We start from the raw sequence: 56,063 nt of genomic DNA, 5'->3' as shown, positions 1-56,063 counted from the left end.
AGCTGGACTGGCATGCGCTGGAACCCGGATCGGACGCTCGTTCTGCAGCACTTGGTGCGTGGTGTTTGTCGCGCGGCGCAATCGTTTGCCGACAAACCGTCGCAGCGTTCCAAGCTCGCGTCGGCTTCGACGGTGGCGGGCGCCGAACGCCTGGCCCGCAGCGATCCTCGCCACGCCTCCTGGGCCGAGGACTGGGACCGCGATCTGTGGGCATTGAACACGCCGCTCGGCATCGTGGATCTGCGTGATGGGGAATTGCGTCGCCATGCTCGTGGCGAGCACATGACCAAGCTGGCCACGGCCAGCCCTCAGGGAGACTGCCCGACTTGGCGTCGCTTCCTGGGCGATGTGACCGGCGGTGACGTCGAACTCGCGGCCTACCTGCAGCGTGTCGTTGGCTACTGCCTGACCGGCGTCACCCGCGAGCATGCGCTGTTCTTCCTCTACGGCACCGGCGCCAATGGCAAGTCTGTGTTCGTGAATACTTTGGCCACGATCTTTGGCGATTACGCCACGAACGCACCGATGGACACGTTCATGGAGAGTCGAGGGGAGCGCCACCCGACTGAATTTGCCGGTCTGCGCGGCGCGCGCTTCGTTGCCGCCAGCGAGACCGAGCAGGGGCGGCGCTGGAACGAGGCCAAGCTGAAGGCCATCACGGGCGGCGACAAGATCAGCGCGCGCTTCATGCGGCAAGATTTCTTTGAGTACATCCCGCAGTTCAAGTTGGTGATCGCCGGCAACCACAAGCCCGCGATCCGCAACGTGGACGAGGCCATGAGGCGGCGGCTGCATCTCGTTCCGTTCACCATCACCATTCCGCCCGAACGGCGCGACGGGCGCCTGACGGAGAAGCTGTTGGCCGAGCGCGACGGGATCATGGCCTGGGCCGTGGAGGGGTGCCTGCAATGGCAGCAGGCCGGCTTGTGTCCGCCGCAGTGCGTGGTCGATGCCACCGAGGAGTATTTCGAAGGCGAGGACGCACTCGGTCATTGGATCGAAGAACGCTGCTTCGTACACGCCCAGTCGAAGGCGCTCGTCGCCGACCTGTTTGCCGATTGGCGGGATTGGGCCGAAGGCAGCGGTGAGTTCGTCGGCTCGGTCAAGCGCTTCTCGGATCTTCTCACCACCCGCCAGTTCACCAAGTACAAGGGCGGCAAGGGCGCGCGGTATTTCATCGGCTTGAGTCTGAAGCCGAAATCCTTCACACAGTTCGGACCCGCACGCCATGATTGAAATCAATGACTTGGGCGAGAGGGTGGCGAATGGGGCAGAGCTGCCGGTTCCCCCTTATGTGTGCGTGCGCGCGCACACACGCGTATTAACCGGCAGCCCTGCCATATCCGCCACCCAGACCGGCGAGATCGCCTCGCCGACGCTGCTCGCGCTCGACCTGGGGACGACGTTGGGCTGGGCGCTGCGGCTGTCCGGCCAGGCCATGAGCGGTACCGAGCACTTCAAGGTGGGCCGCTTCGAAGGCGGCGGCATGCGCTACCTGCGGTTTGTTCGCTGGCTCGATGACCTGTGGCGCTTCGCTGGCGCACCCTCGACGCTGTACTTCGAAGAGGTGCGCCGTCACCGCGGCGTCGATGCCGCGCATGTCTACGGCGGCTTCTTGGCGCAGCTCACCGCGTGGTGCGAGCGCCATGCGGTTCCGTACCAGGGTGTGCCGGTCGGCACGATCAAGAAATTCGCGACCGGCAAAGGCAACGCCGACAAGGCGGCGATGATCGAAGCGGCGAAGCGGCTGGGCCATGAGCCGGCCGATGACAACGAAGCCGACGCCCTGGCGCTCCTACATTGGGCCATCGCGCAGGAGCAGGCCCGTGTCTAACTGGACGATCCAGACTGTCGCCGACCGATTCCAGGAAGCCGCGATCACGGCACGCCGGCTTCCGCCAGCGCGGGTGCAGGGTTACGCGTCGTACTGGCCTGATATCCAACGGCAGTCGTGGGAGGGTTACGCCGATGAGCGAATCGTCCTGCGCTTCGCCGCGTCCCCGGCCGCGATCGACCGCTTCGGTGAGACCGTGCGTTGGATGCAGTGGCTGGACGAAGACCAGCGCCGTCTGATTTGGCTGCGTGCCCAACAGGTGCCATGGCGCGAGATCTGCGCACGCACGGGCCTGATCCGCAAGACGGCGTGGCGTCATTGGCAGCATGCGTTGGCGCTGGTTGTTGCGCATCTCAACGGACCGTTGCCGCGCTTTGCCGAGCCGATTCTGGAGCGATCGAGAACGAAATCGATATGAGTTTGTGCCATTGGGGGTGAGTGGGGGCGATTGGGGGGCAATGCGAAGATCGGCGATGTCCCACAAACCCCGGTTTTGCCCTAGCCTAGCCGGCATGCTGATCGTGGTGTGTCGATCCCAACCGGCCATGCGGACGGCAGAACGATCATGACCTTCGCCACCATCAGCGGCCGGATGGCTGTGATGTTGTTCTATCCAATGGCTGGCCTGGCGAAATGTGGTGATAACAGCCCTTGTCTTTTGAGTGAGAATGAAATGCAGCGCTGTCGCCGTTCATTGTATTCAGCCATAATTCGACGCAGACTCAGGGTCCGCCATACTGGCGGATTCAAGGAGCGAAACTTATGTTCAGACTGACTTCGGTAGCTGCTGGTATCTTCTTGGCTGGTGTTGCTGCTTTTCCCGCAGCGGCTGCGCAGACCGTCGTAGTAGGTAATATCAAATACACCTGTCCGAACAGCTGCGTGGTTACGCAGGGCCAAAATGGCCCCGCAGTGCGTGACAGTGGAGGCGCCCAAATCAGCCTCGAGTTCTTGACCAGCACTGATCCGGACAGAGATCCGTAATATCGGAACTTTATAAGGCGATGGGCCAAGCAGGTTGCGCACGATCGTCTGATACAGGCTGCGCGGCGTCTCTTGAAGCGGCAGCCCTCTTCGCCACTGTCAGTGGACAATGGCTGGCTAGAAGTTTATGCCGAGCGGTAGCGGCGGTCTGCGTAGAGGCCGCCGCTTTTATGGTCACAGTCGCTGCTATGCGGTGTGCCGTAACCGAACGCGTCCAAGTGATTCTCGGAATCATCGGCAGTCCTCCGCTCGGCCGAGCCAAGCTGACGATTGCTCCGTCTTTTACTTGGTCCCGGGTTCCACTCGAACAGATTGACTACGTGACGCCAATGCAACGATCTCATCAGCAGTCAGGCCTGCGACCTTATCTTTAATGCGGCTAATCGACGGTGCGTCAAGCTCGGAATTTTTAACCACTTCATGGGCGCTTTTCACGCCTTCCATGTTCAGCACCAAAACCGCCAACGCCAGCTTCCTCTGCTCGTCTTCGGATCGACCGTTCATCATGGAGTGATAGGAAGATTCAGCAGATTGGCTGCTCGTCGCATCGATACGGATAGCTGGCGATTGTGCAAGTGATGACGTGCAAATGCCGAGCGTTGCGAGAATGAGTGCAGCAACGACGTTCTTGAGCATCATAGAACTCTCCTTGTTAGATCCTAATTTTTAGACTTGGCAATCTAATCGGACAAACGATCCATCTGCGCCGCACACCAGAGCCCCTTGGCGATGAGCACGGGTAGTTTCTCTACGATACAGCAGAAGACCAATGCCGTGCTGACAGGCGGCTTTGTCCGGTCACGTGGCGCGCCTGCCTGTCACTCCTGCGCCCATTGCCAATAGTCAGAGCTAGGCGAACAAGAACGAACAAATCCGCGTGTCCCAACATTGCGGGCTTTGCCCTAGTCTAGTCGGCATGCTGATCGTGGTGCGTCGGTAGACGTGTCATCCGGCATGGGTCAGCCCGAAGACTTCCAAGGCACCATCGGAATCTTCGGGCTGACATTCCTTCCCGATTCAAACTCAATGACTCGGATCAAACCCTGTCCCAACACGTCGCGCACAGTGCGCGACACGGCGGCACCTCTCGAGGCCGCTACCTGTGCCCATCCCCAAGGCGCGCGCGCAACACGCGTGCACACGTCGCGCCCTTCGGCCTGAAATCGCGGGTCCTTCCCCCGCATCAGGACGGGCGGGGGGCATAGCCGCAAAACCCCGCTAGCGTCAATCGAAAAAACAGGTTCGCACTCAAAATAGTTCGCACTAGAACATCGAGTGAATCTTCGGGAAGTTAGATTTCAGGCTCTCTTTGGATTCGTCAGATAGTGCTTTGTACTTCTCGCCGACTTCATTGCCTTTGTTGCGAAGCTCTTCCAAATTCGGCTTCTCGCCGGCCTTTGGCCGAAGCGCTTTGGCTTGCTCAATGACGCTAGTGACAAAAGATTTTGCCTCTGGGTTGAGTGCGTCGATCTTGTTTTTGACAAGCGTGCGAAGCTCTGTGGCCTTACCCACTATGTTGGGCGCAGCCAAGACCACGCTGCCTTTCGTGCGCTGGATGTTTCGCTCTGGTCCGCCCACCATGAACGCATGGACATGCCCGGAAGCGATCTGACTATTGCCCGTCAGCTTGGAGCCATCATCGCTGAGTGCAATGCTCTGACTGGCAAAACCACCCAGCGTGCCGAGCCCCTGGATTCCAGCAACGGGTGTCCATACAAATGCTTCGCTTAATCCATTAGATGATTGACCGGTTCCAACGACGCTTCCGTTATCGGCGATATCGACGGCCTTAATCCAAGGCCCTCCAAGGGTACCGATGTCCAGCCCTTCCTCTTGATCGGGGATTCCCACGGGGACCCAGACGAAGGACCTAGCCAGCCCATCGTCGGTGATGTAGTTCCCCAGAACGATGCCCGCTTCATTTATGTCGACGGCAATCAGTTGCTGCCGTGATATGCCGGTGACCTCAAGATAGTCGAGATAAGTAATCGAGGTTTCATCCGATTCCCAGCGAACAGCTACTACGTCGCCATCATCGGTCTCGCATGTACCTGCAACACGATGGCTTGAATTGACCGCCGCGACCACGCAGTTGGATCCTCCGGGTACTCTGGGTAACTCAGTGGCTACGTATCCGAATAAGCCGGGTTCCCACCGAACCGCGACGGTTCCGCCGTCGCGTAGCCCGCATATGCCTACGACCACGGGCTGATCGGTGTTGTCCATGTCTGAGATAACGCATTCGGTCGTGCTCGGGATTAGAGGGGGCAGCAAACCAAGCTCAGGCAAACGGGTGGGAGTGCGCGAACCTGCCATCCAAATCACTGCGGTAGATGAGCCATCAGCGGCGACGCTTGATCCTGCGATGACACCGGCTTGATTGATCTGCCAGGCAATCGCTTTGGCGTGATTAGGTATTGCTTTGAGTTGTGTCGGTGTGCTCCCCGGAATGGACGTCGTCCACACGACGGGAAACCATTCACCTGTGGCTCCCAGTTCGCAATTGCCAACAATAACGCTGGCGCTATTGATGTCCGTCGCATCGCAAGGGTCATTGACAGCTAGCGCCGGTAACGGAGCGGGCCCTGTTGTGGGAGCCCAGTAGACGGCGACCAAATCCCCATCCGGGTTACGGCAGGTGCCAATGGCAGCACCTGCATCGTTGGTGCTGCTAGCCAAGCAAACATTGCCGCCCAATGTGCCCATATCGATCGATTGAGCTAAAGCCAGTGTGGGGCCTCCCAGGGCAAGTACGGCAAGGCACGTGGGCGCGATACGCGACATAGAACGGCTGCGGCTCATAGCTAGCTCCGGTAGCGATGGATGGTGAACTATTCGGCCAGGCCAACGAAGTACTCCTGAACGCCTACTTGAGTCCGCGAACTGGTTCGCTGAATGCCGCATTGAGCGCGTCGCTCACTGAAACTAACAATAGTTCGAAGTGATTTCACGAGCGCAGTCATATCCGATCAGCAACTACTCTTTCAGCCTCCCCCAGTACGGCAGGCGAAGGTAGTCGATCCTTCATTCCGAGAATCAATTGAACATTTTCATTGAGCAACGCCCCATCGCGGCGCTCATTCCGTATGCGCGAAACGCGCGTACCCACTCCAATGCGCAGGTCGCGCAGATCGCCGCGAGCATCGTGGAATTCGGATGGACCAATCCGATCTTGGTCGATGGCGACAGCGGCATCATCGCAGGCCACGGTCGGCTGCTCGCCGCGCGCCAGCTGAAGCTTTCGCAAGTGCCGGTGATCGAACTGGCTCACCTGAGCCCGGCGCAGAAGCGCGCCTACGTCATCGCCGACAACCGCTTGGCCGAGAACGCGGGCTGGGATGAGGAGTTGCTGAAGCTGGAACTGGCTGAACTGCGCGACGTGGAGTTCGATCTGGACCTGCTCGGGTTCACCGATGCCGAGTTGGACGAGCTGCTGATCGATGACCAAGCCGGCCTCACCGACGACGATGAAGTGCCCGAGCCGACCGAGCATCCGGTGTCGCGCCGCGGCGATGTCTGGATCTGCGGCGGACACAAGGTGCTGTGCGGCGACGCCACCAGTGCCGACGACTACGCCGCATTGCTCGGCGACGAGCTGGTGGACATGACCTTCACCGATCCGCCGTACAACGTCGATTACGCCAACAACCCGAAGGACAAGCTGCGCGGCAAGCATCGCCCGATCCTCAACGACAACTTGGGCTCGGACTTCGGCGCGTTCCTGGAAGCGTGCTGCACGCAGATGGTGGCGCTGACCAAGGGTGCGATCTATATCGCCATGTCCTCGTCGGAACTGGATCGGCTGCAGACCGCGTTCCGCGCGGCCGGTGGTCGCTGGTCCACCTTCATCATTTGGGCCAAGAACAAGTTCACGATGGGTCATGCCGATTATCAGCGGCAGTACGAACCCATCCTCTACGGCTGGCGCGAGGGCAATGACCGGTTCTGGTGCGGCGCGCGCGACCAGGGCGATGTGTGGTTCATCGACCGCACCAGCAAGAACGACCTGCACCCGACCATGAAGCCGGTGGCGCTGGTGGAGCGGGCGATCCGCAACAGCAGCAAGTCCCGCGATCTGATCCTCGATCCGTTCGGCGGTTCGGGCACGACGATGATCGCGGCCGAGAAGACCGGCCGTCGCGCGCGTCTGATCGAGCTGGACCCGAAGTACGCCGACGTGATTGTTCGGCGCTGGCAGGATCACACCGGCCAGGCCGCGGTCCGCCAGAGCGACGGCGCGTTCTTCGATGATGCCGCGCGCCAAACCGATGTGGCTGAGAACGAATGATCCGGCCGGCGTACTACAACGAGATTGATCCTTACCTGTGCGACTGGCTGCGCAACCTGATCGCGGCCGGTCTAATTCCACCCGGCGACGTCGATGACCGAGACATCCGATCTGTTTGCGCAGATGACCTGCGCGGCTACGGCCAATGCCACTTCTTCGCCGGGGTTGGCGGATTCGCCTATGCCTGCCGGCTCGCCGGCTGGCCCAACGATGAGGAAATCTGGACGGGCGGCTTCCCCTGCCAGCCGTTCAGCGTCGCGGGCCGACAGCGCGCGCAAGCGGATGACCGTCACCTCTGGCCGGAACTGCGTCGCCTTATTGCATCGGCGCGACCCGCTGTATTCCTGGGTGAGAACGTGTCTGGTCTCATCCCGCTGGGGCTCGATGGAGTTCTCGCTGACCTGGAAACCGAAGGCTACGCCAGCCGGGCGATTGTTGTTCCAGCTTGTGCCGTCAACGCCCCGCACCGACGTGACCGCGTCTGGATCGTCGGAAAGCATCTGGCCGACACCGCTGATGCCCAGCGGCGGTCGCAGTCTACCGGCGGGAACGTCGGAGACCGGCCAGACGCCGACCGGGCAGAAACGCACCGTCGATCTGCCGAACTTGGCGAAGCGGGTTTGGCCGACCGCGACGGCGAACGATCCGGAGAAGCGCGGCGACTTTGCGGCCGAGCGACGCAATGGTCTGCCGGGAGTGGCGAAGGCGGTGTGGAGCACACCGCGCGCGAGCGACGGCGAGAAGGGCGGTCCCAATCAGCAGTTTGGGAGCGGGGCAACGCGCCCGCTCCCGGCGCAGGCGGTCTGGGCGACGCCGACGACGCGGGATCACAAGGACGCATCGAGCATTGGCAGCGCACCGGTCAATGGGATGCTTGGACGACAAGTCGAACCCTCGCCGGTCGCCGGGTACCTGAATCCGGAATTCGTCTTCTGGCTGATGGGGTATCCGCCCGAATTCCTAAGCTGCGCGCCGCCGGCAATGCGATCGTCCCGCAGGTCGCCGCCGAAATCCTCCGCGCCCTGCGCGCCTGACGCCGCGCTTACGCGCGACGCCAGCGCCGGTCAGCCTCAGTCGGCGTCGGCGAGGCCGACGTAGCGGGCGTAGTCGTAGCACTCGGGCCGGATATAAAGGGTCAGGCGGACGGGGGCGCGTACCACGATGCATTGGTTGCCTCGCCCTTTGAAGCCAATGATCCAATCCTGTGGCCGGCTCATATCGCAAGCGTAGGCATCGTACTCGGTGGCTTTCATGGTCTTGATCGCGGTAACGCACACGCGCTCTTCTTCGATGTGGTAACCGCTGTGCTCGCGCAACATGGCGCGAAGACTGGCGGGCTTGCGCGAGAATCGAACAGCGGCGGAGGTGGCTCGGCAAATGCTGATGGTCAGGACGCGCTCCGTGGTGGGGTGGCGTCATGAACGCTTCCTTCGCACGGGAAGCCAAGTCATTCTTCGCGGCTTCGCGCGAACAAATCGAACTCGTTAAGGCGTCGGACAAGAACGCGCATTCTCAGAACGAGAACGGCGCGCATGATCTGCGCGCCGCATTGGAGTCAAGTGATTACGCCGGCTCTAGCCAGCCCGTTTGTGGGTTGTATCGAAGTCCGATGCCGGTGCGTACGGGCGTGGCGCTACCCCAGTAGATGTCGGTCGCGTAAGCAGGGCGATACTGAACTGCTCGGTCCGCCTGTTCGGTCGTCAGGCCGCAGGTTACGAAGTAGTTCCGCAGCTCCTCGTCTCCCGAGGATTCGTTGTTGCTGAGCTGGTCCTCGACCAAGGCCAGCAACAGATTGGGCAGCGAGGCAAGCAGCGGGTCGGGGCCTTTCGCGTCGTTCGGGTTCATGGCGTGGTCTCCGTGTTAGTGGCCTATGAACGCTTCCTTCGCGGCCGAAGCCAAGAGAGATTCGACGCAAATCCAGATGATGCACGGTCGTGTTAACGCGCTGGACAAGAACGATTGTTCTCAATGCAGCGCGGCCGGGCGACTTGCACGACCGCGCGCGTTCCTCATTCTTCCTCGTCGGCGCTGCTCTCGGCCGCTGACGCCGTCTGTTCCACCTTGATGCGGTACACGCGGTCGGCCTTGCCATCCTTGTCGCTGGTCAGTTCGTAGCCTTTCTTCTTCAGGGTGCCAGCAAAGAATCCGCGAACCGAGTGCTGCTGCCATTCGGTCGCCGCCATCACCTGCGCGATGGTCGCCCCCTGCGGGCGCAGCAGCAGGCCGACCACTTGGTCCAGCTTGCTTTGCGCGCGCTTCGCCGTTGGGTTGGGCGTATCGGCCTCGGTGCAGTCGGCACCTTCATTCTCCGGGCCATGATCAGGGTCGACCGCTGCGTCGGCGTCGTTGTTCGCGGCGGCATCGGCATCGGCGGCAGAGTCGTCGTTGCCGGCCATGTCGCCGCTGGTCCCTGCGCTGTCGCCCGCTTCTTGCGTGTTGGCGACGTCCGGGGGCTGGTGGCCCACCGCCTCGTAACCGGCTTCGGTGAGCGCGTGGCCCGCGCCGTCCGCGACGATCAGGCCGTTGAGCAGGAGGCCGCGCATCACCGCCGCGCGCGCACCACCGCCGAGGTTCTTGGGAAAGTTCTCGATGCGACCAGCGGTCTCGGTGGCGAGAAGGATCAGGGCGCGCTGGCTGTCGGTAAGCTTGTTCATTGTAGTTTTCCTGTTCGTAGGGTTGTGTGTGTTGGGTTGAGCGCGCCTCGGTGTCGCGAGGCGCGCGGATGGCTTAGCCGGCGAGAACTTCGGCGATGGCCTGATTCACATCGACCTCGCCCTTCGCGATGGCAACCATTACTTCGTCGTTGATAACTTGAAACACCAGGCCGGCGCGGCGTTCCAGTTCCCGCTGCGCGATCCCGCGCCAATCGGTGACCGCGATCAGTTGGACCAGCGCGGTGCGGTTGTGTCTGTTCATGCCGCGCAGGTGGTCCTTTAACGCTTCTTTTTGGTCTTGCATGTTTGGCCTCCGTGGCCGTCGTTGGTGTGGCGACATGAACGCTTCCTTCGCCTTCGAATCCAAGCGATATCCGTGATAAAGAACGTTTGTTCTAAGTTCTCGACAGCTGCCGGACAGCTAAGGCGCAAAAAAACCTCCTTGCGGAGGCGTCTGGTATTAGATGTTGCTGGCGATCGGGGGCAGCGTTAATGCATCTACCCGGGCGCTAGTTCTTGTCACCCGTGACGGCCAAGCCTTCTGCATAAGAAGCTCCAGCGCTGCCTGAAGGCAGGAGCTCAGTAAGCGGTATAATTGTGTACGTGGAACCTCACCCACGACATATGTCGCGCACTGATCAATTTCGAATCAAGGAAGCAGAGTATGGACATCGATACTATGAGTATTGACGAAATCGTTAATCTTGCCGCGGTTCGCCGAGCTTCTCTATGAAAGCGGCCACCGCCTTACTGATCATCGATGTACAGATCGCAATGATTGAAGGAGACACTCAGGCCGTACTTGGCCCGCAAATTCTTGCCAATTTGAACATGGCCATCTCCAAGGCACGAGCTTCCGGTATGCCGGTGATCTTCATTCAGCATGACGGACCAGTTCAAAGTGACATGGAGGCTGACTGCGAAACCTGGAATATCCATCCGAGCCTTAATCGGCTGGACACTGATGTTGTGATTCGAAAAACCGTAGGGGATTGTTTCTATGCCCCTGCGCTTCGCTATTTGTTGCAAAAGCTCGGGGTTCACAGATTGTGGATTGGCGGTTGCTCCACGGATTTTTGCGTGGATACCGCGGTTCGCGCCGCGCTGTCTCACGACTATGAAGTGACCGTGATTGCGGACGGACATACTTGCCGGGACAGGCCTTTCGTAAAGGGCGAAACGGTCATTGATCACTTCAACTGGGTATGGCGCGAAATGATAGAAGCGCCGAAACCGCTCCACGTCACGCCAGTTGCAGATCTAGTGCCGTAGTCAGTCGGCCAACGCCCTACGGGCGCCGGGACCGTTCCTTTTCAAAGGATATTGCCAACTCTCGCCGCCGATTCGTATCCGACGGCTGTTCCGGAGCACGAACTGCGACGGAGGCCTCTTGGTTTTCCCTGGAAAGAACGCGTTCATGCCGTCGCCGCAACAACGCGGGGACAGCGGGAACAGCAGCATGGGTGCGATTGACCGAGACGAACTGATCAGGGATTTGCGCTCGTGCGCGAGCCGCCTGGATTTCTTGACAAACCACGCGCGAGCGCGGTTGCTGGCGGACAACGAGTTCGAAACGCTTTCGACGCGATTGTCGGTAGCGCTCGGCATGGTGCTGGCGCACCACAGCGAGGGCTATCGATCGCAACCGATACAGCCCGAAGTGCTAAGGGATTTGCTCGATGGATGCGATGCCGAGTTGTCGTCGTGGGAGCGACACATCCTGGCGCGTCACAACAAAGCGCGCCGCAAGCCGGCTGGCGAGCCGACACCGGTTGAGCATGCGTTTCGCGGAGTCATGGCGATGATTGATCGCTATCTCGACGGCATGGACCCGGCCGAGCCGGCGCACGCCCTCGCGCGCGCCATCGAGAGGGTGGAGCGGCTGATGAGCTGCTACCCGCGCGATGATGAGTTTCAGCACGGATTGGCGCATGCGGTCAGCGGGTTGGAGCAAGCGAAGGCCGCTGCGGAGTTTCAGGAAGCCTGACGCACCGGCTGAAGTCCAAGCTGTCCGACTCCTGTCCAAGCCGGTTTGTTAGCGAGATAGCGCTTGGCTTCTATCTGGAAGGAAGCGTTCATGTCCTCGCCGCAACGACGCGGCGAACCAAAAGAGAACAACGATGGCGAATATGTCGTACTGCCGCTTCCAGAACACCGCGCAGCGTTTGGAGGATTGCCAGTGGGTCTTGGAGGACATGGCCGGCGGCGACCCGGAACGGCTGAGCGACGAGGAGTTGGAGGCGGCGAAGCGGCTGGTTGCCAGTTGCCTGAACATCGTCCAGTTGTTGGCCGAGCGTGGCTCCCTGGAATTTGAACCGCACATGGATCTTGAAACGGTAGTCGAGGAGTTGAACCGAGCAGCGACGTAATAAGTTGAGAGCGACTGCCCCAGCGTCCAATGGACGCTGGGGCATTTCCTCTTCCTCGCCCGCTGCGAGCCTGTCTGGTTGCTGTCTAAGTTCCAGGACCAGCGCATATTGACTTGCGATGCTCCGCCACCAAAGCGTTCATGACGCCGCCGCAACAACGCGGTTTGACAGGGATGGGCACATGAATCAGAGCAACATGATTTCCGACGCCGAGCTTCGAAGCCTCAGCGATTACGTGGAGCGGATACTGCGGTCCGGCCATACGTTCTCACGGCCCGACGCTCGCTTAACCTTGTTCGCCTGCTTTGCCTTGGCCAGCATTCTTGCCGAGCGAACGGATACGATCCGAACGCGTCGTCTCGACCCGAAAATCGTTGCGCGATTGGTAGCCGAGTGCCGTAGAGAACTGGCGCCGGTGGAGCGTGCCATCGATGAGACCGGTAGTTGGGATGCAAAGCGCTGGGTTCCGAGCGAGATGTGCGAGGACGAGTCGGCATTGCGCTGGCTGCACGACGAGATTGCGCGGTGCTTTGAAGGACTGGAGCCGGAGTTCGTGGGGTTGCCGGTGCATCAACTCAACCGAGCGGTGCAGCAGGCCCGGCTGATGCAGGTATGGGACGTGGCGGACGCCAAGTATCAACCCAGCCTGCGCGCGGCCATCCGTCATTTGGAGCAAGCGATCATGGCAGCGATGTGCGCGCCGCATAACTAAACCTCCGAGAGCGCGCACCCCAGCCTCCCATCGGAGGTTGGGGTGTTCCCTCTTCCGAAAATTTGTTAGTGAAACGCTTGCTATCGTGTTGGAAGGAAGCGTTCATGTCGTCGCCGCAACAACGCGGCGTCCCCAGGAAGAACCACCATGAGCGAGCATAATCGTAATTTCGGCAACCTCACCCGCAGCTTGACGAAGTTCGAAGTGGACATCCACGACATGCTGACGCACGACGATACCGCCGCGTTAGTGCCCGAAGATTTGGAGGCGGCTGGCAAGCTGAGCCGAAGCTGCTGGGCGGTCGTTGCCATGCTTTGCGGAGCGGCCGGTGTCGACTTGCCGACCGAGCCGAATTGGGACGACATCCTCGCGGACGTTAACGCGACGCTGGGTAAGCAGTAAGCCGGGAGTGGTAAGTCCCCAGCGCCCGATGGGCGCTGGGGTGTTCCCTCTTCCAACAGCCCGATCTGCGCCGATGGCCGGCGGTCGCGGAGGCTCTACCGAATCGAATTCTTCTATCGTGGGAATCTCTATCCGCGCCTACGGCCGCCATCGAGGCGTGTCGGACACCGCCGTGCGCAAGGCCATCGCCACCGGCCGCATCACCGCCGAAGCGGACGGCACCATCGATCCGGCGCGCGCGGATGCGGAATGGGCGGCCAGCACCAAGGCGCCGGAAGAGCGCATGTTGGCGCCCACGCAGCCTGCGCGGTCGCGCGTGGCAACCCCGGCCGGGGCGGACGGCGTCACCGCGTTCGCGCCGGTCAGCGCATCGCGGGGCGGCAACACCTACGCGCAAGCGCGCACCGCCAACGAAGTCCTTAAGGCGCGGCACCATGAGCTGCGCATCGCCCAACTCAAGGGCGAGTTGATCGACCGCTCGCAGGCGATGGCGCAGGTGTTCGCGTTGGCGCGCGCCGAGCGCGATGCCTGGTTGAACTGGCCGGCGCGCATCAGTTCGATGCTTGCGGCCGAATTGGGAATTGATCCGCACACCATGCACGTCGCGCTGGAGCGCGAAGTGCGCCAGCACTTGTCCGTACTCGCAGCGTTCAACGCCCGACTGGATTGATCCTTGTACGACGGCTTCGACCACGTTGAGAAAGCGTGGCGCGACGGCCTGATGCCCGATCCGTTTCTGGACGTGTCCGATTGGGCCGACCGCGACCGGGTGCTGTCCAGCACGTCGTCCGCCGAGCCAGGCCGCTGGCGCACCGCGCGCACGCCGTACCTGCGCGACATCATGAACGACCTGTCGCCGGCCTCGGCGACCGAGCGCATCGTCTTCATGAAGGGCGCGCAGGTCGGCGGCACCGAGTGCGGCAACAACTGGATCGGGTACGTCATCGCCTGCGCGCCGGGACCGATGATGGCCGTGGCGCCCACGGTCGAGATGGCCAAGCGCAACTCGAAACAGCGAATCGATCCGCTGATCGAGGAGTCGCCGTCGCTGCGCGAGCGCGTTGCGCCGTCGCGCGCGCGCGACGCCGGCAACACAATCCTGGCCAAGGAGTTCCGCGGCGGCGTCCTGGTGCTGACCGGCGCGAACAGCGCGGTCGGCTTGCGCTCGATGCCCGTGCGCTACTTGTTTCTGGACGAAGTGGACGGCTACCCGCGCGACGTGGAAGGCGAAGGCGATGCGGTCGCGTTGGCTGAAGCCCGCACCCGCACCTTCACCCGGCGCAAGATCCTGCTGGTGTCGACGCCGACGATTGCCGGTGCTTCGACCATCGAGCGCGAATACCTCGCGTCCGACCAGCGCCGGTACTTCGTGCCATGTCCGCATTGCCGGCACGAGCTATGGTTGCGGTTCGAACAGTTGCGCTGGACCTGGGGCGATCCGCGCTCGGCCCGCTACATCTGCGAGTCCTGCGAGCAGCCGATCGGCGAGCACCACAAGACCGCGATGTTGGCGGACGGGCGCTGGATCGCAACCGCGCCCGGTAACCGCGGCAAGACGGCGGGCTACCACCTGTCGTCGTTGTACTCGCCGGTTGGCTGGCGTAGTTGGGCCGACATCGCTAGCGCGTGGGAATCCGCGCAAGGGTCAGCGACCGCGCTCAAGGCATTCAAGAACACCGAGCTGGGCGAGACCTGGGAAGAGGAAGGCGAAGCCCCGGATTGGGAGCAGTTGCTGGAGCGACGCGAGGACTATCGCATCGGCACCGTGCCGGCCGGCGGACTGCTGCTGACCGGCGGCGCCGACGTGCAGAAGGACCGCATCGAAGTTTCCATCTGGGCGTTCGGGCGCGGCCGGGAGACCTGGCTGGTCGAGCACCGTGTGCTGATGGGCGACACCGCGCGCGCCGCAGTCTGGAATGAACTCGGCGCGATCCTGTCGGAACACTGGACCCACGCCAGCGGCGCACTGTTGCCGCTGACCCGCCTAGGCTTGGACACCGGCTTCGCGACCCAGGAGGCCTATGGGTTCGCGCGTAGCGTTGCCGATCCAAGGTTGTTGCTGATGAAGGGCGTCGGCAGCGGTGCCGCCTTGATCGGCACTCCCACCGCCGTCGATGTCAGCGTGCCCGGCAAGCGGCTGCGGCGCGGCCTGAAGTTGTTCGCCGTGGCCGGCGGCATCGCAAAGCTGGAGTTCTACAACGCGCTTCGCCTATCGATCGAGATCGGCCCGGACGGACAGCCGGCCTTTCCCGCCGGTTACGTTCATTTGCCGAAGATCGACGGCGAGTTTTTGCAGCAATTGACCGCCGAGCACCTGATCACCCGTCGCGATCGACACGGTTACCCACAGCGCGTGTGGGAGAAGCGCCGCGATCGCAATGAGGCGCTCGACTGCTACGTCATGGCGCGCGCCGCGGCGATGCAGGCCGGTGTCGATCGTTTCGAAGAACGCCATTGGCGCGAGATGGAGCGGACGTTGGGCGTCGTGCTCGCCGTGCCGTCGCGAGCACCGAATCCACCGTCGATGTATCCCGCCCCACAGGCCGCCCCACCGGGCGGCCTTTCTGTTTCTGGACCCGCGCGCCGAGGGCGCCGGGTCATTCCGAGCCGTTTCATGCGATGAGCGATCTACCCTACACCCACGAACAATTGCAGGCACTGCGCAAGGCGCTCGCGCGCGGCGAACGCCGCGTCAGTTTTGGTGACCGCTTGGTCGAGTACCGCAGCGTCGATGAACTCCTGGCTGCGATCCGCGAGATCGAAGCCGCGCTGGCCGGCACCGAAGGCCTGCCGCGTCGTGTTCGTCGTCTGCGCGTGACCACGAACAAGGGCTTCTGAGATGAGCTGGTGGTCGCGCGTCCGAACCGCGATGTTCGGCGGCTCCCCTGTGCATGAAGTCGCTGGCGCCGGCCGGCGTTCGGCCGCGTGGCAGCCCGGCAATCCGGGCGCCGTGGCGGCGCTGCTGGCGACCGGCGACGCCCTGCGCGTGCGCTCGCGCGATCTGGTCCGCCGTAATGCCTGGGCGAATGCCGCGGTCGAAGCGTTCGTATCCAACGCAGTCGGCACCGGGATCAAGCCACAATCGCTGATTGCGGATCAGACCCAACGCGAGGCGTTGCAGGCGCTGTGGCGGGATTGGTGTGACGAGGCCGATGCTGCCGGCCTGACCGATCTGTACGGGTTGCAGGCACTGGCGTGCCGCGCGCTGTTGGAAGGCGGTGAGTGCCTGGTGCGATTGCGCCCGCGTCGCCCCGAAGACGGCTTGGCCGTGCCGCTGCAACTGCAAGTGCTGGAACCCGAGCACTTGCCGCTGACGCTCAACCGGGAAGAGCCCAACGGCAACGTCATCCGGGCCGGCATCGAGTTCAACCGCCTCGGTCGGCGCGTGGCGTACCACTTGTACCTGTCGCATCCGCAGGACGGCGCGATGGCGCCGATGAGCCGACAAGGCGGACTGGATACCTTCCGGGTGCCGGCTGCCGAGGTGCTGCATATCTTCCGGCCGCTTCGACCGGGTCAGATTCGCGGCGAGCCATGGCTCGCGCGCGCGCTGGTCAAGTTGAACGAGTTGGATCAGTACGACGATGCCGAACTGGTGCGCAAGAAGACCGCGGCTATGTTCGCCGGCTTCATCACCCGCGACGGCCCCGAAGACCCGTTGCCCGGTGACGGACCGCCCAACGAATCCGGCAACGCGCCGCTTGGCCTGGAGCCGGGCACGTTACAGATTCTGGAGGCCGGCGAGAACGTCACGTTCTCGCAGCCGGCCGATGTCGGATCGAGCTACGACGCCTTCCTGCGTGCGCAGTTCCGCGCGGTCGCCGCCGCCATGGGGGTCACCTACGAGCAGCTGACCGGCGACTTGTCGGGGGTGAACTACTCGTCCATTCGCGCCGGCCTGCTGGAGTTTCGCCGTCGCTGCGAGATGGTCCAGCACAGCGTGCTGGTGTTCCAGCTTTGCCGGCCGATTTGGAACGCGTTCGTGGATGCCGCAGTGCTGTCCGGGGCGATCGAGCTGCCCGGCTACCGCCGCCGCAAGCGCCAGTACCGCGCCTGCAAGTGGGTGCCGCAGGGCTGGAGTTGGGTCGATCCGGAGAAAGAGTTCAACGCCATGATCCTGGCGATCCGCGCGGGTCTGTTGTCGCGCTCGGAAGCGATTGCCAGTTCCGGCTATGACGCCGAGACCATCGATCGCGAGATCGCGGCCGACGCCCAACGCGCCGATGCGCTGGGCTTGGTCCTCGACACCGATCCGCGCGTCGTCGCCCGCAATGGCGTCAAGCACGCCCCACCGCCGGCCGACGCGCCGGCTCTTGAATCAAACGGTACCCCATGACCGGACTGCCCCACCTGGCGGCGCGCGTGTTCAACACGCCGCTGCTGATCTATCGCGCCAAGCTCGACGTCATCCTGAGCGTACTGACGCCCAAGTTCGAACTGCAGACGCTTCCGCCGCCGCAAATGGGACCGCCCGCGCTGGCACCACGACTGGCCGACGAACGCGGCATCTCCGTGCTGCCCATCCACGGCACGCTCGTACAGCGCACGGGCGGACTGGATGCGCTCTCCGGGCTGACCAGCTATCAATCGATCGCCCGGCGCCTCGACGCGGCACTGGCCGACGAGTCGGTGCGCGGCATCGTGCTCGATGTCGACAGTCCTGGCGGCGAAGCCGCTGGGGTGTTCGATTTGGCCGACCACATCCGCGCGGCGCGATCGCAGAAACCCATCTGGGCCGTGGCGAACGATGGGGCATTTTCGGCCGCGTATGCGCTAGCGAGCGCTGCTGATCGCGTATACGTAACTCGCACCGCCGGTGTGGGTTCGATCGGCGTGATCGCGCTGCATGTGGATCAGTCGCAGAAAGACGCCAATGCCGGATTGAAATTCACGCCGATCCAAGCCGGCGCGCGCAAGAGCGACGGCAGCCCGCATGCCGAGCTGACCACCGAGGCGCGTGACTCGATCCAAACCGAGGTCAACCGCCTCTACGAGCTATTCGTCCTGACCGTCGCTGATCAACGCGGGTTGAGCGCGGATACGGTACGCAAGACCGAGGCCGCCCTGTACTTCGGTCAGGACGCGATCAACGTCGGCCTGGCCGACCGCATGGGCACGCTCAGCGATGCCGTGCAGCAGATGCACACCGAACTGGACGCCGCCGCGCGTCCGCTATTCCTGGAGAACCCCAACATGTCCACCCCCGATTCGACGGCGCCCGCCGTTGACACCGACGCTGTGCGCGCGCAGGCACACGGCGATGCGCTCGCCATCGCCGAGCTGTGCGAGCTGGCGGGCCAACCGGCCCTGACCGCGAGCTTTCTGGCTGAAGATCTCACCGCCGCGACGGCGCGCCAACGGCTGCTCGCCGCGAAGGCCGAGTCGCCCGAGATCACGAGCCACCTGTCGCCGACCGCGCCCGTGCCGACCGTGGCGACATCTTTGGCGGACAACCCGCTCATCCACGCGGTCAAGGCGCGCGCCGCCGCGGCGCGGAGGGAGCGCTGATGCGATTGACGACCTACCCGCCGGTCTTTGAGGGTCTGAACCTGGGCGATCTGCTCAAGTTCGAGGCCGATAATCTTTACTCGCGCGATCAAGTCACCGTCGCCGCCGGCCAAGTTGTGCAGCTCGGCCAGGTCGTCGGCCGCATTGCAGCCACTGGCGAAATCGCGGCGCTCGATCCGACGGCCACTGACGGTCGCGAAGTCGCCGCCGGTGTGGCCATCGTGCCGATCACGACCGTTGCCGAGTCCAGTCCGGATGGCTTGATCGTTGCCCGTCACGCGACCGTCGCCGACCACGCCCTGATCTGGCCGCGCGCGGCCACCCCTGAACAACGCGTCGCCGCCATTGCGCAGCTGCGTGGCATCGGCGTCCTCGTGCGCCACGGAGTCTGATTGATGTCGATGAACAACCCGTTCCATAACCCGGCGTTCTCGATGAGCGCGCTGACGGCGGCAATCAATTTTCTGCCAAATCAGTATGGCCGTCTGGATGAATTGAATCTATTTCCAGTAAAGCCAGTGCGGACGCGCCAAGTAACGGTTGAAGAACGCAACGGCATCTTGTCGCTGCTGCCGACGCAACCTGTGGGGTCGGCCGGCACTGTCGGAAAACGAGGAAAGCGATCGCTGCGCGCCTTCAATGTGCCGCATATCCCGCACGACGACGTAGTTCTTCCCGAGGAAGTCATTGGAGTGCGTTCCTTCAGCTCGGAATCCGAGCTCGAAACGATTGCCGGAGTCATGGCAGACCACCTGCAGACCATGCGCAACAAACACGCTATTACGCTGGAGCACTTGCGTATGGGTGCCCTCAAGGGAGTGATTTTGGATGCGGACGGAAGTGAGCTAGCAAACCTATTCGATATCTTCGATATCACACCCAAGGTCTTCGACTTTCAATTGGCGAATAAAGAAACCGACGTCCGCCAAAAATGTATCGATCTCAAACGCTATATGGGTAAGTCGCTTAAGGGCGAGCGCATGAGCGGAATTCATGTTTTGGTTTCGCCAGAGTTTTTCGATGCGCTTTCGGGACACGATAAGGTCAAGGAGGCTTACCATCTATGGCAAGAAGGTGCGGCCCTTCGCGACGACATGCGGTCGGATTTCCGCTTCGCTGGTGTACGTTTCGAGGAATATTCCGGAGAGGCGAGCGATGCGGATGGTAAAAGCCGCCGCTTTATTGAGGCCGGTGAAGCCCATGCGTTCCCGCTCGGCACACTCGACACGTTTGCCACCTACGTGGCGCCGGCCGACTTCAACGAGACCGTGAACACGTTGGGTCAACTGCTCTACAGCAAGCAGGCCCCGCGCAAGTTCGATCGCGGCACGGACCTGCATACGCAGTCCAATCCCCTGCCAATGTGCCATCGCCCAGCGTTGCTGGTGAAATTGAAAGCGTGAATCTATGGACGCGTTCTCCACAGCAGACGACTTAATCTTCTCTGCGCTCGGCGTCGTCGCTCAGGTCAGGCGGGTCGATCTGCCCCCGATCCGAATCATTCTGGTCGTACGCGACGGCGTCGAGCGCCTCGGTGAGTTTCAGCAGGTCGTCGGTCGCGCTCGCCATGTCATCGCGCGCAATCGGGAGTGGCTGTTCCGCCGCGGCGACGAAGTCACCTTGCCCGATCGCACGCAGACGGTTGAGACGGTGGTCAAGGACGACGGCCTGATCAACGAGGCGGTCCTGCATGGTTAGCGCTGCGCAGAGCTGGACGCTGTTGCAGCGGGTCGCCGAGCGGTTGGCCGGAATCCGAACGGCGGCGAACTACCGCACCGACATCGGCGCCGCGGTCGCACTGGAACCGGCCCAGCATTCCGACGACGACGTGACCGGGCTGACGCTGGCCGCGTTGGGCATTCAGCGCGACGCCAACAAGCCCCATGGGCGATATCGCGTACTACAAGCCCTGGCTGAAGCGACGGTGCCGGTCTCCTTGGCCGACGCCCATTCCCGATCGCACGCCATTGCCGCCGATATTGAGGATGCCCTCGATGATTGGATTCCGCTGCCGCAGGCCCTGCCGGTGCAGGTCGAGGACATCGTGTTCCTCGACCGCCCGGAAGGATTGCCGGTCGTCGCCGTCCAAGTCGCCTTGACGATCCGATACCGCCGCTGATGGACCTGTCCATCGATGCGGACGGGGAGCTGGATGCGGCCAAACGCATCAGCGACATTCCGGCGAAGGTGGCGGTGGCCCAGCGCCGTGCGTTGGGCACCCTACGACGTCGTTGGCCGGTCATCGCCCGGCGCGATATCCAGACCGAGTACGCCTTAACGGCCCAGCGCATCCGGGCCGGCGTCAGCGTGCGTACCACCCGCGAGGGCGTCGAGCTGGTCGGCGTCGCGCGCGGCGTGGGCCTGCGCAACTTCGCCTCCAAGCGCAGCGCCGACGACCGCGGCCTGGACTTCACCGCAGTTCGTGGTCGACGCGGCTTCACGCGCTCGGGTTTCCATCGCCGCCACGGCGGTGCCGACATTGCCTTCGAACGCACGCCGGTGGCGGGCGAGAAACGCGTCCCGCGCACCCCAATCCGTCGCCTGTATGGCCCGTCCCTGGCGCAGATGTTGCGCAAAGGCGACCGGCCCGAACGCGTGGGTCAGGCGGGTCTGGATGTGATCACCGCTGAGATCGACCGGCTGCTGCTGCGCTCGCTGCGTACCTGAACCCGCTGCCGCTCGGCAGCCTGACACCATATATATAGGAGCAACGCGACCGATGGCCGCGCAGGACCTGTTTTCCTTTCAGGGCAAGGTTTACCTAGCCCAGCGCCAACCCAGTGGCAAGCCCGGCCCGCTGCGATGGGTGGGTAATGCGCCCCAGCTCCAACTCGCGCTGGAGGTTCAGAACTCGGACAAGACCGAGTCGTTCAGCGGCAACCGCATGCTGTACGGCCGCCTAGTCCAGAGCAAGACCGCCAACGTCAACCTGACGCTGGACGAGGCGACCCCGGAGAACATCGCCGAGGGGCTGTACTCGATTCCGGCGACCCTGCCGGCGGGCGCGATCAGCAATGAACTGCTGCCGCCGGGGCTGAAGGCCAACGACCTGGTCGCGCTCGATCGCGGCTGGATCAGCGAACTGTCGCTGACCGACAGTGCGACGCCGCCGGTTACGGTGCCGGCCGCCAATTGGTGGACCGAATCGCCCTCGGCCGGCGTGATCGGCTTGCGCAAGGTCGATGGCCACACGCAACCGTTCAAGGCCACCTACCAGCATGGCGAGACGGTCAACATCGCCCTGTTCAATACGCCGCCGCCGGAGCGAATGCTGTTCTTGGACGGCATCAACACCGTCAACGGCCGCCGCGCAAAGGTCACGCTGTACCGGGTCGCGTTCAACCCTATCGAGCAGCTCGACTTGATCTCCGAGGAATGGGGCAGCCTGCAGCTGTCGGGCGCGGCCTTGTTCGATGAAACCCGCGCGCTGGACCCGACCCTGGGCGGCTTTGGTCGGATCGAAATGGTGAGGGCGTAATGGCGCGCAAAGTCCAACGCCCCACGCCTCCGGCCGACGAACTAACCGTGCTGCAACCGAACCGCGTGCTGCCGCTGGGCGATCGCACCGTGACCGTTCGCGAGATCGGTTTCTTCGAAAGCCTGCGCATGCACGCGCAGATTGCCGCATTGGTCGGCGACCTGGTCGAGCAGACCGACGACGGCGATATTGATCTCGGTCGTCTGCATGGCGTCTGCGCGCAGCACCCGGAGGCGACGGTCGAATTGCTGGCCCAGGCCAGTGATCAATCCGTCGAGTTCGTGCATTCGCTCAGTGCCGCGCACGGCGACCTGTTGCTGCTGACCTTCTGGGCGGTCAACGCCGATTTTTTTTTGCAGCGCGTGATCGCGGCGCTGGAACTGCGGCGCGCGGACCCGGCAACGACTGGCCCAGTGTCCTCGCCACCCTGATCGATCACGGCCACGACTGGCCGTGGATCGAGCGCGCCACCGCGCGCCAACTCGGGTTGTTCTACCGCGTCGCGATCCAGCGTGAACGCGCGCTGCGCGCTGAGCGCATTGAGGACGTCAACGCCGGTTTCGCCGGCGGCCGCGACGTCACCGCCTTCATCCAATCCCTTCGGAAATCTCCATGAAACTGATCGAGAACTGGCGCCAAGCGTGGCGCTTCCTTAGCGTGCAAGCCATGACTGTGGCCATCGCGCTCCAAGGCGTGTGGCTGAATCTGCCCGACGACCTGCGCGTCCACGTCCCTGACCGCATCGCGGCCAGCGTCACCGCCGGCCTGCTGGTGTTGGGCCTGATCGGCCGCCTGTTCCAGCAGCGAGGGGCCAATGGCACGCCTCTCCGCTGAGCAAGCCGGCGGCCAAAACGTCATCGCCTTCCTGGACATGATCGCGCACGCCGAAGGCGTGGAGCGGTTCAGCGAGCACGGCGGTTACGACGTGATGGTCGGCGGCAAAACGTTTACCCGCTACGCGGAGCATCCGCGTAAGCCGGTATGGCTCCCCAAATACCGAATCCACTCCACGGCCGCGGGCCGCTATCAGTTCCTTTGGAAGACCTGGAACAGTTTGCGCAATCATCTAAGGCTGCCGGACTTCGGACCCGCTTCCCAGGATCTAGCTGCAATCGAACTGCTGCGCGAAACCGGCGCGCTGGCCGACATCAAGAAGGGCTGGATCAGCAGCGCCGTGCGCAAGTCGCGCAAGACCTGGGCGTCGCTACCAGACGCCGGTTACGGCCAGCGCGAAGTGCCGCTAGAAAGTCTGCTCGCCGTGTACCAGAAGGCGGGAGGTCAGATCGCATGATCGCACTGAAAGTTTGGGCGACCACGGTGCTGACCGCGCTCGCCGCAGTGCTGGCCGCCTTCAGCTGGGGTCGCTGGAAAGGGCGGCAGCGTGAGCGTACCGACACCGCTGTGCGCATCAGCGAGAGCGAGCAGCGAGTACGCATCGCCGAAGGCGAGCGCGCCGATTCTGAAACCCGCACCGAGGTAGACACCGATGTCCTGCATCTTCCGACCGGCACTACGACGCCGGTGGCGGTGGCTGTGCCTGATTCCGCTGCTGACCGCTTGTACGACGACTGGTCGCGTGACGGAAGCAACGACGGGCTGCGCCTGGACGCGGCCGATCCTGGTCTCGCGGGAGGATCGACTGACCGATCTGACGGCGCGGCAAATCCTGGCCCATAACGAAACCGGACGCCGCCTGTGCGGCTGGACTCAGGCGTCCGCGCGCCGTACCGACACGCCCTGATCCATGGCCAATCGCGACACCACGATCACGCTGCTGCTCAAGGGCAACGCGGCGGCGCTGAACGCCGCGCTGCAACAGGCCGGCGCCCGCATCCGATCGTTTGCATCGGAGTCGCAGGCAGCGGGCCGCAAAGCTCAGGCTGGGTTGTCCGGCCTCCAATCCGAGATCCGTGGTGTCGCTGCGGGCTATCTGTCGCTGCGCTCCGCGCAAGGGCTGGCGCACATCGCGGACGAAGCGACCAATCTGCAAGGCCGGCTCAAGCTGGCGACCAAGACCCAGGAGGAATTCAACACCGCCTACAGCGGCGTGCAGCAGATCGCGCAGGCGACGCGCCAGCCACTGGCATCGACCGTCGACTTGTATGCGCGCATCGAGCGCAGCACGCAGGCATTGAAGTTGGGTCAGGATCAGTTGCTGGGGCTGACCCAGACGGTCTCTCAGGCAGTGGCGCTGAGCTTCACCTCTGGCGCGTCCGGTGAGGCCGCGATCATGCAACTCGGCCAAGGGCTTTCCGTGGGCCGGCTCGGCGGCGAGGAGCTGAACTCGGTCCTGGAGCAGACCCCGCGCTTGGCCGAGGCCATCAAGACGGGGCTGAAGGAACTCGGCGTCGAAGGCGCCGACAATCTCAAGAAGCTCGCGTCCGAAGGCAAGCTCACCACGACGCTGGTGCTTCGGGCGATTCAGTCCCAAGGCAAGTCGGTCGCCGAGGAATTCGCGAAACTGCCGGTGACCATCGGCGGCGCCATGACGCAGTTGCGCAACGCCTTCACCGTCACGGTGGGCGATATGGAGCGATCGACCGGCGCGGCCGGCGCCCTATCCACCGAAATTTCGTCGCTGGCGAGTTTCATTTCCAACTACAACGCGGCGCTGGTGACGGCGGGCGGAAGCGCCGATGCGGCCGGTCAGAAATTCAACGTGCTGGTGTCGATCGTTCGTGTCGCGGTCACCGCGTTTATCGGGTTGAAGGTCGGATTCCAGATCATCGGTCGCGTCATTGCCGCGCTGATGGTCAGCATCGAGAACTTCGGCCGCTACCTGATTCTTAACGGCCGGGTGATCGTCGCCTATGTCGAGGCCGTCAAGAAGGTCGCGCAGTTCGACTTCTCCGGGCCGGATCAGCTCTTCCAGGTCCAGCAGAAAGCCTTTGGCGACGCGAAGGGTCTGGTGCGGCAAACGGCCGAGGCCTGGCGCGCGGCCGGCGGTGACATGGCCGACGACATCGGCAAAGCCAATAGCCAGCTTGAGCTGCTTTGGAAAACCAGCGCGGATGCGAAGCCGGCGCAGGACTTCGCGGCGAGCGCCAAGACCATCGCGGACGGCGCGAGCAAGGTCAAAGGGAAGGCCGGCAGCGACAAGGACGATGCAAAGCGGAAAGCCGAAAAGAAGAAGGAGGAAGACGAACAGAAGCGCAAGGACGATGACCGCAGGAAGGAGCTGACCGAAGCGGTCGCGGCGGCCGAGAACGCGATTCTGCGCGTGCAAGGCAAAGAGCGAGAGGGGCGCGAGCGCGAGTTGACGGCGCAATACGCGCCGCTGCTGGCCGACATGAAGCGGCTCGGGGTTGTCGGTGAATCGACCCTGCGTTTGCATATCGATACCGAGTCGGCGCAGGCCGAGTTGCAGGAGCTTCAGGCCCAAGTCGAGCGCGTCTTCGGGGATCAGTCCCGACAGGAGCAATCGATCCAGACGCGACAGCAGGCGGGTCTGCTAACCGAGATCGGCGCGCGCCGGGAACTGATTGATCTGCATTCGCGCACTGCGGCAGAGGTGGACCAACTCCTGCCGAAGATGGATCAACTGGCGGCGAAGACCGGATCGCCGGACGCCATCGAGCGCGTGAAGGATCTGACCACGCAGGTGGCCGCGCTCAAGGTTCAGTCCAACGAGCTGGTCGTCACGCTGACCAACGGATTTGAAAGCGGTCTCAGCAATGCCTTAGAAGGCTTGGCGACGGGCACGTTGACCCTGCGCCAAGCCTTGACGGGCTTGGTACAGGACATGGCCCGGTCGCTGGCACAACTCGCCTCCCAGCAACTGGCAGCGCTGGCTACGGCCAAGCTGATGTCGTTGGTGAGCAAGATCGTCGGTGGGGGCAGGACGCCTGACGTGGCCCAGCCGGACCCCGTTCAGGCCGCCGCGGCCGGCGTCGCGTATGCCACGCCGATTACAGGCGCCTCGGTGGCGCTGGGCGTGGCTGGCGGTGTGGTTTTGAAGGCCGCAGCCGCGATGCAGTCGGCCGCAGCGACCCTATTGGCCGCTAACGCCGCCAAGAGCGCGAGCGGGTTCTTCGCTTCGGGCGGGTTTACCGGTACCGGGCCGAAGTACGCGCCCGCAGGCGTCGTCCACCGCGGCGAGTTCGTCCATCGTCGCGAGGTCGTGCGGCAGCCGGGTGCCCGTTCGTTTCTGGCGCGTTTCAACCGGATCGGCATGGCCGCACTCGACAACCTGCGCGGATACGCATCGGGCGGGTTGGTTACCCCAGCGCCGCGTGTCCCTAATCCGTCGCGGGCGCCGATGTCTGAGCGCGGTCCAACCCCATCGGAGTCCGGTCAGCGTGGATCGCAGATCACCAACGTGCTGTATCTCGACCCGCGAGAGATCGTGAACGTCATGAGCACCCAAGCTGGTCGTCAGGTCATCCTATCGACGATCCGAGCGAATGCTCCTACGGTTCGTCAGGACTTGGGGTGATCTCTTCGGAAAAGTACCGCGAGCCATCGGGCCAAAAGAAGCGGACTTGCTTGTTCTTCTCGAAGTCGAGGAGGAAACGATCGATGTTGGTGCCAATCTGAAGCGCTTGAAGTGAGTCCATTCCATGAAGCCACTCAGGCCCAAAAGGAAAGCCCACATACTCTACGCGGCACATGTGTTCATCATGAACATCAGCCTGTCCTCGACTCGTTCGAGACGGCGAGAAGACGCGAATCTCCACATCAAACCGACTGCCTGGCGCATGGTCCAGCGAATACATGAGTTGGCGACGCGCGATCACCTTCGGCGCATCAGGCGGCGGCTCCTTCATTGAGGTAGGGATGTACAACCCCTCGGGTGCCAAGTCCGGATGATCCCGATAAAGCGGATTGAGCACTTCAAGCAAGAGCTCACCCAACACGCGCGCCATACCGTCTCTCAGTCGGCGGAAATCCTCCTCCGGACAATGTTCTTTTGCCGCTATGAGAGTGTCATCGATCATCCGCGAAATGGCGATAACTCCTTCGCTAACCTGCTTGGCGACGTCTCTGTCCGTGATCACCTGTTCTTTTCCTTAAAGAAGTCTGTGTTGAGTGTATGAGCCTGCGTTCCGGAAATGCCAGCGACTACTATGACTTCCTCAATCAACTCGAAACCGCCTTGTGCTCGGAAGGGCATGCCTGGGGACTGCTCTATGCCGGCGCCGGTAACGGCACGTTGATTGGAACCGATGGTGCGGCCGGCGGCTACCTCGGCGGCTCTGGCTCAGTCGCCGAGGCGTTTACCGTGACTGCGCTGGATACCCAGCGCTTCCAAGTAGTCGGTGCGCTGGCCGGCGATCTGGGCGTCGCCACCGTCGGCCGGCCCTTCGAGCACGAACGGCTCCGCTTTCGGATCAACGCGGGATCGACCGCATTTGCGGTCGGCGATCGTTTCACGCTGAACACCTCGCCGCCATGGACCCTCGTGCGCCGATGGGGAGTGCGGAACCCGACCTTCCGAACGGGCAACTTCACCAACTTGTCCGCGCTGTTCGACAATGCAATGGATACCTGGGGCACACGCGCGGTGGCCGATCTACCCGCGACTGCCGGTATCGAGATGATCGGCTCGGCCGCCGTCCGGGCGATCACGATGGGCATCGGCGACTCGGGCGCACGCGGCGCGGCAGCCTTCGAACTACAGCGTTCCGACGATGGCGCAGCCTGGTCGCCGGTGCAGGCGTGGTCCGGTGTGCGGTGGCCTTCTGCGCGCGCGCGACAGACGTTCCTGGTGACGGCAAACTCGCCTGCCGCCCGACTCTGGCGCGTGGTGTTCTCGGCCACGAATGGGGCGACGCCGCTGGATTGCAATGATCTATCGTTCCATACCGACGTCAACGCCGACTTCGAACTGGAGGACCGTGCGCAGTGGATCGTAAAGGCCCCTGGCTTGGACGGCCGCCAGTCGATCTTCATCGGCGCGGAGCTGTTTGAAGATCCCGCACGCGCGGCATACAACCTCAATTGGTACGGCTTTCGCAGCCACAACCCATTGCTCAGCCTGCGCACGCAGGTCAACAATAGCGGACTGCGGCATTTGCCGCTGCGCAATGGACCGTTTGCTTACTGGCTCGCTATTAACGGTCAGCGCGTCGTGATCGTAGCGCGGATCGGCACGGTCTACGTCAGCGCGTATCTGGGCTTTGCGACCGCCTACGAGCCGCCTTCGATCCATGAGTACCCGCTGATTGTCGGCGCATGTGGCTCGGCCGAGAGCGGCACGCCCGATACGACCGATGCCAATTTCCGCAGCTTTTTCGACCCAGGTCGCTTCGGCTTGGCGGCGAACTACCCCGACAATGTCTGGCGATTGCACTGCAATCGATACGCACAGGGTGCGAACGACTACGGCGACACCGACTACGCCAAGGTTTATCCGAGCGCGGTGTCCACCGGCGGGGATCGCGCTTATCTGCGTGACAACCTCGATGGCTCCTCGCCACTGTTCCCACTGATCCTCGGTTCGTCGTCTCCGAGGCACCCGTGGGGCGAGTTCGACGGCTGCGCCTGGACGACCGGATTTTCCACCGCTTCGGAGTCGAGGATCGAACACGATGGCGCGACGTGGCTGGCGTTTCAGAACGCGTTCCGTATCTCGCCCGACAACTATTTCGCTTTGAAGATGGACTGATGGCTTACGCAACCTCGGCCGCGAACGACCCTAATGAACTGCTCGATAAGCTGCGCCTGTTCGCGCAAAGCTCCGGGTGGTCGATCGACGGGCTACGGGATCGTCCTGCCAATGCAGGAAAGGCGCTCAGCCTCCATGCGGCCAACGTTTACGCGACCTTCGTGTCGCAGCTCGCTGGGGGTGACGGCAACAGTCCAGCCCCCTTTCTCGGCTCGTTCGGCCATACCGGCTACACCGCCAATCCAAACCCGGACATCCAAGCCGATGCGAGCAGCATCGTTTGGGCTAACTACGTCCAGGGCCCGTACAGCGCGGTGCATTTCTTCGGTCGCACCGCGCCACAGCCTTACCTGCACATCGTGCTGGAGACGCAAGCCGGCACCTTTAAGCATTTCGGCACCGGCCGATTGATTACCGCAGGAGTCGTCAACTCTGGTCAGTACATTTACGGGAACCAGTGGTACTACTCCGCAAACTACATCAACAGCCCGGATTCCCCGTATCACAGCATCGCGTTCGATGACACCTACTACAACTACACCGCGCCGTGTACGCGCATCCGAGCGGACTTTGAGGGCATCGCGCCACGCTGGCATGCGACGAGCGGCGACAGCAATGATGCTCGGCGGTTGTTGGCAGGTTGGCGCGGTAAGGCGGCGCCGATCAACCTGCTGAAGGATGTCGGACACAGTGCGCTCACTGGCCGCGCGCCGGGGCAGCCGCTGTGGTGTGCGGTGCCGCGTGGGGCTGGCCTGTTCTCGGACGTCGGCCATCCCCCGGATATGCGATTCATCCGCCTGGACAGCTACGCGCCCGGCGAAGAATTGTCGCTGGGCACCGATCGCTGGAAGGTCTTTCCCGTCCACCGAAAGAACGGCCCGCCCGGAACCCCGAATAGCGGTGTCTACGGCTACGCCTACCGCATCACCGAGTAATCCGACCTCTTCATGATTTGGCCCGCCCTCTGGCCGCTGACCTTCAGCGGTCAGGGCGACTATTTCAAATCGCCACCGTTCTGGAATGGGCAGGCCAGCGGCGCGCTTGGTGCCGAGCCCGGCTTCGGCCCACGCGCTGCCGACGTGCCCGGCTTTGTGGCCGACCGCCGCGTCGGCGCATCGCAGGCGATGTTTGGCGACGACTTCTTCGATCGTATCCACGTCGAGCCGCAGGTCCTAAACCTGGGCAATGTCAGCAGCGTGCAGCACCGCGCGGTGCGCGTGTGGAATGCTTACCGCGCCCGCGCGCTGACGTTGACCGACGCCAACTTATCGGGTGGCGAAGGCATTGTTCTGACGGCGCCTGGCGCAGCGCCGCTGCCGTTCGCGCCGATGTCGGAGCGGACGTGGGAGATCGCGGTCGGCACCGATGGCCCGCCAGTGATCTCCGCGACGCTGTCGTTCCGGTTCCGGTTCGATGGATTCGACGCGATTGCGGTGGTCATCACCGGTCAGCGCGTCGTCGCCTGGGCGTTCGCACCGGATTGGTCGCGCGGCGTATTGGAGCGGTTGGCGTGGAAGACCGACATCCTGACCAGCCCGACGCAGGTCGAGCAGCGGCGTGGCCTGCGCTCCGCGCCGCGGCGCTCGTTCGAAGCGACCATGATCGTGGATGGGCGCGAACGCGTGTTGCTTGATTTGGCCGTATTCGGTTGGGGCGGCCGAACCTGGGCGCTGCCGATCTGGCCCGATGTGCAGTGGCTGTCTAGCGAGCATGCTCTGGGCGTGCGCGTCATCGCCTGCGATCCCAGCCAACGCGACTTCCGCGTCGGCGGCCTGGTGCAACTGCGCGGCAAGACCGCGTTCGATGTCGAAGTCGCCGAAGTCGAGGTGATCGGCGCTGTGTCGATCACGCTACGTCGTCCAACGACGAAAGTGTGGCCGCGCGGCACCCGACTGTATCCGGTGCGGACCGCGCGGCTGGCCGAACCCCCGAAAGTAACGCGTCTGACGGATCAAGCAGCGTCGGTGAGCGCCCGATTCGATGTGGTCGAAGCCTGCGATTGGCCGGTCATTACGAACGCCCCAATGTATCGCGGTTACCCGGTGCTGGCTCAGCGGCCGGATGAGACCGAGAGGTTGTCGAATGGCTGGCAGCGTGCGCTGCTTACCCTGGACAACGAGTTCGGGCGGCTCTTTGTGTTGGACCCCGCCGATTGGGCTGCACCGACGCAGGGGCATCAGTGGCGCATGCACGGTCGTGCCGAGCGGTCGGCCGTGCGGTCCTGGCTGTACACGCTGCGTGGCCGCCAACAGGCCGTATGGCGGCCCACCCACGCCGACGACCTGACTTTGGTCGCCAACGTCGCCGGCACGGCGACAGCGCTGGACGTGGCCAACGTCGGCCTCGCCCGTTTTGCGGGCCTGCGACCCGGCCGGCGCGACGTGCGGATAGAGCTACGCGGCGGTCAGGCGTTCCACCGCCGGATTACGGCAGCGGTTGCGCTGGATGACGACATTGAGCGCCTGACGGTCGATGCCGCACTGGGCGTGGACATGCGACCTCGCGATATCCAGCGCATCAGCTTCTTGGTGCTGAGTCGCGGCGATAGCGACGAAGCGGAAATCGAACACCACACCGACAGCGGCGGCGCCGCCGACGCTGCGATCGTCCTGCGCGCTGTGCGCGACCCTGACACCGACACACCCGCGCCCGCGCCCGCATGAGCTTCGAACAGCTGGAACGATCGACTGCCGCGGGCAACCCGCGGCGGCTGTACGAGTTTGTGCGCGGCGCACAGCGCTGGCGCTACACCGGCGGCGACCGCGACTTCGCGCTCGATACGCAGGTCTATGGCGCCGTCGCCATCCACGACGACGGCATTCGCCAATCCGGCCACACCGCCAGCGACATGCTCACCATCGCCGCGCCGGGCGATTTCGAGGTGGCGCGGCTGTATCGCGGCTTGCCGCCCTCGAGCGAGGTTGCGGTTGTGGTCCGGGATGTCCATGAGGGCGATGGCGATGCACGAGTGGTCTGGATGGGCCGGATCGCGGGCGTCAATCGATCTTCGCTGGAAAGCACCGAGGTGCGGTGCCAATCCCTCGACGCCGCGCTCGGGCAGCCGGGCCTGCGATTGGCGTGGACACGCGGTTGTCCGTACAGCCTCTACGACCGCAATTGCCGGGTCAATCCCGAGTCCTTCCGCGTGCCGGCGTCGCTGACGACGCTCAGTGGCAACGTCATCACAGCCGGTGTCTTCGGCCAGTACCCGGATGGCTGGTTCTCCGGTGGATTCCTCGCCTGGGATCTCGGCGAAGCCGGCCTGGAGCGACGCGGCATCCGCTCGCACGTCGGTGAGCGGCTTGTCCTGCTCGGTGCCGGCGACGGCCTGCGTGTTGGCCAGGCCGTCATCGCCTATCCCGGTTGCGGCCGGGCGATGGCGATCTGCCACAACAAGTTCAACAACGCGCCGAACTACGGCGGCGTCCCCGGTCTTCCCGGCAAATCGCCGTTCGACGGCACTCCCATTTTCTAGAACCGGTACTACGCATGAACATTTGGGTCCAGCTCGCGATCTGGGTCATCAGCTACTTCGTCTCGGTGGCCGCGCGGCCGAAACCGCCGCAGGCCAAGCCGGCAGCCTTCGGCGATTTCCAGTTTCCCCAGAGCACCGAAGGCACGCCGCAGGCGGTGGTGTTTGGCGATGTCTGGACGCCGGACTGGATGGTGCTGGGCGTCGGCCAGTACCGCACGCAGGCGATTAAGCAAAAAGGTGGGAAAAAGTGAGTGGTGCTATTTCACCCCGCACAAACCACAAGACACTGCGCAGTACTGTGCCTTCTGCACGTTCGTATAGAACGTATTGGAACAGAAGCCATTTGCGACCCAGGTTTGGCACTGGCTGGAGGTGTTCTGGCAGGCGGGCAAGGCACTACGCGGCTTAAGTCCGGTGTAGCCACCTGCTATCGGGGTTTCGTTAGGGCCAACAAGGAGTTCTACTGCCGAACCTCGTCGGTACGCTTGCCTATACCTCTCCTGAGTCATGCTGGTGCCCGCGACCCACCGGCCGTTCGGGCTCAGTGAGGACGGAGTGTTGGACGGCCCCCCCAGGGTGCCAAGACTCTGCATTTCCCCAGAGGGGGTCCACGAAAAGGCAATCTGAGCCCCTGCCGGTGTGTCTGTCGCGCCAATGACTCGACCGTTGTCCGCGATCTCGCGTGCGTACACTTCTGTTCCTTCAAGAATTCCCAAGTCCAGCCCCTCTTCGTTGGCAGGGATATCGACAGGGGCCCATACAAAGCTGCGCGACCGACCATCGCTCGCGATGTATTGGCCGATGACCACTCCCGCTTCATTCATTTCCGTAGCGAACACTTGCTGCGTATCTGCCGCTTCGCGAGGAATTCGGCGCAGAAATGTCGGCTGGCTCCCAGAGGGGGGCCATCGCACGGCGTACTTGTCGCCGGTTGCATCCTCACAGGTTCCAGCAACATACCCCGCCGAGTTGATCGCGACGGCCATGCAACTGGTTCCACCCGGAAGGTCGGGAAGTGTTGTTACGGAATAGCCGCCGAGAGCGTTCGGAGTCCACTTAACCGCCACGTAGCCACTTTGGCGCTGGTCACATATTCCGGCGGCCTTGGGAACTGCGGCGGAGTCGATGGCTTGCACGCGGCATTCTGTAACCGTTGTCAGCAAGGGAGGTAACGCTCCGGGAAGGGGCAGCGAGGTGGCCGTTTCTTCTCCATTTTTCCAGATCACCGGGAAGTCCCTGCCGCCGGGACTGGTGCTGATGCCGATGATGGCTCCCGCTGCATTTATTGAAGTGGCCGTCGCACGGTCATCACCAATAAGGCCGAGCAGATAGGTCGGCAGCGCGGATGGCAGTGTCGGAGTCCTCCATACAACAGGCAGGCTCCTGCCTGTGGGACCGAACGAACAGTTGCCGGCGACCTGTCCATCGCGGGCTATTCCGAGCACATCGCAAGGTCCGCCGAAGGTGCCCAACGACATCGCCACAGTACTGCCACTGGTCCAGTAGGTGGCGGGAAAGTCGCCGGCCTTGTTTCGGCACTGTCCCGATGCTGCTCCGGAATCGTTGATGCCAATGACAGTGCACGACGATCCCTCGGAGGCGCTAGCAGCAACTGGCGCGGATCTCGCAGCGGCGAAGGCCAGAACTGCCATACCTACGAAAGTTAATACCGAAAGCTTCTGCATAGCAGCACTCCTTCAGAGAAACTAAGTTGCTAGTGACTACGATCCCAAAGATCTTGTATGTAACGGAAGAAAAATGGATCACAAAGTGAGTTTTGGTGAGTCGTTCAAAGCAAGGCATAGTGGGAATTCAGAGTGTCGCGGGGTTAAAACGTTGATCGTGACGCTGGGCCATCTTCGCCGTGTTCCCGGTTTCAGTGGGCGTCTCGGTTTCTGCAGTCACGGTGGCCGCGAGTGGTTCGCCTATTACGGCCTGGACTGGAGCGCCTTCGTGCGCGAAGGCATCGACGTGGAAGCGCTGGAAGCGACCGGCGATGCGCTGGGCTTGCACTTGGCCGCGTTCGCGCGCGCGGAGGCTTTGGTTGGGCAGCAGTAAGAAGCAAACTGTCGGCCACCGCTATCTGTTCGGCCTGCACATGGGCTTGTCGCGCGGGCCGCTGGACGAGATTGTCGAGATCCGTGTCGGTGACCGCGAAGCCTGGAAAGGCTCGATCACGAAGACGAGTCGCGTCTACATCAACAAGCCCGATCTGTTCGGTGGCGACAAGGGCGAGGGCGGCATCAAGGGTTGGCTGGATGTGCTGATGGGCGATGCCGCCCAGGCGGTCCTGCCGATGCTGAGTGCCCTGCACGGTACGCCGACGCCGGCATTCCGTGGCGTCACCACCCAATACTTCGACGGACAGATCGCGGCCAACAACCCGTACCCCAAGCCATGGAAGATGCGAGTGCGTCGCGCACTGGCGGGTTGGGACGGCGCACCGTGGTATCCCGAGAAGGCGGTCATTCCGCTGGCGAATGGCGCGATCCGTGCGATGAACCCGGCGCACATCCTGGTTGAGTGCCTGACCAACCGGGATTGGGGTCGGGGTCTAGATCGTGGCGTGCTGGACGAAGCCAGCTATCGCGCTGCGGCCGACGTGCTGCACGCCGAAGGGTTCGGACTGTGCCTGCGTTGGAACCGGCAGTCGTCGATCGCCGACTTCATGCAGGTGGTCATCGATCACGTCGGCGCGGCGCAGTACACCGACCGCTCGACCGGCCGGCTGACATTGAAGCTGCTGCGGGACGATTACCGCGTCGAAGACCTGCCGATGTTCGACAACGAGTCGGGCCTACTGGCTATCGAGGAAGATGAGGGTGGCGCCCAGGACGGTGCGATCAATCAACTGATCGTGACGTGGTACGACCCGATCAAGGACGAAGAGCGCCAGATCCGGGTCGAAGATCTGGCCGGCATTCAAGCCACCGGCGGCGTTGCGTCCAGCACTACGGAATACAAGGGTCTGCCTACGGCAGAACTGGCAGGGCGCGTGGCAACACGCGACCTGACCATCGCCTGCTCGGGTCTAAAACGATTGAAGCTGCGGTTCGATCGCCGCGGTGCCGTCCTGGCGCCAGGCGGCGTGTTCCGTATCCGCGATCCGTTTCGCGGCCTGGACAATTTGGTGCTGCGCGTGGGCACGTTCGATGACGGCAAGCTGGCCGAAGGTGCGATTACCGTCGCCGCGGTGCAGGACGTGTTCGGCCAGCCTGCGACGGCGTATCTGGAGCCGCAGCCACCCGTCTGGACCCCGCCGGATCGTGTGCCGCAGCCGTCGCCTAACCGGCGATTGATCGAGGCAAGCTATCGGGATCTTGCAACGGCGCTCAATGCAACGGCACTGGCGGCGGTGCCGGTCGATGCCGGCGCGGTATTGGCCGTAGCCGAGCAGGCGACGGGGTTGGCGCTGAACTACGTGCTGACCACGCGGGTCGGCAGCGGCGAGTTCACCGAGGCCGATGTCGGCGATTGGTGTCCGACTGCAGTATTGGCCGATCCCATGGAGGCTGCGACGCTCGTCGTGCAGTTGGCGTCGGGCAGGGGACTGGATCAGGTCGCCGCCGGCACTGCCGCGCTGATCGAGGACGAGGTGGTGCGGGTAGTCGCGATCGATCCGCAGGCGCAAACGGCCACGCTGGCGCGCGGCTGCGCGGACACCGTGCCGGTTCCGCACGCGGTCGGTGCGCGCATCTGGTTCTTTGATGACTACGCAGCAAACGATCCGAGCGACTACAGCATCGGCGAAACCGTGCAGGCCAAGTTGCTGACGCGCACGTCGAGCGAACAACTGGACCCCGCGCTCGCACCGGTGGACACGATCAAGCTGGCACAGCGGCAAGCGCGGCCGTATCCGCCCGGTGATCTGAAACTCAACGGACTGCGCTATCCGGCGTCGATCGACGGTGACCTGGCCGTATCCTGGGCGCATCGCGATCGTCGCCTGCAGGCGGATCAGTTGGTCGATCACGGACAAGGATCGATCGGACCCGAGGCCGGAACGGCGTATGTCGTGCGGCTGCTGGACGCCATTGCGGGCCAAGCGCTCGACAGCCCGGCGGCGATCATCGGCACTAACTACGCATCCCCGTTGCGTGGCGCGTATCGCTTGCACGCGGAGGTCGGAACGACGCGCGACGGCCTGACCAGTTGGCAGAAGGCCGGTCACACTTTCTACTTTAAGAACGGCCTATTGCGCACCGAGGTCGGCGACGACTTAGTGACTGAGGCCGGCGATTTCATTTTGGCGGACTAACGATGGCGAATTTTAAACTCTCGCAGCTGCCGACAGCGGCTGCACTGACCGGCGATGAACTGATCCTCATTGTCCAAAGCGGACAGACCCGGCGAAGCACCGCGGCATTGGTCGCGGACTTACGCAAAGGATCGTGGCAAGCACCTAGCCTAAATGCTCCCTGGGCCAACTATGGCGATCCATTCACCACTGCGGCATATCGGAGAGACGCCAATCGCGTCCAACTACGCGGCTTAGTCAAAGGAGGTACTGGCAGCAGCGTTGTTCTCACGCTGCCGGCCGGATTTCGCCCGGGAGGTCAATTGCTCTTTGCGGCAGTCAGTGATTCCACCGCACCGACACGCATCGACGTTAAGCCGAATGGCGAAGTACTGCTATCGACGCCGCAGAGCGACGTGATGGGCTGGTTGTCGCTTGATGGTGTGACCTTTGTTGCCGAATAGCGGGGCGCAAATCGGGCTGATCTCTGTCTCCTCCCGCACAAGAAAAAGGGCTTCGAATCCGAAGCCCTTGTCTTATCTCCGATCGCAGTACGATTGCCGCGCGAGCCGTGCTGTCGCCGGAAAGCGCTGCCCTCCTCGTCGAGTCGAACTAACCCCAGGGGTTGGAGTGCATCCAATTCGCCGGGGTCAGTTCATTTCCAGAGCTTTGTCGTTTATCGCCATCCACTTACTCAAGCGTGATGTCGCTTTATAGTTTTTTATCGGGCCGGAAGGCTGCACGCAAATATCTGGGCTTATAATTTTTTCTTTACTTTCAATTCTTCTAGAAATTCCACGGCCCGCTGATTTCCGTGTGCCGCAGCCCTCGCTAACCAAAAGTGCCCTCTCAATGCGTTCTCTTCCCCAGGCTTTCTCGCCATTACGAAGCCGAGATTATATTCGCACACCATGTCGCCGTTCTCGGCGCAAATTGTTAGCCATTTGAAAGACTCATCGTACTCAAGGCGCCCCCTTTCATAGTATTCATACAACTTCTTCGCCGCTTCAGCAGAGCCAGAGAGGGCGTCTTTCTTGGCGGCATTCAATTCGTCCGCAGGCATATTGAAGCCTCCGGCCAAGGCCGCAGACATAAATAACTTCGCGAGGATCATCATTTTTAGCTCCTACTTAACTAGCGGACTGAAGAGGAGATACCGCCCTGGTGCCGCCATATTAGGCCCGGACTGTCCGTCGGCAGCCGTGTATGATTGCCATGTTGCTCCCGAATTTGGTGGGGCGACCGTTGTAATCTTACGATCAGCGGCCCAAACAAAACTAGACGCACCCCACACAGCGGTCTTCAGCTCATTTGCCAGCGCTTGAGCTGGCGAGGTAGGCAACCATGGCGCTCGAACCCCAGCGTTGCATGCTATCAATTGAACAGGTGTGCCCGGCCGCCAACGTGGATCAGACTTAATTATATTCGCCAAGGCAGTGGCACTAAGTATATTTTTTTGTGCGTCAACGAGCCCTGCTGGACTCGCGTGAGCCGCGACACTAAATGCGCCGGGCATTGATAGCGCGCCATTCATATTGACATATCCTGGGTCTGAAGGCGCCACCAACGTAATATCTGCTAGCCCGAGCGGGTCGCGTGAGTTTGTTGGGCGGGCCCTTACGTAAGCGTAGGTGTTTATCCCACCAAGCTGTCCAATGGGGTCGCTTTGTGCATAACGACCTGTGCCGGGGTCGTAGTCGCGGAAGTAGTTGTAGACAAGTCCGCTGCCGGCATCGAATCGCTGCCCCGGAAACCGCAGGTTGAACACGAAGGCGGTGCCGTCCAGATCGGGATCCTGGTTAGGAACGTCCTTGCCAAAAGCTTCGCCCTTCGCGCTCCACGTCCAGATCGCCACGTTGCGGGTAGGGTCGATGACTGCGCGCGGCGTACTGAGATGATCGGTCTCAACGTACTTCGCGGACTGCGTGGTGCCGCTACCGACGAGGACGCCAACCGGCGTACCGTCCAGCCAAACCGCTTGCTGCTTAGCGACTCCGGTGGCCGCGTAGTCGCCAATCCAATTGCCGGCCTCGTCGTACAGCGTGTACGTATCGACAGTACCGTCCGGCTTAATGATGGCTACACGTTCGCCGATTGCGTTGTAGCGGTAGCCCGCTTTGATTACACCATTGAGCTTGACCTGACTCAGCCGATCACTGGGGTTGTAAGTGAACTCCTTGGCCGTGCTGCCAATGCTGGTCGTGTTGCCCACCGCGTTGTAGGTGCGGTTAACGGTGCCAACCCGGGTAAGGCGGTGTTGAGTATCCGGATAGACGTACGTCGTAGTCGCCGTGCCCTGCAGAACGCTGAGTCGGTTGCCGGCTCCATCGTAATCGTAAGTCTCCAATGCAGTGCCAGTCGCGCCATCCCGGGTGACCTTCAATCGCCCTAAGGTGTCGTAGTCGTACTTAGCCTGGAACGCGCTTTCCAGGCCGTCCTTCAGTTCGGTCAGATCGCCGACTTCGTTGTAGCCATACCCCACTGACAGGCCGCCGCTGGCGCTGTCGAACACCGTTTTGGCCCGATAGTCCATATCGTAGCTTCGGGTCAGAGTGCGACCGTTCCCGTAAGTCCAGCCGGTGGCCGGGCCGAAAGGCTCGTAGGAGGCATTGGTGAGCAGCACGGAGCGCGCGCTGCCGTTGGGCTTAACGCCAATCTCCTTGACGCGCGACCTAGTGTCGCGAATGTAATCCACAATCGTACCATCCGGATACGTCAGGCTTTTAAGCTGACCCGCATTGGTATAAGCGTATCGGAGGGTGAAGCTCTTGCCGGCTAATGTCTGGATCTTGCGGACGATTTGGCCGAATCGGTCGTAGCAGTACAGCAACTCCGTGCCGTCCGTTCGCATTGCGGTAACGCGACCGGAAGCGAAGGTTTCGCCCACGGTACAAGCCGGGTTGACAGTGTCGTAGAAGTACTCGACGTCAGCGCTTCCCGTGCCATAGGAGACCGTCTTCGGCCGCCCTAGCGCATCGTAAGTATACGTGTGCGCGGTGGAATCATTGGCGTCCTTCTTCGTTGCCAAAAGACCGGCCGCGTTATAGGTGTAATCCGTAACACCCGTATCCGGGCTGGTCAGCTTCGTCTGATCTCCGAAGCCGTTGTACACGTAAGCCGTGGATAACCCCTTGGGATCTACTATTCCAGCCACCCGATCAAATGGGTCGTATTCCAATCGGGTTTCAACAGCCAGCCCACCCACATCCTGCAAGGTCTTCTTGAGACGGCCTAGCCCATCGAAGGTCTGATCGGTTTTTCGTCCCAGAGCATCGGTCGTTCGGTCGGGATTGCCGCCGACGTCATAGCGGAAACTGGTTGCATTTTGGAACGCATCCTTCAAAGCCTCCAACTGACCCAGCGCATTGAATGTACGCGACAGGGTGCGCCTGACGGTTGTGCCGCCGGCCTTGACGTCTTCCTGCTTGCGGTTGCCTGCGTTGTCCAGGGTGTAGTGGATAACATCTCCGAGGTTGTCGGTGATGTCCGTCAGTCGCAACGCGGCGTCATAGGTGAACCGAGTGTACGTTCCGTCTGGCAGAGTGATCTTCTTGACCGAACCACTGGGGGTGTACTCGAACCGTGTGATTCGGTCATCGGTCTCTACTGAATCATCTGCGCCACGAACCTTCTGGGCGGATAGACGGCCCCGCAGGTCATACTCCGAGTTCGTGACGATGCCATTGGCGTCCTTCGACGCCAGGATTCGACCAGCGCCGTCGTACGCCAGGTACTCCAAGGTCTGACCCATCGGGAAGTTGGTTTTCCGCGGATCTCCCTTCCGGTAAGGGCAGTTCCCGCCGGGCGTGGCGCAGCCCGGCGCGTCACTGACGTAGTAGTCATAAACAGTTATATCGGCGACATCGGCGCGGGGGCCATCTACGGACTTCAATGCACCCACGGTGGCGCAGGCTGAGCCCGGGGTGGCCAAATCAGCCTCTTCGCAGTAGGTCTGCGTGGTGATTCGCTGCTCGCCCGTCTTCGAATCTTTACGAACGACCGAGGTCAACTGTCGGCGGGTGTTATACGTGTAGTCGGTCTGGGCGATTAGATTGCTCGTCCCATCATTGGCTTGAATCCGTATCGGCCGCGACGTCCCGGGTTCAAATGTGGTGACGATAGTCCGCAACACCGCATTGTTTAGGAGCGTCTGAACGGTCTCTGAGTTGCTGCTGTATTTCCGGATCGTGGTCAAGCCGGCGTTATCGGTCTCGGTAACGATGTCGTCGTAGCCGGTATAGGTTGTCGAGGTGACCAGGCCGCCCACGGCCTCCTCGCGTACAGGCCGTCGCCAGACATTTGGCTCGAAGTCCGTGACCTCCACTCGGCCGCTCGGAAAGGTCACCGTGGTCTGAGTAGGCTGATAGGCATACGTGTACTTGGCCGGCCCGTTCGTCGATTCGATCAGGCGGCGTAAGTCGTCGTATTGATACTCGCGAGGACGTTCACCGCTCTCCAGAATCGAGTTGATCAGCGACGTGCCGGGCTCGTAGCCGTATTTGAACAATTCACCACTGTCGTCCGCCACCCGATCGAGGTTGCCATCGGGCGTGTACTCGTAGGTGATCAGCCGCCCATCGGGCATCAGCGCTGCCGAAACCATGAGCGTGCGCTCGCTGTCGGCGTACTCATAAATATACTTGACCGAGCGGCCTAGGTACTCCGCGCGCTCCATACGGCCATGGGTATCGTATGTAAATCGGACCTCTTGGTTGCCGTTGTACGTGATGCTTATAGGTTTCTCGGCGTTTGCTTCAGCGGGGTCACGGAACTCGATCGACATGCCCGGAAACTCGACCCGGACTGCATACTTGGAATTCGCGTAGTACTTCATCGCGGTAGCCGAGCGATCATCGGAGCTGCGATACCGTTGGGCGTTGTCAACAAAACCAGACGATCGCGTCAGATCGATCTGTTTCCCATTGGGAGTCGTTAGAACAAGAGACTGATTGCCATCGCTTGACATCATCAAGCGGTAGTCAAAGGGGCCACGCCAACCGCGGCCGAACGTGCCGCCTACATCGGTGGAGTCGTACTGACGAATCAAATCCAACGGGCCATAGCCACTCGCGTCAGTTACGGTCTCATGCTTTGAGCCTCTGGAGATATCGCAGGGGTTGCCCTTGATCGGCGAGCAGTGATTAGGCTGCCCGACTAGCTTGGCCGTGTTCAGACTGTGTACGGTCCACTGATCCTGAGTGTAGTAGTCACCATACGGGTCGTGAGCTGGTCCGGTATGCAGGATATCTGGGGGGTCCCGCAAACCCGTGAATGGCTGTGGGTCTCGAAAGAAATTTCCGTCGAGGTTTTTGACGTAGTCGTGATTGGTGATGCGTTCGCGTGAAACCATTTCAATAATAAGGTAATCATAGTCCCAATAAGGCCTGCAGGTGGGATCGTCTTCTTCGAAGACGTAGACTTTCGTTCGCCGAATCTGGGAGTCAACGGGATTGGGGTAATTGCTCCAGCCCTCATCCTCGAAAATAGGGGGGCAAGCACGCCGCGCCGTGCCCCAATTATTGGTCATGCTTTGCTTGAAAGCTGCGACGGCTTCCGATTCACTGAGAAACCATTTCACGACGCCATCGACAATGGAGCTGTACTGGAGCGGGCCTGGACTCGTTGCGAAGTGAGAACCGGTGTACTTGTACTCGGCGCCTGAGCCACTCACTTTGTTTAGCTTGACGTTCTTAAGCGTCGCATTTACAGGTGAGGATGCCCATAAGTATTGCTCGGCGGCACTTCGACTGGTGAACTCCTTGTTCTCCAACTCATGGCCGGAGTTATCGTAGATCGTCAGCCGCCAGTTCCAGGGCGTAATTGGGTCCTGTGCCCATGCCGAGTTGAAGCCTGCAATGAGGAACAGCCCGAAAATAAACTGCCTGAGTTTCATAAGCCTCCCTGTGTCGGAGCGCACCATTCGCTCGCTCCATCGGTTGAATGTTGCACTGTTCAAGGCCTGCTCCCGCATGAAATTTGTCGATAGGAACCGTGATAAGAATCCGGCTGCTGCCTCTTCACCGGTGCAAGGCATTGCCACGCCTTGTATGGAGGCGCGACGGTTGTTTGTGATGGTGCGGAAACCGCCGACGCATGAGGGCGTTCGGCGTCCCGTTGGAGTAGTGGCGCCACGTGCGCCCAAGAATTCCCTGTCCTTGTCATGTTCATCCTTGGCGATCAGCGGTTGCAGCTGAAACGATTGCGAACCAAGCGCTTCCCACGCCTTATCCGAGATAATTTCCTACAAGTATTGTGACATGCAACGGTCTCCAACCGTGAGATCAGCTAGTTTCTGAATACACTGAAGAATCATTTGCGGGTAGAGTCCTCCACCGCAGTTACCGCTTTGCAACGGAGGGCTTCGTCGGCTGGCGGAAGACTTTTGTGCTTTGGATTACGTGAGGGGTGATCGGCGTGCCGATCGAGCAGTTCCGAACGCAGGATGGCAACGTGATGCGGCGCCGTCAGGCCGAAGCGGACCTCGCCGCGGAACACCCGCAGTACCCGGACTTCGATCTCTTCGCCGATCAAAAGTGCTTCCACCGGAACGCGCGATAGCACCAGCATCATCGCGCCTGCCACAGGGTAGGAGACTGCAGAACGTAATCCTCACAAGCGTCCCTAATCTGGATGCTCGCATCAGACCACCGCAGCAGATCATCGAGGTCGTCGGGTGTCATGAAGCGCACAACGCATTCATTCTCTCCACCGATTCGTGGCGCCCATACTTCGGCTGCTACCCCATAGGTCAGGTGATGGTGGCGCGCACGCGCCGTGGCGGCGGCTATGCATGCCTCACGCGTGGCGAACGGCACGTAGTTCTCCACGCCATCGACTGCTACGCGCCAGTTCAACGAACCGCGGTAGACAACTTGAAATATCACAAAGGGCATGGTCACCATCCCTCGTACTCCTTCAGGACGCCGATCCCACGAACGAACCCGTCACCGATCCACTGCGGGCAGTACGACCGTCCCAGCATCTGATCGGGGTGAGTAAACAGACTTCGCATCTCGCGCTCTTCCGCGCAACTTGAGTCCGGGAACAATGCCCAGAAGCTAAGGTCGATGACTTCGTGACTCGGCAAGGTGAGCCAAGCGTGGAGGCTCACGCGCGCTCCCTGCGCGATGCCGGTACGCAACATCTGCTCAAGCCCCTCTATCGGCGTGTAACACAACCGCTGCCCGTTCTGACGAACGTAGCCGAGCGTAAAGGCCAGCGGCACCTTCAATTCCGCCTCCAACATCGTTCGAACCGCCGCAGTGATGCCAAAGCGCTGCGTCGCGACAACGTCCTCGCTAAGGTGGCCGATAGAGCGATGTAGCTGCCATCGAACGGCCGCAATGGCGCTCGGCGACGCATACCGCACTGGCAATGGCTCCATCGCGGGCGGACGCAGTCCCCAAAGTATAGATCGCGCCTGAGCCGCAACGAATGCAGCCTCGTAACGACCAGCAGCGTACTGCGCGGTTCTGTTTGGCTCAGGAATAAAAAGCCGGCGTAACCAATTCGGCAGCAAGGGACGCATATACGCCGGTGACTCAAGTCGGGACACAAAGCTCTCCTGTCCGCCCCTGTCGGGGCGGTGCGGCTGAGGTCGGATTGAAGGAAACGGTTAGGCTGTGCGCGGTGCGGACGTGCGCGCCTGTTCTTGTGATGGTTCTTCTACAGCGACTGCGCCCTGGCGCTTGTTGACAGCGCCGACCTGCTGAAATGACGCGTCGACCGGGATCTGCGCCGCTACTGCAGTGTTGACCTGTACCCTTTTATGGGCGGGGTCTTGCAGATCGCCCTCGACAACAAAGATATCAACGCCGGATTTAGCTGCGTTTCCTGGGACTACGTGGTCAGCGCGCTGCAGACCGCTCTGCTTGGCGCTGGCAAGGGAGGCGGCGACAGTGCGATCACCTGATTCGTCGAAGCTCATGCCCTGCCGCGCGTAGATCGCTTGCACGCCTGAATTGATGGTGTCGTGCATCTTGTGATCGGGATGTCCTGGCTGGCGTGGATCATGTGGACGGTCGCCGCCCGACGGTAAATAGCCGTGCGCGTCCTTGAAGGGACTCTCCGCAGGCTTGTCTGGAAGGAGCCTGCCGATCTCGTCCGCCACGCCCTGAACACCGCGCAGGCTAGAAGCACCGACAGAGACCCCGCCTCGGATACTTTCGATGTCGCCTCTGTATTTGTCGAACATGGGCCGATGCTTATCGGCGAGTTCACGCGCCTGCGGTTGCGCGAGTATCGATCGGTCCGGCCGACCGTTGCCATCGGTGTCGAGGAAATGATGCATCCGATGAGAGTCGCCCCCGGTGACAGCCGCCTTGACCGGATTTCTGATGTCCCACTGACTGCCGTTGTCGTCGTAGCCCGCCGCCTTCATTCCGTTCAACTCGACGGGCTCGGCGTACATCTGCACTTTTCCGAAGTGCTTGCTCGCCGCGCTGACTACGTCGCCGGCCATGACGTGGTTGACGATCTGATTTCCGCCCTCGGGTATGCGGTAGCCGAGATCGGCCGCGCCGTAGGGATTGAAGGTCTCGCCGTTTAAATTTAGCTTCGCGGCAGTGATCTGGGCGAGACAGCCGCCTAGGGAGTGGCCGGTAACCGTGACTTGGGGTTCCGGTCCTCCGAAACGATCTTGATGGGCCTTGGCCATATCAATTGCGGATTTTGTGAATTCAAGCGCATCAGCTGCCTGAGCATTTGCTCGCTTTGCGACCATGCCGCCATCAGCAATCAGCCCATCCTCGAAAGGCTGATTGTCGAACTCGCTGCCACGATGGGCGACGATGATCTCTTTCGTGTCTAGCCGCTGATAGACCGTCCCTTGGTATCCGGACTCTTTATCGACGTGGGCCAGGATGGCGTATCGCACGCCATCTATAACCGGATACTTATCTTCAGACTTACTGAGGTCTGGACTACGATAAGCGTCCTGCGCGAGGTTTGCGTACTGCTGCGTCGTCATGGTCATGGTCATGGTTGCACCATCTTGGCGGTCATGGTGATGCTGAACAAATCGTCGCGGAGCGACTCTTTGAAACCATCCGGACCGGCTGATCCGTTATCGGGGTATCCCTCGATTTTTTTATCCCTCGGGTAGCCGCCGCGCCAGTAATAAGTCGTTAACTGCGGCTGCGTGGCTAGATCCTCCGCATAAAGCGTCGCGCGGAAACGTGTATCTGATGCAGCCCCAGTGGCCTGGAACCGAACGCTAGCCACTATTGGCTTGAAATGGCAAACCCCATGCCCGAAATAGTCGCCATCGACTAACCCGTCCAATGCAAATTGGCAATGGTACGTGCTGTCTCCGGTCTTCGTTAGAGCAACCGGAAGCAGCGTTGAAATAGGAGTCGTTTGAACACCTGAGAAGGATTCAGCTGGTGGTAGGCAGTCCATATTGGTGATGTCGTATTGCATGAACGCCGCCGCGACTGAGAAAGGACCCGGCGCTTTGTCGGTCGTGATGGTCAAGTCGAAGACTTGAGTGGGGTTTGGATTCTGTTTGTACGTGGGCATCTTGGTTCCAGATTTGCTTGAGCACCCACTCGTCGCGAGCATTGCGCAGATGAGCGTTGCGGCCATGGTGATCAGTCGTTTTTTCATGTCTTTCATCCGTGATCGGCGCTTATTTTGGGGGCGCAATCTAGAGACGGGCTTCGCATGCCGGCGCAACATCGCGCAGCTGCAAAACCTCCTCGATCAACGCCTTGCGTGAGTAAATGAACCCGGTCGAATAGGCGCACGATAACGCTAGTACCACGGCGTAAACGGGGATGATTTCGGGGTAGGTATAAGCCAAGTTAAGGGAAATCAGCGTCAGCCCCTGCATAACGGCAACTGTCCATGAGCCAGCGGCGCCTATGGCTAGAGCACGGGCGCGACGACGAACCGGCCCTATCGCTTCGAGGCGGGTGTTTCCCCATCGAACGAACAAGTACTGGTAAAGAGCTACCACCAGCCGAGTCCGCAATAGGGCGAACCAAACGTGGGACGCCAATGAAGCTGCTGCGGCAATCCACGCTACGGTCACCATCCCACTCATCTGTAACTTCACTGCAACTACCAGAGTGGCAATTGAGAGAATCATTGCAAGGGGCGCAGCGATGGCTGACGTCTCAATGGCTTTCTCGTCGCCGAGCCATACGTGAACATCCGGATTAAGAGCATTGCGGTTCATGCCGGTTCCTTGGAAATGATCTGCAAAGATTTCTACCGCCGCTCATCGCTGAAGAATGGGCGTCGTGCAAGCGGAGTAGAAGACCTCGCATGACTTTCCAGGGTTGCTTGATTCACAACTCAACAAGGCGTCGCGGCCGGTGCCCTCTAGGTCAGGCCCCCTCGCATAGCCTCGGTATGACAACTCACCCTTCACCGGCTTTGCGATTCCAGCAATGGCCGCACATTGGTGGTTGTACGCGAGCACAATTTTGCAGCCAGTTACTCCGTCCTCTCGGCACAATTCCAGGGCTTCCTTCTTCGCCTTGGACTTGGTTAGCTGGTTCTTCGATACGCCGATGGCTCCCCCGCCGGCTTGTACCGCGATTGCCCCCCACGTCTTGACCCATTTCGGTCCTGGAGGCGGGGATTGCTCTCCCTCGGGGATGGGAATGCAAGAGTTCAAACCCGGTGAGTTTTGTTCGTAGTAGCCCTCGGGGCATCCTCTTTGGGCGAACACTTGCAGAGGAAACAGAGCCAACAGCGTCAGTGTCAGAGTCATTCTGTTCATGAGTTTCATCCAAATATTTAACTAGTCGCGCTGCCGGACAGTTCTTGTCGTCTCGTCTGCGATAGGGGTGCCGGTGGGAGTGGTACGCGATGAGTGGTTAGGGACGGAGGCCGGCGCAGCTTGTGGTCCAGGATACTGAGGATGACCTTGAGGTGGCGCGCGGTCGCTACCCCTAGCGCCACCGGCGCCGATTTGCGAGTACGGATTGAAGTTTGCGAGAAGTCCCCTGAACAACATCGCTGCCGCGGGCGGCGCGCTGAGGATCAGCATGGTCAGAATGAGGCCGAGAATTCCCTGCATCTGAACGACGCTGTTGATGCCCTCCGAGGCAGTGCCCATGCCCAGCAGCTTTGATAGCCCCTCTGTCGCCCAGAAGGCACCCGCAAGTGCAAGTGTGATGTCCATCGCAAGGGTCACCGCTACGCTGAGGAACGCCATAGACATGAGCGTTCCCAGCAACGCATTGAACCAACCTTTGAAGAGTCCTTCCGTCTGCTTGAAAATCAGGCAGAGGATGAAGAACGGGCCTGTGCCTAGGAGGAGGGCCATAACGAACTTGTTTAGGATGAGGAGGCACCCTGCCGTAATCGCCGGGCCACCGACGCCGAGCCCCGCCATCAGGCTTGCGTCATCCCGCTTCTTGATCGCGACCTGATTGTCGCCGACGTCGAGCAGATCAATGCTGCTGGTCGCCAGCTGCATGATCGCCAGCGCCTGATCGATGTCGTTGTAGACGGTGGTTTCGTCTTGACCGCTGATCGTCCAGTTGATCGTCTGGCTGATGCCGTCCGTCATCGTCTTGTAAATCGTCGGTTGAAAGCCCCCCACGAACCCGGCGACTAACGTGATCAGAACAATCCTCGTTGCATCCGCCTGCAGTGCTGCCATGGATTCATGAGAGCGTCCGGTGACGCGAAGGAACCCTTGGTAAATGATCCAGAGGGTGACAATGGGAGTGACGGCGAGTGCGCCGAGCGTGCCCACCCGTCGTAAAAGATTGCGAGAGTATTCGGCTATCTCGCCGTCGAGGAAATCCTTGAATAGCGCGAAGAAGCCGAGGCTGTCCACACCATCCGGGATGCCAGCACGCAGTAGGGAGCCAAGGGCTTCGTTCAAGCCAACCGATTGCAAATCGAACATAGCGTCAAGTCCAGTGAGGTAAGGGAGTCCATTCCGCTAGATCAGCGTTCTCGCCGCTTCGCGACTTCAAAGGCTGCCTTCAGCGCAGCAGCGCGCATCGCACCCTGACCAAGACGCTTGATGTCGAGCTTGCTACCAGAGTGCTCACCCCCGATGACGGCCTGCGCGGCTCTCGAATGCTCGGCTTCAAGCACTCTGACCTGTCCGCCGTAGGCTTCCAGCAGATTCTGGGCGTTCTGGACGTCCACTTGGTTTCGAGCCTGAAAGGACAAAAGGCGGTTGTTGTTCGCCTGAAGGCGCCCCGCCTCTTCGGGCTTGATGCCCGACCGTTCGCTGTAGATGTCCTTGAGTTCGCCCTCCCGCGCTTCGCTCAGTTCCTGCAGGTCCACCATGGCGTTGAACTGTCGGTTCTGGGTCTGCACAAGGGCAGTGCAGAGTTCCTTTTGCTTGGGGCCTGGGTTCTTCATATCGGTGCAGCGCTCGGCTATGCCGTAACCGAGCGGCCGCCGATCAAGCTTGACTTTGACGCCGTCGCGGCCGAAGTACGACATGCCGCCAACCAGTTGCTGGTTGTACTGCTTCTGAAGTTCTTTGTACTGATCGTTGAGCTTGTCGTAGGAGCGCTTCATCTCCTGCAACTGCTTAATGCTCTCAATGGTGTTCTTTGGGTCATTTACTATCCACTGCGCATTGGCTTGGCCGGCGACCAGAGCGCACGCGATCGCGGTGACAACTGCAGCCCCCCTGACGGAGCAACAATTCACTCTGCTGCGATTCTTCATACCGACTCCATGGTGTTTTTGAACGAAACGTTGTCAATGAATAAGTTGTTTGGCCACTGTGCCGCGGCTTTGCTACTTCTCGATTTGAGCTTCAGTCAACTGCCGATGCCGCTCGGCGATCGCGTCAACCACCACTGCTGCTGGACGACGGCGACCGATCACGAATGTCTTCGTCAACAGCCTGCCGGCAGGGCAATTAGTCAAAGCCTCGTAAGCGATCGTTTTATTACCTACGCGCCACGCGCACACGCCGTCGAGGATGAGATGCGCCGTCAGGCCAGTCTGCGCACGCCGAGCATTGATCATTCGCGACGGTATGCGGCGCGATATCTGACCTGGCTGAACTTGATGAACACTTTGATCGCGTGCCTTCGCCATATCGGCCCCTCCGTGGCCAGCGTTGTTAACTCGCGTTTGCGAGCCTGACAAGTGTTACTGAGACTTTCGTCGATTTCTGTAGGGAAAGTCTGATTTTCCTGTGGACATGTGTCTACAAGCGGCTCGCCGTGACCAAATAGGCCATCGGTTGTGCGCAGATATGTGTGCTTTTTGTTCTGCAAGGAACTGGGGAAATCGATGCGCGATTTGCTGTCGATTCGGTTCGTTGTAGACATTTGTCTACAGCGTGTGGACGCCTGTCTACAAACATAATTCGTTGCCTCGATGCATCAAAAGATTTGTATTGCTAACTCTAAACGTGACGGGCTTAGTCGCACCCACAAAAGGAGTATCTGCCAGGAGGCGTACATTGATCCGTGTGTTCTTGATTGACGATCATTTCCTTGTTCGTCATGCGCTCCATCTGCTGATCGAAGCAGAGGCGGACATGGTCGTGACGGGTGACGCAGCAAGTGGACGGGAAGCCATTGGCGCAATTTCACGCGTGGAAGTCGATGTCGTCGTCTGCGACTACGACTTGCCTGACATCGATGGCTTACAGGTGACGCATCTTCTTCTGCGCGGCAACAATGAGCTAAAAATACTGGTTCTTTCAGCCATAGATCACGGTCCCATCCCGCGCCAACTCATCGGAGCGGGTGCGTTGGGATACGTTACAAAAGGCGGCCACGACGGCAGCAAGGTCGTCCGTGCCATTAGAGAAGTTGCGGCGGGACGTCGGTACTGGGACGAAGTACTTGGGGTAGTAAGGCTGCCCGGTAAGACGCCTTTCGACCGCCTCTCTCCGCGCCAGCTGCAAGTGGCGATGCTTACCATCAGGCGCCTTTCGATCGCCGAAGTAGCCGCGGCGACGGGCTTGGCAGAGTCATCCGTGCGGACACACCGACAGCGCCTGTTCGAAAGATTGGGGGTTCGCAGCGACGCAGATCTGCTGCATTTGGCTCACGCTCTTGGTGTGGTGCCTCCGGATTAGCATGGCTGAGTTAGAGCAATCAGCGTTAGGTTGAACCGTGGCACGACGGTTTCGCCGAGACAAGCCGGCTTAGAACCGCACGCATTGAGCCAGACAGGTTTTAGCCGCACGGTGTTTGACCAGGAGTGTTTGCGCCATGCGGGTTTTAGCCATCAGGGTTTTAGCCAGCCGGGTCTAAACACGGATGGTCAGAACACAGCGGGGCATGACCAGCGGCGTTTTGACCCGCATCGACCTACCTTAAGGCTATGACGAAGCCATTGACTCTCGCCCACCTTCGCAAGAAACCGCCTTCGACATCGTCAAAAGGACCTGGCCGGCGTAGGATCACATCGCCGGTGCTGAAGCTCTTAGGTGCTCGAATTAAGCAGGTGCGTCTGCTGAAAGGAATTACTCAGGACGACTTGGCCTACGGGATTCCCATGGACCGATCGCAACTGGGTCTAATCGAGAACGGTAGGACGGCGCCTACAGTGTTAACTCTGCTGAAGCTTGCTTCGGCGCTTGACTGCGAGGCCGGTGAGTTGATCCCAGCGATGGCTGAAGTCCGCGCAATCTTGCGACGCGAGCAGCAGCGCGAGCGGCAGCCCGCGATGGAGTAGTCATCGCGCCCAAGCCTGGCCTTGTCGATCGGCTCGGCGACAGCTCCGGCCCATCGCGGAGCGTTGCCGATGATTGGCCATTGTGGCTGGGGAGGGGCCGCACTTCGCGTAGATGTGCGTTATGTCCGCGAGCTTCCACTGGAGTTACCAGGATTTCGTGGACACTGCCCGGCGCGCTCGATCCACCGTTTCGAACTCAATCGCGCTGACATCATCGCGGTAGATCTTTTCGCTCGATTCGGCGTCGAACGGGAAATCGCACGCGATGGTTCACGCGAGCAATGCACAGGATTCCGAGCGTCAATTGGACGCCACGCTCAACCTGATGCGCGTCGGCCCGCTCACATGCTGACCTAGCTTGGCCTTGCGCCTTGTGCGCAGACACCTGAATTACTTCAGCTAACAGTGCGGATATCAGCGGGTGTCCACGAAATCCTGGTAACTCCACACTTCGGCGTAGCCGCCGCCAGGGACACGCGCAACGACCCTCATTCGCCCGTTCGGTCGCCCGCGCCGCCGCGCTGTGCGACGATGCCCGGGCGAGTCTCACCCTGTGCGACACCGATCCCCATCATCCCCATTGGGGACAAAACCTTTGGAGGAACCATGGATCGTTGGGATGACCTGACCTGAAAAAACTGATCCAGCTCGATTGTTCATAAACTATGACCAAGGAGATTTGGACCATGCCCAAGAAGCGCTTTAGTTCCGAAGAGATCATCCACAAGCTGCGAGAGGCCGAAGTGCTGTCGGCGCAAGGCCGCACGATCGCGGAGATCAGTCGTCAGTTGGGTGTGACCGAGCAGACCTACTTCCGTTGGCGCAAGGAATACGGAGGTTTGAAGGTAGACCAGGCCAAGCGTCTGAAGGATCTGGAGACGGAGAATGCGCGGCTACGCCGAGCCTTGTCGGACGCGGTGATCGATAATCAGATTCTGCGCGAGGTCAGCAAGGGAAACTTCTAAGCCCGATGCGTCGTCGTCAAGCGGTGGCCCATGTGCACGCGCATCTGGGCTACGCACAGCGACGGATTTGTCGGGCGTTGCACGTCACCCGCTCGTCGGTTCGCTATGTTTCGCAGCCACGCAGCGATGAGTCTTCGCTCACGCAGGCGGTGATCGCGTTGGCTAGTCAGTACGGCCGCTACGGTTATCGACGCGTGCATGCCTTGGTGAGAGCGCAAGGCGGGTCGGCGAGTCGATCCCGCGTCGAGCGTATCTGGAAGCGCGAAGGATTGAAGGCGCCGACCAAACAGCCTAAGCGCGGTCGGCTCTGGCTCGCCGATGGCAGCTGCCTTCGGCTGCGGCCGGAGCACCCTCATCACGTGTGGAGCTGGGATTTCGTGATGGAACGGACCCACGATGGGCGCGTGCTGAAGATCTTGGTGTTGATCGATGAGTACACGCGCAAGTGTCTGGCTTTGTACGTAGCCCGACAAATCCGCAGCAACGACGTCATCGACGTGCTGGCCGACGCGATGCTCGAACACGGTATCCCTGAGCATTTGCGTTCGGATAATGGGCCTGAGATGGTGGCCCACAACCTGCGCCGTTGGCTGGCCGCGGTGGGCTCCAAGACGATGTATATCGAGCCGGGTAGCCCGTGGGAGAACGGCTACTGCGAGTCATTCAACGGGAAATTCCGCGATGAGCTGCTTAACGGTGAGATCTTCTACACCCTACGCGAGGCCCAGGTCGTGATCGAACAATGGCGACGCCACTACAACACGGTGCGACCGCACAGCGCCTTGAACTACAGACCACCAGCGCCCGAGGCCTTCATGCTTGCCACCGCAAGTGCACATCCACGTTTAGCCGCTTAAACTAACTTTACTTCTGGACCAGTTAACGCAGGCCAGTCAAGGATCGGCAGCGGGAATGGAGCCGCATGCAATGCTCCACTTCCTATAGGTGTTCGCAGGAGGGGGTGTGACGCCGAGCTTCGCTAATAGGTGCTGGCTCAATCCCGACTCCGCCCGCGACTTGCCAAGATTGTGATTGATTGTTCCGTTGATTCGCGGTGAAGTGGACAAAACGTAAAGTGCGTTGCGTGCTTCCTTTTGCAGGGCGAAAGATAACAGGCGCTCGTCGGCAGCTTTCGATAATTCATGCATTGGCGAGTGGAGAGTGAGTAGTACCCCTGGCAGGTGCTGCGCCGAACTAAGTCGGACGCGCAAGTCATCGCGATGCTCGGTCATGCCTTGTCGCCAAATCACTCTGAATCGAAGGTCCGGCTCGATGCCGGGCTTTGTTCCTTTGTAAGGTGTTGCGTTGGCTTGCGCGCAATGGCTGGAGTCGTTGCCCGTCTGCACCTGGAAAGCTCGCCCGAAAATCAAGCGGCCATCTGTGGAGCAGTCGGCTTCCTTGGCATTCCCAGGAAAGGTTCGATTGCTACGGCCTGGGACGTACTGGATAGGCGGATGGGAACGGAGATCCGGGTCGTGCGGAGAGAGGCACGCGAAATGCTTCGCCTCCTGTGGACGTCCGCAGGAGATGCGGCGCGCATCGCACCGCGCTTTGCTCACAGGTATTGGCTCCGTTGTGAATCTATTGGGACATCTCGATTGAACCGTAGGGAAATTGAATCCGATGACGTTGGGGGCGCGAAAGAAGATGCCAATTGTTTGCGGTGGGTCGTGGCGCATGGGTTGGCCGAGGAGTTGCGCTGTGTCGCGATTTATTCTTGAACGGAAAAGAGGTTGATGCCAATGGGGATGTCAAAAATGAAGATAGTAACGATTGCATATTCTTTAATTCTTGCGATATCTGGCATCTTCTTTACTTACGAGGGGGCTGAGCTGGCATTGGCTGGTGGCTCTCTATATTACTTTATATTTGGTTTGTTGTTGCTGCTGGCCGCTTTTCTACATTTTAAGGCTGACGTAAGAGCCTCTGTCGTGCTTGCTGCAACGTTCCTTTTGACGATTTGTTGGGCGCTGTGGGAGGTTGGTCTTAATTATTGGGGCCTGTTTCCTCGAGTCCTCACACCACTCGGGTTCTTGATCATATCTTTAGGGGTTGTCGCTTTCCTTAGGCCCGCGCCGCGATTCGGCTCCCTAGGGGTGCTTGCTGCAGCAGTGGTGACATTTCTTGCATTTTTTGGGTTTTCGTTTAAGCCATTCCAAGAAGTGATTGGCGAGCGTGATCCGTCGTTCAAGATCGCTCAAGTGAGTAATGCGCCCGACAACTGGGCGGCATATGGCCGAACGGTCGAAGGGACACGCTACGGGCCGTTCAACCAGATAAATCGGGATAACGTCCGTAATCTCAAAATCGCATGGACGTATCGGACGGGGCGGCCGCTCGATCCCGGAGGGTGGGCCTCTGACCAGAATACGCCCCTGCAGATCGACAACACGATCTATTCCTGTACGCCGCAGAATGTCATCCATGCAATCGACGCGACTACGGGAAAGAATAAGTGGATCTCAGATCCCGGCGTGAGGCCGAATTCGGTAGCCCGTTGCCGTGGCGTTAGTTTTTTTCGCGATCCAGATGCCGCGAAGGGCTCGCAGTGTGCGGACCGAATCATTGCGACGACGATCGATGCTCGGCTGCATGAAATTGACGCAACGACGGGTGCTCGTTGCACTGGTTTTGGCGAGAACGGATTTGTTAATCTGAGTGATCGGGTGGGCCAGAGCCAAAATCTACTTTACTACCAAACATCGGCGCCTTTGGTCGCGCGGAATCTAATTGTGGTCGGCGGCTGGGTCTCCGATAATCAACATCGGGGCGAGCCTTCCGGTGTGATTCGAGCCTTCGATGTGCGCACCGGGGCCGTAGTATGGGCTTGGGATCTCGGGAATCCACAAACCACTCGCGAACCGCAGGATGGGCAGACCTATACACTCGGCACTCCCAATATGTGGAGCCACGCAGCGTTTGATGACAAACTGGGTCTAATATTTTTGCCGCTTGGCAATGCGACGCCCGATTATTTCAGTACGGGCCGCCCTCCACATTCGGAGAGCTATAACTCCGCCCTTGTGGCACTCGATATTGAGTCAGGTCGTGAACGATGGAAGTTCCAAACCGTGCATACGGATCTTTGGGATTACGATCTTCCGTCTCAACCGGCCCTGGTTGACATGCCGAACGACAAGGGCGAAATGGTGCCTTCGGTGATCCAGTTGACAAAACGAGGGCAGATATTTGCATTCGACCGTCGAACCGGACAACCCATCACTAGGGTTGAGGAGAAACCAGTTCCCCAGACAGGGCATGTATCCGATGAGTTGCCATCCCCAACGCAACCTTATTCAGTTGGCATGCCAACGATTGGAGGGGGGGCGCTGACAGAGGCATCTGCGTGGGGGATGACAAGCTTCGATCAGCTCTGGTGCAGGATCGATTTTCGCAAGAGGCGTTATGACGGTGAATTCACGCTGCCCGGGCTCACCTCAAGAATCCAGTACCCGAGTGCGATGGGCGGTATGAACTGGGGGTCGGCCTCTTATGACCCTGTCAACAGTCGCATCTTTGTGAACGATATTCGGATTGCCGGCTTGAATCGACTGATGTTGCGTGACGAATTCAACGAGTATGTAAAAACTCACAAACCAACTCTCGATGGACACGGCGTTGCTGCGATGGAGGGTACGCCATATGGTGAAGTTACCTCACATTGGATGTCGCCGTTTGGTGTCCCATGCTCGCAGCCTCCTTTTGGGACAATCTCTGCCATCGATCTGAAAACGCGGAAGGTTGTATGGCAAGGCCCAGCAGACACGGCGAAGAATCTCGGGCCAATGGGAATTGCGCTTGGGTTGCCGATGCGAATGGGGTCTCCCACCTATGCTGGAACCATGACAACGGCGGGCGGATTGGTGTTCTTCGCCGGTGGCCAGGACAACTATCTGCGGGCATTCGATGCCGAGACCGGCCAGGA

The 56,063-nt window shown here is 61.0% G+C and carries 59 protein-coding genes (2 of these 59 cut by a window edge); 39 read left to right on the top strand and 20 right to left on the bottom strand.

Annotated elements, in window-relative coordinates:
- The 3 genes in view from LG3211_RS22325 to LG3211_RS22315 are tightly spaced (each overlapping or abutting the next) and all read left to right on the top strand, a layout consistent with a single transcriptional unit that may run on beyond the window.
- Window positions 1-1,236, top strand: partial view of a phage/plasmid primase, P4 family gene (locus LG3211_RS22325; protein WP_057944760.1) — the 3' portion only. 1,059 nt of this gene lie to the left of the window's left edge; 1,236 of the gene's 2,295 nt are visible here — the last part of the coding sequence; its start codon lies off the left edge, out of view; it ends in the stop codon at window positions 1,234-1,236.
- A complete protein-coding gene (locus LG3211_RS22320; RefSeq protein ID WP_237049798.1) occupies window positions 1,229-1,834 on the top strand; it encodes a crossover junction endodeoxyribonuclease RuvC in 606 nt (201 codons plus the stop codon). The genes LG3211_RS22325 and LG3211_RS22320 overlap by 8 nt, the downstream gene beginning before the upstream one ends.
- Complete coding sequence (locus tag LG3211_RS22315; protein ID WP_057944759.1) at window positions 1,827-2,252, top strand: DUF6362 family protein; 426 nt, start codon at window positions 1,827-1,829, stop codon at window positions 2,250-2,252. Before LG3211_RS22320 ends, LG3211_RS22315 begins: the two co-directional genes overlap by 8 nt.
- Window positions 2,253-3,100: 848 nt before the next feature.
- On the opposite strand, the gene LG3211_RS26090 is transcribed toward LG3211_RS22315, so the two are convergent.
- Window positions 3,101-3,457 (bottom strand): hypothetical protein, encoded by a 357-nt coding sequence (locus LG3211_RS26090; protein ID WP_148649097.1) that lies wholly within the window; start codon window positions 3,455-3,457, stop codon window positions 3,101-3,103.
- Window positions 3,458-4,081: 624 nt separating this feature from the next.
- Window positions 4,082-5,620 carry a hypothetical protein gene (locus tag LG3211_RS25185; protein WP_187313081.1) on the bottom strand — a complete coding sequence of 513 codons (1,539 nt, stop codon included), beginning with the start codon at window positions 5,618-5,620 and terminating at the stop codon, window positions 4,082-4,084.
- A 238-nt stretch (window positions 5,621-5,858) separates the two neighbouring features.
- Here LG3211_RS25185 and LG3211_RS22300 point away from each other — a divergent pair, with 238 nt between their 5' ends.
- Window positions 5,859-7,106 carry a site-specific DNA-methyltransferase gene (locus LG3211_RS22300; protein WP_057944756.1) on the top strand — a complete coding sequence of 416 codons (1,248 nt, stop codon included), beginning with the start codon at window positions 5,859-5,861 and terminating at the stop codon, window positions 7,104-7,106.
- A complete protein-coding gene (locus LG3211_RS26585) occupies window positions 7,103-8,140 on the top strand; it encodes a DNA cytosine methyltransferase (RefSeq protein ID WP_187313080.1) in 1,038 nt (345 codons plus the stop codon). Before LG3211_RS22300 ends, LG3211_RS26585 begins: the two co-directional genes overlap by 4 nt.
- A gap of 36 nt (window positions 8,141-8,176) precedes the next feature.
- Here LG3211_RS26585 and LG3211_RS22290 read toward each other — a convergent pair whose 3' ends face one another.
- From LG3211_RS22290 to LG3211_RS22275, 4 genes are all read right to left on the bottom strand, one after another.
- On the bottom strand, window positions 8,177-8,425 hold the full coding sequence (locus tag LG3211_RS22290) for a hypothetical protein (RefSeq protein ID WP_057944754.1): 249 nt from the start codon (window positions 8,423-8,425) through the stop codon (window positions 8,177-8,179).
- 244 nt (window positions 8,426-8,669) lie between these two features.
- Entirely contained in the window at window positions 8,670-8,951 is a 282-nt protein-coding gene (locus LG3211_RS22285) for a hypothetical protein (protein WP_057944753.1), read from the bottom strand.
- A 164-nt stretch (window positions 8,952-9,115) separates the two neighbouring features.
- On the bottom strand, window positions 9,116-9,760 hold the full coding sequence (locus tag LG3211_RS22280) for a DUF3489 domain-containing protein (RefSeq protein WP_057944752.1): 645 nt from the start codon (window positions 9,758-9,760) through the stop codon (window positions 9,116-9,118).
- Window positions 9,761-9,833: 73 nt separating this feature from the next.
- Window positions 9,834-10,064 (bottom strand): hypothetical protein, encoded by a 231-nt coding sequence (locus tag LG3211_RS22275; protein WP_057944751.1) that lies wholly within the window; start codon window positions 10,062-10,064, stop codon window positions 9,834-9,836.
- A 425-nt stretch (window positions 10,065-10,489) separates the two neighbouring features.
- On the opposite strand from LG3211_RS22275, the gene LG3211_RS22270 reads away from it, so the two are divergent.
- From LG3211_RS22270 to LG3211_RS22170, 21 genes are all read left to right on the top strand, one after another.
- The gene (locus LG3211_RS22270) at window positions 10,490-11,032 is read left to right on the top strand and encodes an isochorismatase family protein (protein WP_057944750.1); all 543 of its coding nucleotides are present in this window, start codon (window positions 10,490-10,492) and stop codon (window positions 11,030-11,032) included.
- A 187-nt stretch (window positions 11,033-11,219) separates the two neighbouring features.
- Window positions 11,220-11,747: a hypothetical protein gene (locus tag LG3211_RS22265; protein WP_057944749.1), complete on the top strand. Its 528-nt coding sequence runs from the start codon at window positions 11,220-11,222 to the stop codon at window positions 11,745-11,747.
- Window positions 11,748-11,880: 133 nt separating this feature from the next.
- Complete coding sequence (locus LG3211_RS22260; RefSeq protein ID WP_057944748.1) at window positions 11,881-12,129, top strand: hypothetical protein; 249 nt, start codon at window positions 11,881-11,883, stop codon at window positions 12,127-12,129.
- Window positions 12,130-12,310: 181 nt separating this feature from the next.
- Window positions 12,311-12,841: a hypothetical protein gene (locus LG3211_RS22255; protein WP_148649096.1), complete on the top strand. Its 531-nt coding sequence runs from the start codon at window positions 12,311-12,313 to the stop codon at window positions 12,839-12,841.
- A gap of 147 nt (window positions 12,842-12,988) precedes the next feature.
- The gene (locus LG3211_RS22250; protein WP_057944746.1) at window positions 12,989-13,243 is read left to right on the top strand and encodes a hypothetical protein; all 255 of its coding nucleotides are present in this window, start codon (window positions 12,989-12,991) and stop codon (window positions 13,241-13,243) included.
- 118 nt (window positions 13,244-13,361) lie between these two features.
- Window positions 13,362-13,913 carry a hypothetical protein gene (locus tag LG3211_RS26080; protein ID WP_057944745.1) on the top strand — a complete coding sequence of 184 codons (552 nt, stop codon included), beginning with the start codon at window positions 13,362-13,364 and terminating at the stop codon, window positions 13,911-13,913.
- Window positions 13,914-13,916: 3 nt separating this feature from the next.
- A complete protein-coding gene (locus LG3211_RS22240; protein ID WP_057944744.1) occupies window positions 13,917-15,866 on the top strand; it encodes a phage terminase large subunit family protein in 1,950 nt (649 codons plus the stop codon).
- Window positions 15,863-16,081 carry a phage head-tail joining protein gene (locus LG3211_RS22235; protein ID WP_057944743.1) on the top strand — a complete coding sequence of 73 codons (219 nt, stop codon included), beginning with the start codon at window positions 15,863-15,865 and terminating at the stop codon, window positions 16,079-16,081. The genes LG3211_RS22240 and LG3211_RS22235 overlap by 4 nt, the downstream gene beginning before the upstream one ends.
- Before the next feature lie 49 nt (window positions 16,082-16,130).
- On the top strand, window positions 16,131-17,579 hold the full coding sequence (locus LG3211_RS22230) for a phage portal protein (protein ID WP_237049797.1): 1,449 nt from the start codon (window positions 16,131-16,133) through the stop codon (window positions 17,577-17,579).
- Window positions 17,576-18,751: a S49 family peptidase gene (locus LG3211_RS22225; RefSeq protein WP_057944741.1), complete on the top strand. Its 1,176-nt coding sequence runs from the start codon at window positions 17,576-17,578 to the stop codon at window positions 18,749-18,751. The genes LG3211_RS22230 and LG3211_RS22225 overlap by 4 nt, the downstream gene beginning before the upstream one ends.
- Entirely contained in the window at window positions 18,751-19,143 is a 393-nt protein-coding gene (locus LG3211_RS22220) for a head decoration protein (protein WP_057944740.1), read from the top strand. Before LG3211_RS22225 ends, LG3211_RS22220 begins: the two co-directional genes overlap by 1 nt.
- A 3-nt stretch (window positions 19,144-19,146) precedes the next feature.
- A complete protein-coding gene (locus LG3211_RS22215; protein ID WP_237049796.1) occupies window positions 19,147-20,154 on the top strand; it encodes a major capsid protein in 1,008 nt (335 codons plus the stop codon).
- A 4-nt stretch (window positions 20,155-20,158) separates the two neighbouring features.
- On the top strand, window positions 20,159-20,449 hold the full coding sequence (locus tag LG3211_RS22210; protein ID WP_057944739.1) for a hypothetical protein: 291 nt from the start codon (window positions 20,159-20,161) through the stop codon (window positions 20,447-20,449).
- Entirely contained in the window at window positions 20,442-20,870 is a 429-nt protein-coding gene (locus LG3211_RS22205; protein ID WP_057944738.1) for a hypothetical protein, read from the top strand. Before LG3211_RS22210 ends, LG3211_RS22205 begins: the two co-directional genes overlap by 8 nt.
- A complete protein-coding gene (locus LG3211_RS22200) occupies window positions 20,870-21,418 on the top strand; it encodes a hypothetical protein (protein WP_057944737.1) in 549 nt (182 codons plus the stop codon). Before LG3211_RS22205 ends, LG3211_RS22200 begins: the two co-directional genes overlap by 1 nt.
- Window positions 21,419-21,470: 52 nt before the next feature.
- Window positions 21,471-22,229, top strand: coding sequence for a phage tail tube protein (locus tag LG3211_RS22195; RefSeq protein WP_057944736.1), 759 nt, complete (start codon window positions 21,471-21,473; stop codon window positions 22,227-22,229).
- On the top strand, window positions 22,229-22,660 hold the full coding sequence (locus tag LG3211_RS22190; RefSeq protein ID WP_057944735.1) for a DUF6631 family protein: 432 nt from the start codon (window positions 22,229-22,231) through the stop codon (window positions 22,658-22,660). The genes LG3211_RS22195 and LG3211_RS22190 overlap by 1 nt, the downstream gene beginning before the upstream one ends.
- Before the next feature lie 181 nt (window positions 22,661-22,841).
- Window positions 22,842-23,063 (top strand): DUF7940 domain-containing protein, encoded by a 222-nt coding sequence (locus LG3211_RS22185; protein WP_057944734.1) that lies wholly within the window; start codon window positions 22,842-22,844, stop codon window positions 23,061-23,063.
- Complete coding sequence (locus LG3211_RS22180; RefSeq protein WP_057944733.1) at window positions 23,044-23,520, top strand: glycoside hydrolase family 24 protein; 477 nt, start codon at window positions 23,044-23,046, stop codon at window positions 23,518-23,520. The genes LG3211_RS22185 and LG3211_RS22180 overlap by 20 nt, the downstream gene beginning before the upstream one ends.
- Window positions 23,517-23,906, top strand: coding sequence for a hypothetical protein (locus LG3211_RS26580; protein ID WP_057944732.1), 390 nt, complete (start codon window positions 23,517-23,519; stop codon window positions 23,904-23,906). The genes LG3211_RS22180 and LG3211_RS26580 overlap by 4 nt, the downstream gene beginning before the upstream one ends.
- Before the next feature lie 67 nt (window positions 23,907-23,973).
- On the top strand, window positions 23,974-26,664 hold the full coding sequence (locus LG3211_RS22170; RefSeq protein ID WP_057944731.1) for a tape measure protein: 2,691 nt from the start codon (window positions 23,974-23,976) through the stop codon (window positions 26,662-26,664).
- Here LG3211_RS22170 and LG3211_RS26075 read toward each other — a convergent pair.
- Window positions 26,639-27,226, bottom strand: a complete 588-nt coding sequence (locus LG3211_RS26075; protein WP_148649094.1) for a hypothetical protein — start codon at window positions 27,224-27,226, stop codon at window positions 26,639-26,641. The two genes, LG3211_RS22170 and LG3211_RS26075, sit on opposite strands and share 26 nt — an antisense overlap.
- A gap of 35 nt (window positions 27,227-27,261) precedes the next feature.
- Between LG3211_RS26075 and LG3211_RS22160 the strand changes: the two genes are divergently transcribed.
- Genes LG3211_RS22160 through LG3211_RS22140 form a run of 5 tightly spaced genes read left to right on the top strand, consistent with a single transcriptional unit; the run spans window position 27,262 to window position 32,562 of the window.
- Complete coding sequence (locus LG3211_RS22160) at window positions 27,262-28,836, top strand: hypothetical protein (RefSeq protein WP_057944729.1); 1,575 nt, start codon at window positions 27,262-27,264, stop codon at window positions 28,834-28,836.
- Window positions 28,836-29,771 carry a hypothetical protein gene (locus tag LG3211_RS22155; protein ID WP_057944728.1) on the top strand — a complete coding sequence of 312 codons (936 nt, stop codon included), beginning with the start codon at window positions 28,836-28,838 and terminating at the stop codon, window positions 29,769-29,771. The genes LG3211_RS22160 and LG3211_RS22155 overlap by 1 nt, the downstream gene beginning before the upstream one ends.
- A 12-nt stretch (window positions 29,772-29,783) precedes the next feature.
- Window positions 29,784-31,499, top strand: a complete 1,716-nt coding sequence (locus LG3211_RS22150) for a hypothetical protein (protein ID WP_057944727.1) — start codon at window positions 29,784-29,786, stop codon at window positions 31,497-31,499.
- Window positions 31,496-32,311, top strand: coding sequence for a phage BR0599 family protein (locus LG3211_RS22145; RefSeq protein WP_057944726.1), 816 nt, complete (start codon window positions 31,496-31,498; stop codon window positions 32,309-32,311). Before LG3211_RS22150 ends, LG3211_RS22145 begins: the two co-directional genes overlap by 4 nt.
- A gap of 14 nt (window positions 32,312-32,325) precedes the next feature.
- On the top strand, window positions 32,326-32,562 hold the full coding sequence (locus tag LG3211_RS22140) for a hypothetical protein (protein WP_057944725.1): 237 nt from the start codon (window positions 32,326-32,328) through the stop codon (window positions 32,560-32,562).
- Between the two features lie 6 nt (window positions 32,563-32,568).
- Here LG3211_RS22140 and LG3211_RS25165 read toward each other — a convergent pair whose 3' ends face one another.
- Complete coding sequence (locus LG3211_RS25165) at window positions 32,569-33,996, bottom strand: hypothetical protein (RefSeq protein WP_083512760.1); 1,428 nt, start codon at window positions 33,994-33,996, stop codon at window positions 32,569-32,571.
- Between the two features lie 73 nt (window positions 33,997-34,069).
- Here LG3211_RS25165 and LG3211_RS22135 point away from each other — a divergent pair, with 73 nt between their 5' ends.
- From LG3211_RS22135 to LG3211_RS26070, 3 genes are read left to right on the top strand one after another with little or no spacing between them, the layout of a single operon-like run.
- Complete coding sequence (locus tag LG3211_RS22135) at window positions 34,070-34,369, top strand: hypothetical protein (protein ID WP_237049795.1); 300 nt, start codon at window positions 34,070-34,072, stop codon at window positions 34,367-34,369.
- The gene (locus LG3211_RS22130) at window positions 34,356-36,569 is read left to right on the top strand and encodes a phage tail protein (RefSeq protein WP_057944723.1); all 2,214 of its coding nucleotides are present in this window, start codon (window positions 34,356-34,358) and stop codon (window positions 36,567-36,569) included. The genes LG3211_RS22135 and LG3211_RS22130 overlap by 14 nt, the downstream gene beginning before the upstream one ends.
- A gap of 2 nt (window positions 36,570-36,571) precedes the next feature.
- Window positions 36,572-37,012 (top strand): hypothetical protein, encoded by a 441-nt coding sequence (locus tag LG3211_RS26070; protein ID WP_148649093.1) that lies wholly within the window; start codon window positions 36,572-36,574, stop codon window positions 37,010-37,012.
- A 293-nt stretch (window positions 37,013-37,305) separates the two neighbouring features.
- Here LG3211_RS26070 and LG3211_RS22125 read toward each other — a convergent pair whose 3' ends face one another.
- The 11 genes from LG3211_RS22125 to LG3211_RS22085 all read right to left on the bottom strand — a co-directional run bounded on the left by LG3211_RS22125 (window position 37,306) and on the right by LG3211_RS22085 (window position 49,199).
- On the bottom strand, window positions 37,306-37,665 hold the full coding sequence (locus LG3211_RS22125; RefSeq protein ID WP_057944722.1) for an SEL1-like repeat protein: 360 nt from the start codon (window positions 37,663-37,665) through the stop codon (window positions 37,306-37,308).
- Window positions 37,666-37,674: 9 nt separating this feature from the next.
- Window positions 37,675-42,468, bottom strand: coding sequence for an RHS repeat-associated core domain-containing protein (locus tag LG3211_RS22120; RefSeq protein ID WP_057944721.1), 4,794 nt, complete (start codon window positions 42,466-42,468; stop codon window positions 37,675-37,677).
- Between the two features lie 389 nt (window positions 42,469-42,857).
- Window positions 42,858-43,118 carry a carbon storage regulator gene (locus LG3211_RS25160; RefSeq protein WP_222837546.1) on the bottom strand — a complete coding sequence of 87 codons (261 nt, stop codon included), beginning with the start codon at window positions 43,116-43,118 and terminating at the stop codon, window positions 42,858-42,860.
- Window positions 43,115-43,450, bottom strand: a complete 336-nt coding sequence (locus LG3211_RS22115) for a hypothetical protein (RefSeq protein ID WP_057944720.1) — start codon at window positions 43,448-43,450, stop codon at window positions 43,115-43,117. The genes LG3211_RS25160 and LG3211_RS22115 overlap by 4 nt, the downstream gene beginning before the upstream one ends.
- Entirely contained in the window at window positions 43,444-44,103 is a 660-nt protein-coding gene (locus LG3211_RS22110) for a hypothetical protein (RefSeq protein ID WP_148649092.1), read from the bottom strand. Before LG3211_RS22110 ends, LG3211_RS22115 begins: the two co-directional genes overlap by 7 nt.
- Before the next feature lie 60 nt (window positions 44,104-44,163).
- Complete coding sequence (locus LG3211_RS22105) at window positions 44,164-45,528, bottom strand: XVIPCD domain-containing protein (RefSeq protein ID WP_057944718.1); 1,365 nt, start codon at window positions 45,526-45,528, stop codon at window positions 44,164-44,166.
- Window positions 45,525-46,154 carry a hypothetical protein gene (locus tag LG3211_RS22100; protein ID WP_148649091.1) on the bottom strand — a complete coding sequence of 210 codons (630 nt, stop codon included), beginning with the start codon at window positions 46,152-46,154 and terminating at the stop codon, window positions 45,525-45,527. The genes LG3211_RS22105 and LG3211_RS22100 overlap by 4 nt, the downstream gene beginning before the upstream one ends.
- Window positions 46,155-46,194: 40 nt before the next feature.
- Window positions 46,195-46,728, bottom strand: coding sequence for a hypothetical protein (locus LG3211_RS26065; RefSeq protein WP_148649090.1), 534 nt, complete (start codon window positions 46,726-46,728; stop codon window positions 46,195-46,197).
- A gap of 42 nt (window positions 46,729-46,770) precedes the next feature.
- Window positions 46,771-47,268, bottom strand: a complete 498-nt coding sequence (locus tag LG3211_RS27600) for a DUF4189 domain-containing protein (protein WP_425479985.1) — start codon at window positions 47,266-47,268, stop codon at window positions 46,771-46,773.
- Window positions 47,269-47,298: 30 nt separating this feature from the next.
- The gene (locus LG3211_RS22090) at window positions 47,299-48,417 is read right to left on the bottom strand and encodes a TrbL/VirB6 family protein (RefSeq protein ID WP_057944715.1); all 1,119 of its coding nucleotides are present in this window, start codon (window positions 48,415-48,417) and stop codon (window positions 47,299-47,301) included.
- A 41-nt stretch (window positions 48,418-48,458) separates the two neighbouring features.
- A complete protein-coding gene (locus LG3211_RS22085; RefSeq protein WP_057944714.1) occupies window positions 48,459-49,199 on the bottom strand; it encodes a TrbJ/VirB5 family protein in 741 nt (246 codons plus the stop codon).
- Between the two features lie 36 nt (window positions 49,200-49,235).
- On the opposite strand from LG3211_RS22085, the gene LG3211_RS26060 reads away from it, so the two are divergent.
- The 4 genes from LG3211_RS26060 (at window position 49,236) to LG3211_RS22065 (ending at window position 52,995) form a co-directional block, all read left to right on the top strand.
- Window positions 49,236-49,625: a hypothetical protein gene (locus LG3211_RS26060; protein ID WP_148649089.1), complete on the top strand. Its 390-nt coding sequence runs from the start codon at window positions 49,236-49,238 to the stop codon at window positions 49,623-49,625.
- A gap of 331 nt (window positions 49,626-49,956) precedes the next feature.
- Window positions 49,957-50,571: a response regulator gene (locus LG3211_RS22080; RefSeq protein ID WP_237049905.1), complete on the top strand. Its 615-nt coding sequence runs from the start codon at window positions 49,957-49,959 to the stop codon at window positions 50,569-50,571.
- A gap of 248 nt (window positions 50,572-50,819) precedes the next feature.
- On the top strand, window positions 50,820-51,173 hold the full coding sequence (locus tag LG3211_RS27595) for a helix-turn-helix domain-containing protein (protein ID WP_083512755.1): 354 nt from the start codon (window positions 50,820-50,822) through the stop codon (window positions 51,171-51,173).
- Between the two features lie 686 nt (window positions 51,174-51,859).
- Window positions 51,860-52,995 (top strand): IS3 family transposase gene (locus LG3211_RS22065; RefSeq protein ID WP_425479922.1). Its coding sequence is split into 2 segments (ribosomal slippage): window positions 51,860-52,124 and window positions 52,124-52,995, totalling 1,137 coding nucleotides; the frame shifts between segments, so codons are not numbered across the junction.
- Window positions 52,996-53,031: 36 nt separating this feature from the next.
- Here LG3211_RS22065 and LG3211_RS26055 read toward each other — a convergent pair.
- Window positions 53,032-53,697, bottom strand: a complete 666-nt coding sequence (locus LG3211_RS26055; protein ID WP_148649087.1) for a hypothetical protein — start codon at window positions 53,695-53,697, stop codon at window positions 53,032-53,034.
- Between the two features lie 198 nt (window positions 53,698-53,895).
- On the opposite strand from LG3211_RS26055, the gene LG3211_RS22060 reads away from it, so the two are divergent.
- Window positions 53,896-56,063: the 5' portion of a membrane-bound PQQ-dependent dehydrogenase, glucose/quinate/shikimate family gene (locus LG3211_RS22060; protein ID WP_057945676.1), read on the top strand. The gene runs 151 nt beyond the window's last position; only the first 2,168 of its 2,319 coding nucleotides appear in the window; the start codon lies at window positions 53,896-53,898; its stop codon lies beyond the right edge, outside the window.

Origin of the sequence: Lysobacter gummosus (genome assembly GCF_001442805.1) — a bacterium.
GTDB classification, from domain to species: domain Bacteria; phylum Pseudomonadota; class Gammaproteobacteria; order Xanthomonadales; family Xanthomonadaceae; genus Lysobacter; species Lysobacter gummosus.
Note: the sequence above shows the minus strand (reverse complement) of the source record. Positions and strands in the feature narration are given on the sequence as shown.

Excerpts from the sequence above, each read along its gene's own strand:
- LG3211_RS26065 (WP_148649090.1), bottom strand. The coding sequence starts at position 46,728 with ATGAACCGCAATGCTCTTAATCCGGATGTTCACGTATGGCTCGGCGAC.
- LG3211_RS25165 (WP_083512760.1), bottom strand. The coding sequence starts at position 33,996 with ATGCAGAAGCTTTCGGTATTAACTTTCGTAGGTATGGCAGTTCTGGCC.
- LG3211_RS22265 (WP_057944749.1), top strand. The coding sequence starts at position 11,220 with ATGGGTGCGATTGACCGAGACGAACTGATCAGGGATTTGCGCTCGTGC.
- LG3211_RS22220 (WP_057944740.1), top strand. The coding sequence starts at position 18,751 with ATGCGATTGACGACCTACCCGCCGGTCTTTGAGGGTCTGAACCTGGGC.
- LG3211_RS22190 (WP_057944735.1), top strand. The coding sequence starts at position 22,229 with ATGGCGCGCAAAGTCCAACGCCCCACGCCTCCGGCCGACGAACTAACC.
- LG3211_RS22260 (WP_057944748.1), top strand. The coding sequence starts at position 11,881 with ATGGCGAATATGTCGTACTGCCGCTTCCAGAACACCGCGCAGCGTTTG.
- LG3211_RS25160 (WP_222837546.1), bottom strand. The coding sequence starts at position 43,118 with ATGATGCTGGTGCTATCGCGCGTTCCGGTGGAAGCACTTTTGATCGGC.
- LG3211_RS27595 (WP_083512755.1), top strand. The coding sequence starts at position 50,820 with ATGACGAAGCCATTGACTCTCGCCCACCTTCGCAAGAAACCGCCTTCG.
- LG3211_RS22225 (WP_057944741.1), top strand. The coding sequence starts at position 17,576 with ATGACCGGACTGCCCCACCTGGCGGCGCGCGTGTTCAACACGCCGCTG.
- LG3211_RS22150 (WP_057944727.1), top strand. The coding sequence starts at position 29,784 with ATGATTTGGCCCGCCCTCTGGCCGCTGACCTTCAGCGGTCAGGGCGAC.
- LG3211_RS22140 (WP_057944725.1), top strand. The coding sequence starts at position 32,326 with ATGAACATTTGGGTCCAGCTCGCGATCTGGGTCATCAGCTACTTCGTC.
- LG3211_RS26580 (WP_057944732.1), top strand. The coding sequence starts at position 23,517 with ATGATCGCACTGAAAGTTTGGGCGACCACGGTGCTGACCGCGCTCGCC.
- LG3211_RS22155 (WP_057944728.1), top strand. The coding sequence starts at position 28,836 with ATGGCTTACGCAACCTCGGCCGCGAACGACCCTAATGAACTGCTCGAT.
- LG3211_RS22250 (WP_057944746.1), top strand. The coding sequence starts at position 12,989 with ATGAGCGAGCATAATCGTAATTTCGGCAACCTCACCCGCAGCTTGACG.
- LG3211_RS22145 (WP_057944726.1), top strand. The coding sequence starts at position 31,496 with ATGAGCTTCGAACAGCTGGAACGATCGACTGCCGCGGGCAACCCGCGG.
- LG3211_RS22210 (WP_057944739.1), top strand. The coding sequence starts at position 20,159 with ATGGACGCGTTCTCCACAGCAGACGACTTAATCTTCTCTGCGCTCGGC.
- LG3211_RS26585 (WP_187313080.1), top strand. The coding sequence starts at position 7,103 with ATGATCCGGCCGGCGTACTACAACGAGATTGATCCTTACCTGTGCGAC.
- LG3211_RS22115 (WP_057944720.1), bottom strand. The coding sequence starts at position 43,450 with ATGGTGACCATGCCCTTTGTGATATTTCAAGTTGTCTACCGCGGTTCG.
- LG3211_RS22085 (WP_057944714.1), bottom strand. The coding sequence starts at position 49,199 with ATGAAGAATCGCAGCAGAGTGAATTGTTGCTCCGTCAGGGGGGCTGCA.
- LG3211_RS22185 (WP_057944734.1), top strand. The coding sequence starts at position 22,842 with ATGAAACTGATCGAGAACTGGCGCCAAGCGTGGCGCTTCCTTAGCGTG.
- LG3211_RS22235 (WP_057944743.1), top strand. The coding sequence starts at position 15,863 with ATGAGCGATCTACCCTACACCCACGAACAATTGCAGGCACTGCGCAAG.
- LG3211_RS26090 (WP_148649097.1), bottom strand. The coding sequence starts at position 3,457 with ATGATGCTCAAGAACGTCGTTGCTGCACTCATTCTCGCAACGCTCGGC.
- LG3211_RS22255 (WP_148649096.1), top strand. The coding sequence starts at position 12,311 with ATGAATCAGAGCAACATGATTTCCGACGCCGAGCTTCGAAGCCTCAGC.
- LG3211_RS22200 (WP_057944737.1), top strand. The coding sequence starts at position 20,870 with ATGGACCTGTCCATCGATGCGGACGGGGAGCTGGATGCGGCCAAACGC.
- LG3211_RS22135 (WP_237049795.1), top strand. The coding sequence starts at position 34,070 with ATGGATCACAAAGTGAGTTTTGGTGAGTCGTTCAAAGCAAGGCATAGT.
- LG3211_RS22090 (WP_057944715.1), bottom strand. The coding sequence starts at position 48,417 with ATGTTCGATTTGCAATCGGTTGGCTTGAACGAAGCCCTTGGCTCCCTA.
- LG3211_RS27600 (WP_425479985.1), bottom strand. The coding sequence starts at position 47,268 with ATGACTCTGACACTGACGCTGTTGGCTCTGTTTCCTCTGCAAGTGTTC.
- LG3211_RS22275 (WP_057944751.1), bottom strand. The coding sequence starts at position 10,064 with ATGCAAGACCAAAAAGAAGCGTTAAAGGACCACCTGCGCGGCATGAAC.
- LG3211_RS22180 (WP_057944733.1), top strand. The coding sequence starts at position 23,044 with ATGGCACGCCTCTCCGCTGAGCAAGCCGGCGGCCAAAACGTCATCGCC.
- LG3211_RS22105 (WP_057944718.1), bottom strand. The coding sequence starts at position 45,528 with ATGACCATGACCATGACGACGCAGCAGTACGCAAACCTCGCGCAGGAC.
- LG3211_RS26070 (WP_148649093.1), top strand. The coding sequence starts at position 36,572 with ATGGCGAATTTTAAACTCTCGCAGCTGCCGACAGCGGCTGCACTGACC.
- LG3211_RS26060 (WP_148649089.1), top strand. The coding sequence starts at position 49,236 with ATGAATAAGTTGTTTGGCCACTGTGCCGCGGCTTTGCTACTTCTCGAT.
- LG3211_RS22215 (WP_237049796.1), top strand. The coding sequence starts at position 19,147 with ATGTCGATGAACAACCCGTTCCATAACCCGGCGTTCTCGATGAGCGCG.
- LG3211_RS22280 (WP_057944752.1), bottom strand. The coding sequence starts at position 9,760 with ATGAACAAGCTTACCGACAGCCAGCGCGCCCTGATCCTTCTCGCCACC.
- LG3211_RS25185 (WP_187313081.1), bottom strand. The coding sequence starts at position 5,620 with ATGAGCCGCAGCCGTTCTATGTCGCGTATCGCGCCCACGTGCCTTGCC.
- LG3211_RS22285 (WP_057944753.1), bottom strand. The coding sequence starts at position 8,951 with ATGAACCCGAACGACGCGAAAGGCCCCGACCCGCTGCTTGCCTCGCTG.
- LG3211_RS22120 (WP_057944721.1), bottom strand. The coding sequence starts at position 42,468 with ATGGTGCGCTCCGACACAGGGAGGCTTATGAAACTCAGGCAGTTTATT.
- LG3211_RS22290 (WP_057944754.1), bottom strand. The coding sequence starts at position 8,425 with ATGTTGCGCGAGCACAGCGGTTACCACATCGAAGAAGAGCGCGTGTGC.
- LG3211_RS22170 (WP_057944731.1), top strand. The coding sequence starts at position 23,974 with ATGGCCAATCGCGACACCACGATCACGCTGCTGCTCAAGGGCAACGCG.
- LG3211_RS22160 (WP_057944729.1), top strand. The coding sequence starts at position 27,262 with ATGAGCCTGCGTTCCGGAAATGCCAGCGACTACTATGACTTCCTCAAT.
- LG3211_RS22100 (WP_148649091.1), bottom strand. The coding sequence starts at position 46,154 with ATGAAAAAACGACTGATCACCATGGCCGCAACGCTCATCTGCGCAATG.
- LG3211_RS22195 (WP_057944736.1), top strand. The coding sequence starts at position 21,471 with ATGGCCGCGCAGGACCTGTTTTCCTTTCAGGGCAAGGTTTACCTAGCC.
- LG3211_RS22125 (WP_057944722.1), bottom strand. The coding sequence starts at position 37,665 with ATGATGATCCTCGCGAAGTTATTTATGTCTGCGGCCTTGGCCGGAGGC.
- LG3211_RS22320 (WP_237049798.1), top strand. The coding sequence starts at position 1,229 with ATGATTGAAATCAATGACTTGGGCGAGAGGGTGGCGAATGGGGCAGAG.
- LG3211_RS22270 (WP_057944750.1), top strand. The coding sequence starts at position 10,490 with ATGAAAGCGGCCACCGCCTTACTGATCATCGATGTACAGATCGCAATG.
- LG3211_RS22205 (WP_057944738.1), top strand. The coding sequence starts at position 20,442 with ATGGTTAGCGCTGCGCAGAGCTGGACGCTGTTGCAGCGGGTCGCCGAG.